At 72.6% G+C, this 54,494-nt stretch carries 28 protein-coding genes and 3 pseudogenes; 11 read left to right on the forward strand and 20 right to left on the reverse strand.

The genetic code is table 11. From position 1 onward, the window contains the following. The 4 genes and pseudogenes from ADK67_RS54235 to ADK67_RS55520 form a co-directional block, all read right to left on the reverse strand. A partial coding sequence (locus tag ADK67_RS54235; RefSeq protein WP_442974235.1) for an SDR family NAD(P)-dependent oxidoreductase occupies positions 1 to 11,661 on the reverse strand: 11,661 nt, incomplete at its 3' end. Positions 11,662 to 11,781: 120 nt separating this feature from the next. Next, positions 11,782 to 12,789: pseudogene (locus ADK67_RS55510) on the reverse strand (beta-ketoacyl reductase); the annotation flags it as partial. A gap of 3 nt (positions 12,790 to 12,792) precedes the next feature. After that, positions 12,793 to 16,613, reverse strand: a pseudogene (locus ADK67_RS55515) (acyltransferase domain-containing protein); the annotation flags it as partial. Positions 16,614 to 16,775: 162 nt separating this feature from the next. Continuing rightward, positions 16,776 to 18,206, reverse strand: a pseudogene (locus tag ADK67_RS55520) (beta-ketoacyl synthase N-terminal-like domain-containing protein); the annotation flags it as partial. A 482-nt stretch (positions 18,207 to 18,688) separates the two neighbouring features. Between ADK67_RS55520 and ADK67_RS39830 the strand changes: the two are divergent. The 3 genes from ADK67_RS39830 (at position 18,689) to ADK67_RS39840 (ending at position 20,752) form a co-directional block, all read left to right on the forward strand. Next, positions 18,689 to 19,600 (forward strand): hypothetical protein, encoded by a 912-nt coding sequence (locus ADK67_RS39830; RefSeq protein WP_053721774.1) that lies wholly within the window; start codon positions 18,689 to 18,691, stop codon positions 19,598 to 19,600. Between the two features lie 15 nt (positions 19,601 to 19,615). Next, positions 19,616 to 20,080: a hypothetical protein gene (locus ADK67_RS39835; protein ID WP_063797887.1), complete on the forward strand. Its 465-nt coding sequence runs from the start codon at positions 19,616 to 19,618 to the stop codon at positions 20,078 to 20,080. Positions 20,081 to 20,203: 123 nt separating this feature from the next. Continuing rightward, the gene (locus tag ADK67_RS39840; protein WP_053721775.1) at positions 20,204 to 20,752 is read left to right on the forward strand and encodes a carboxymuconolactone decarboxylase family protein; all 549 of its coding nucleotides are present in this window, start codon (positions 20,204 to 20,206) and stop codon (positions 20,750 to 20,752) included. Here the strand turns inward: ADK67_RS39840 and ADK67_RS39845 are convergent. The 4 genes from ADK67_RS39845 to ADK67_RS39860 form a co-directional block, all read right to left on the reverse strand. Beyond that, positions 20,734 to 22,125, reverse strand: a complete 1,392-nt coding sequence (locus tag ADK67_RS39845; RefSeq protein ID WP_053721776.1) for an amino acid permease — start codon at positions 22,123 to 22,125, stop codon at positions 20,734 to 20,736. The genes ADK67_RS39840 and ADK67_RS39845 overlap by 19 nt on opposite strands. 161 nt (positions 22,126 to 22,286) lie before the next feature. Then, the gene (locus ADK67_RS39850; protein WP_231648584.1) at positions 22,287 to 23,396 is read right to left on the reverse strand and encodes an NAD(P)/FAD-dependent oxidoreductase; all 1,110 of its coding nucleotides are present in this window, start codon (positions 23,394 to 23,396) and stop codon (positions 22,287 to 22,289) included. A 99-nt stretch (positions 23,397 to 23,495) separates the two neighbouring features. After that, a complete protein-coding gene (locus tag ADK67_RS39855) occupies positions 23,496 to 23,939 on the reverse strand; it encodes an LIC_13387 family protein (protein ID WP_053721778.1) in 444 nt (147 codons plus the stop codon). An 83-nt stretch (positions 23,940 to 24,022) separates the two neighbouring features. Then, positions 24,023 to 24,598 carry a TetR/AcrR family transcriptional regulator gene (locus ADK67_RS39860; protein ID WP_053721779.1) on the reverse strand — a complete coding sequence of 192 codons (576 nt, stop codon included), beginning with the start codon at positions 24,596 to 24,598 and terminating at the stop codon, positions 24,023 to 24,025. Positions 24,599 to 24,736: 138 nt separating this feature from the next. Between ADK67_RS39860 and ADK67_RS39865 the strand changes: the two genes are divergently transcribed. The 4 genes from ADK67_RS39865 (at position 24,737) to ADK67_RS39880 (ending at position 29,534) form a co-directional block, all read left to right on the forward strand. Continuing rightward, entirely contained in the window at positions 24,737 to 25,990 is a 1,254-nt protein-coding gene (locus tag ADK67_RS39865; protein ID WP_053721780.1) for a tetratricopeptide repeat protein, read from the forward strand. Between the two features lie 310 nt (positions 25,991 to 26,300). Further along, on the forward strand, positions 26,301 to 27,464 hold the full coding sequence (locus ADK67_RS39870) for a glycoside hydrolase family 3 N-terminal domain-containing protein (protein WP_082404520.1): 1,164 nt from the start codon (positions 26,301 to 26,303) through the stop codon (positions 27,462 to 27,464). Between the two features lie 70 nt (positions 27,465 to 27,534). Continuing rightward, complete coding sequence (locus ADK67_RS39875; RefSeq protein ID WP_053721782.1) at positions 27,535 to 28,296, forward strand: SGNH/GDSL hydrolase family protein; 762 nt, start codon at positions 27,535 to 27,537, stop codon at positions 28,294 to 28,296. A gap of 77 nt (positions 28,297 to 28,373) precedes the next feature. Further along, positions 28,374 to 29,534 carry a hypothetical protein gene (locus tag ADK67_RS39880; protein ID WP_231648586.1) on the forward strand — a complete coding sequence of 387 codons (1,161 nt, stop codon included), beginning with the start codon at positions 28,374 to 28,376 and terminating at the stop codon, positions 29,532 to 29,534. 34 nt (positions 29,535 to 29,568) lie between these two features. On the opposite strand, the gene ADK67_RS39885 is transcribed toward ADK67_RS39880, so the two are convergent. Next, a complete protein-coding gene (locus ADK67_RS39885; protein WP_053721783.1) occupies positions 29,569 to 29,970 on the reverse strand; it encodes a nuclear transport factor 2 family protein in 402 nt (133 codons plus the stop codon). Positions 29,971 to 30,029: 59 nt separating this feature from the next. Beyond that, positions 30,030 to 31,004 (reverse strand): hypothetical protein, encoded by a 975-nt coding sequence (locus ADK67_RS39890; RefSeq protein WP_053721784.1) that lies wholly within the window; start codon positions 31,002 to 31,004, stop codon positions 30,030 to 30,032. Positions 31,005 to 31,116: 112 nt separating this feature from the next. Here ADK67_RS39890 and ADK67_RS39895 point away from each other — a divergent pair, with 112 nt between their 5' ends. Together ADK67_RS39895 and ADK67_RS39900 are read left to right on the forward strand one after the other, a co-directional pair. Next, positions 31,117 to 31,539 (forward strand): helix-turn-helix domain-containing protein, encoded by a 423-nt coding sequence (locus ADK67_RS39895; RefSeq protein WP_053721795.1) that lies wholly within the window; start codon positions 31,117 to 31,119, stop codon positions 31,537 to 31,539. After that, entirely contained in the window at positions 31,536 to 32,027 is a 492-nt protein-coding gene (locus tag ADK67_RS39900; protein ID WP_053721785.1) for a protein-tyrosine phosphatase family protein, read from the forward strand. Before ADK67_RS39895 ends, ADK67_RS39900 begins: the two co-directional genes overlap by 4 nt. 16 nt (positions 32,028 to 32,043) lie before the next feature. Here ADK67_RS39900 and ADK67_RS39905 read toward each other — a convergent pair whose 3' ends face one another. Genes ADK67_RS39905 through ADK67_RS39920 form a run of 4 tightly spaced genes read right to left on the reverse strand, consistent with a single transcriptional unit; the run spans position 32,044 to position 41,447 of the window. After that, a complete protein-coding gene (locus tag ADK67_RS39905) occupies positions 32,044 to 33,015 on the reverse strand; it encodes a S1 family peptidase (protein WP_082404522.1) in 972 nt (323 codons plus the stop codon). Further along, a complete protein-coding gene (locus ADK67_RS39910; RefSeq protein ID WP_053721787.1) occupies positions 32,999 to 34,324 on the reverse strand; it encodes a hypothetical protein in 1,326 nt (441 codons plus the stop codon). The genes ADK67_RS39905 and ADK67_RS39910 overlap by 17 nt, the downstream gene beginning before the upstream one ends. Continuing rightward, positions 34,321 to 39,477: an AAA family ATPase gene (locus ADK67_RS39915; RefSeq protein ID WP_053721788.1), complete on the reverse strand. Its 5,157-nt coding sequence runs from the start codon at positions 39,475 to 39,477 to the stop codon at positions 34,321 to 34,323. Before ADK67_RS39915 ends, ADK67_RS39910 begins: the two co-directional genes overlap by 4 nt. Then, positions 39,474 to 41,447, reverse strand: coding sequence for a CHAT domain-containing protein (locus ADK67_RS39920; RefSeq protein WP_053721789.1), 1,974 nt, complete (start codon positions 41,445 to 41,447; stop codon positions 39,474 to 39,476). Before ADK67_RS39920 ends, ADK67_RS39915 begins: the two co-directional genes overlap by 4 nt. Positions 41,448 to 41,711: 264 nt before the next feature. On the opposite strand from ADK67_RS39920, the gene ADK67_RS39925 reads away from it, so the two are divergent. Then, positions 41,712 to 42,704, forward strand: a complete 993-nt coding sequence (locus ADK67_RS39925) for an NAD-dependent epimerase/dehydratase family protein (protein WP_082404527.1) — start codon at positions 41,712 to 41,714, stop codon at positions 42,702 to 42,704. Here ADK67_RS39925 and ADK67_RS39930 read toward each other — a convergent pair. Continuing rightward, the gene (locus ADK67_RS39930; protein WP_053721790.1) at positions 42,658 to 43,017 is read right to left on the reverse strand and encodes a hypothetical protein; all 360 of its coding nucleotides are present in this window, start codon (positions 43,015 to 43,017) and stop codon (positions 42,658 to 42,660) included. The two genes, ADK67_RS39925 and ADK67_RS39930, sit on opposite strands and share 47 nt — an antisense overlap. A gap of 155 nt (positions 43,018 to 43,172) precedes the next feature. Here ADK67_RS39930 and ADK67_RS39935 point away from each other — a divergent pair, with 155 nt between their 5' ends. Beyond that, entirely contained in the window at positions 43,173 to 48,401 is a 5,229-nt protein-coding gene (locus tag ADK67_RS39935) for an NACHT domain-containing protein (protein ID WP_053721791.1), read from the forward strand. On the opposite strand, the gene ADK67_RS39940 is transcribed toward ADK67_RS39935, so the two are convergent. The 5 genes from ADK67_RS39940 to ADK67_RS51695 form a co-directional block, all read right to left on the reverse strand. Then, positions 48,392 to 49,624 (reverse strand): cupin domain-containing protein, encoded by a 1,233-nt coding sequence (locus ADK67_RS39940; RefSeq protein WP_197289836.1) that lies wholly within the window; start codon positions 49,622 to 49,624, stop codon positions 48,392 to 48,394. The genes ADK67_RS39935 and ADK67_RS39940 overlap by 10 nt on opposite strands. A 14-nt stretch (positions 49,625 to 49,638) precedes the next feature. Then, positions 49,639 to 50,775 (reverse strand): cupin domain-containing protein, encoded by a 1,137-nt coding sequence (locus ADK67_RS39945; RefSeq protein WP_053721797.1) that lies wholly within the window; start codon positions 50,773 to 50,775, stop codon positions 49,639 to 49,641. A gap of 5 nt (positions 50,776 to 50,780) precedes the next feature. Beyond that, a complete protein-coding gene (locus tag ADK67_RS39950; protein WP_053721792.1) occupies positions 50,781 to 52,574 on the reverse strand; it encodes a GMC oxidoreductase in 1,794 nt (597 codons plus the stop codon). Positions 52,575 to 52,578: 4 nt separating this feature from the next. Beyond that, a complete protein-coding gene (locus ADK67_RS39955) occupies positions 52,579 to 53,574 on the reverse strand; it encodes a gluconate 2-dehydrogenase subunit 3 family protein (protein WP_053721798.1) in 996 nt (331 codons plus the stop codon). 429 nt (positions 53,575 to 54,003) lie between these two features. Continuing rightward, positions 54,004 to 54,150, reverse strand: a complete 147-nt coding sequence (locus ADK67_RS51695) for a hypothetical protein (protein WP_157621406.1) — start codon at positions 54,148 to 54,150, stop codon at positions 54,004 to 54,006. Positions 54,151 to 54,494 lie beyond the last annotated feature (344 nt).

The following is a 54,494-nucleotide window of genomic DNA, read 5'->3' on the forward strand; positions in this document are numbered from 1 at the left end:
AGGCGCAGTCAACCCATTCGACGCACCATCCTGATTCACCGCGCTGCCGCGCACCACCGCCAACACCCGATGACCCAACCGACGCGCATCCGACAACCGTTCGAGCAGCACCAACCCAGCGCCTTCCGACCAGCTCGTGCCGTCGGCGGCGTCCGCGAACGACTTGATCCGCCCGTCCGCCGCCAACCCCTGCTGCCGCGAGAACTCCACGAACCCGGACGGCGTCGCCATCACCGTCACCCCGCCGGCCAACGCCAGCGTGCACTCCCCCGACCGCAACGCCTGCGCCGCCAAGTGGATCGCCACCAACGACGACGAGCACGCCGTGTCCACCGACAACGCCGGACCTTCCAGCCCCAGCAGGTACGACACCCGACCCGACGTCACGCTCGTGGCCGTGCCGGTTGACAGGTAGCCCTCCAGGTCGGGCGCCGACGTGCCGACCCCGTACCCAGACGACCAGATGCCGGTGAACACGCCCGTCCGACTGCCCTGCAACGAGGTCGGGTCGATGCCCGCGTGCTCGATGGTCGCCCAGGCGGTCTCCAGCAGCACGCGTTGCTGCGGGTCCATCGCCAACGCCTCACGCGGCGAGATCCCGAAGAACGCCGCGTCGAACTCGGCCGCCTCACGGAGGAAACCACCCGAACGCGTGTAGCTGGTGCCGGGCCCACCCGCCGGGTCGTAGAGCTTGTCCAGGTCCCACCCGCGGTCGGCCGGGAAGTCGCCGATCGCGTCGACACCGTCGGTGACCAGCCGCCACAGGTCCGCCGCCGAACCGACACCACCGGGGTACCGGCACGCCATGCCGACCACCACGACGGGGTCGTCGGTGGCGGCCACGGCGACCGGCGCGACGACCGGGCGTTCCCGCCCGAGCAGGAGGCCGCGCAGGTGGGCCGCGAGCGCGGTCGGTGTCGGGTGGTCGAACGTCAGCGTGGCGGGCAGCTTCACGCCCAGCGCCGCGGCCAGCCGGTTGCGCAGCTCCACCGCCGTCAACGAGTCGAACCCCAGGTCCTTGAACGCCCGGTGCGCCGCCACCCCGTCGGTGCGACCCAGCACCACGGCGGTGTGCGTGCTGACCAGGTCGAGCACCACGGTCCGCTGCTCGGCCTCGGGCAGCGACGCGAGCCGTCGCGCCAGGTCGGTGTCGGCGATCCGGCGGGCCCGCCGCGTCAACCCGCGCAACGACGGCGCGGTGAGGTCGAGCCGGGCGGGCACCACCGTGGGAGCGCCGTCGGCCAGGGCCGCGTCGAACAACGCCAACGCGTGCGCGGTCGACATCGGCACGATCCCGGACCGCTCCAGGCGTCGCTGGTCGGCCTCGGTGAGGTGCCCGGTCAGGCCGCTGGCCTGCGCCCACTGCCCCCACGCCAGCGACACGGCGGGCAGGCCCAGCGCGTGCCGGTGGGTCGCGAGCGCGTCCAGGAACGCGTTGGCGGCGGCGTAGTTGCCCTGGCCCGCGCCGCCGAGCACCCCGGCCGCCGACGAGAACAGCACGAACGCCTTCAGGTCACGGGTCAGCTCGTGCAGGTGCCACGCGGCGTCCACCTTGGGCCGCAGCACGTCGTGCAGGCGTTCGGGGGTCAGCGACGTCACCACGGCGTCGTCCAGCGCCCCGGCCGCGTGCACGACGGCGCACAGGTCGGGAATCGTCGCGAGCACGTCGGCGAGCGCGGCCCGGTCGGTCACGTCGCACGCGACCACCGACACGTCCGCGCCCTCGATCTCCACGTCGCCGCCGCGACGGCTGAGCAGCACAAGTCGCCGCACGCCGTGCCGTGCCACCAGGTGCTCCGCCACCAACAACCCGAGCGTGCCGGTGCCGCCGGTGATCAGCACGGTGCCGTCGAGGTCGAGCGCGCCGGTCGAGCCCGACGCCCGGTTCAGCCGGGGCGCGAGCACCGCGTCACCGCGGACCGCCACCTGGAACTCGTCGGCAGGCACCCGGACCTCGCCGTCGTCGTCCACGTCGACCAGGGCGAACCGGCCGGGGTGCTCGGCCTCGGCCGCCCGCACCAACCCCCAGACCGCGGCGGCGGCGAGGTCGGTCACCTCACCCGGGCCCGCCGCACCGCGCGTGACGATCGCGAGCTTCCCGTCGTCCGACGTGCGCAGGAAGTCCTGGAGAACGGCCAACGTCTCGGCGGTCAGGGTGTGCGCGGCCACCACCGGGTCGGCTCCCGGTGCACTGACCACGTGGTGCACGGCGGTCTCTTCGGATGCACCCGTCACCGGAACCCAGTCGAGGCGGAACACCCGGTTGTCGCGGGTCTCGAAGTCCGCCGTCATCGGCCGCACGGTCAGCGCGTCGACCACGGCCACGGGCTCACCCGCAGCGGTGGTGAGCAGGACCCGGTAGGTCTCGGGCCCGGTCGGCGTCAGGCGGACGCGCGCCGCCGTCACGCCCGTCTTCAGCACGGCGACGCCGGCGAACGAGAACGGCAGCCGACCCGCCGCGACCAGCGTGAGCGGCTGCAACGCGGCGTCGAGCAACGCGGGGTGCAGGTCGAACCCGTCACGGGTGTCCAAGGCGACCTCGGCGTACAGCTCGTCGCCGTGCCGCCACACCGCCCGCACGCCCTCGAACGCCGGGCCGTACTCGTAGCCGCGGGCCGCGAGGTCGTCGTAGAAGCCGGTCAGGTCGACCGGTTCGGCGTCCGTCGGCCACTCCAGCTCACGCGCCGCGGGCGTGTCGACGCCGAGCGTGCCGGTGGCGTGCCGGATCCAGTCGCCGTCGACCCGGGAGTGGATGGCGACCGCCGTGCCGTCGACCACGACCTGGACCAGCACGGGGTCCTGCGCGGGCAGCACCATCGGGGCTTCCAGCAGCAGCTCGTCCAGCACGTGCCGACCGACCTGGGCGCCCGCCCGCAGGGCGAGTTCCACGAAACCGGTGCCCGGCAGCAGCACCGTGCCGTGGATGGCGTGATCGGCCAGCCACGGCTGGGTGGCCGTCGACAGCCGCCCGGTGAGCACGACACCGTGCCCGGACGCGAGCTCCACGGCCGCGCCGAGCAGCGGGTGGTCGGTCGAGTCGAGACCGGCCGCGGTCACGTCGCCCGAGCCCGGCACGGGAGCCAGCCAGTAGCGGTCGTGCTGGAACGGGTACGTGGGCAAGTCGACGTGACCGGTCGCGGGCACCGGCCAGTCGACGTCCACACCGGCGACGAACAGGCGTGCGGCAGCGGTGGTGAAGTCGCCCTGGTCCCGGCGCAGGGTGCCACCGGCGACCGTGACGTCCAGCGTCGGCACCAACACCGGATGCGGGCTGACCTCGATGAACACGTCGTGGCCAGCAGCCGTCAACGCCTCGACAGCCCGATCGAACCGCACCGGCTCACGCAAGTTCCGATACCAGTAAGCGGCATCGACCGTCTCCACCAACCCGTCCGACACGGTGGAGTAGAACGGAATCCGCGCCGGCAACGGGCTGATGTCCGCCAGATCCGCCAGCAGCCGCTCCCGAACCGCTTCCACCTGCGCCGAGTGCGCCGCGTAATCCACCGGCAGGACGCGGGCCCGAATGCCGTCGACCTCGCACGCCGCCACGAGTTCGGCGAGCGCCGCCGGTTCGCCGGACACGACCACCGAGTCCGCCGCGTTGACGACCGCGATCGACAGCCGATCACCCCAGCGAGACAGCAGTTCGGCGTCCGGCGGCAACGACACCGACACCATGCCGCCCAAACCGGAAATCGCCACCAACGCCTTGCTGCGCAACGCAACCACCCGCGCGGCGTCCTCCAGCGACAGCGCCCCAGCCACATACGCCGCCGCGATCTCACCCTGCGAATGACCCACCACGGCATCCGGCTCAACACCGAACGAACGCCACAACGCGGCCAACGACACCATCATCGCGAACAACGCCGGCTGCACCACATCAACCCGATCCAGCTCACCGCCGTTCAACACTTCGACCAACGACCAGTCCACATGCGGAGCCAACGCACGCTCACACGCATCCACCGCGTCGCGGAACACCAGCTCCGACACGTACAACTCCCGGCCCATCCCGACCCACTGCGCACCCTGACCCGGAAAGACGAACACCGACTTCCCGAGCGGAGACGCCGTGCCCGTCACCAGACCCGGATGCTCACGACCCTCCGCCAACGCATCCAAAGCCGCCGGCTCCAACACCACCGCACGGTGATCGAAACGCGTCCGACCAGCCAGAACGCGGGCCACGGCGGACGCGTCGGCGTCAGCGACGGCCCGGACGAGCCTGCGTGCCTGGTCGCGCAACGCCCGCTCGGACTTGCCCGTGACCACCCACGGCACCTGACCGACGTCCCCGCTCGGCTCGACGGCGGTCTCGGGCGCCTGTTCGATGATGACGTGGGCGTTCGTGCCGCTGACCCCGAACGACGACACACCCGCCCGACGTGGGCGATCAACCTCCGGCCACGGCACGCTGTCCGTCAGCAGCCGGATGTCGCCGGCCGTCCAGTCCACGTGCGGTGTCGGCTCGTCCACGTGCAGCGTTCGCGGCAACCGCCCGTGCTGGAGCGCCAACACCATCTTGATCACACCGGCGACACCCGCCGCCGCCTGCGTGTGACCGATGTTCGACTTCACCGACCCCAACCACAACGGCTCCGCACGCTCCGCGCCATACGTCGCCAACAACGCCTGCGCCTCGATCGGGTCACCCAACGTGGTGCCCGTGCCGTGCGCCTCTACAGCGTCCACTTCGGACGGTGCCAGACCGGCACTCGCCAACGCCTGCCGGATCACCCGCTCCTGCGACGGCCCGTTCGGCGCGGTCAACCCGTTCGACGCGCCGTCCTGGTTCACCGCCGAACCAGCCAGCACAGCCAACACGCGGTGGCCGTTGCGACGAGCGTCCGACAGCCGCTCCAGCAGCACCAACCCCGCGCCCTCACCCCAGCTCGTGCCGTCGGCGGCAGCCGAGAACGGCTTGCACCGACCGTCCGCCGCCAGCCCGCGCTGACGCGAGAACTCGGTGAACCCCAACGGGTTCACGATCACCGTGACGCCACCGGCCAACGCCAGGTCGCACTCCCCCGACCGCAACGCCTGCGCGGCCAAGTGCATCGCCACCAGCGACGACGAACACGCGGAGTCCACCGACACCGCCTGGCCGCGTAATCCCAGCAGGTAGGCGACGCGGCCGGACGTGACGCTCGGTGAGATGCCGGTCGCCAGGTAGCCCTCGGCGTCACGCGGAGCCTGGTCGACCACGCCCCCGTACCCCGAGGACCACAGGCCGGTGAACACGCCCGTCTGGCTCCCCCGCAACGAGGTCGGGTCGATGCCCGCGTGCTCGATGGTCGCCCAGGCGGTCTCCAGGAGCACGCGTTGCTGCGGGTCCATCGCCAACGCCTCACGCGGCGAGATCCCGAAGAAGTCCGCGTCGAACCCCGCCACATCAGCCAGAAACCCACCGGAACGGGTGTAACTCGTCCCCGCGTGATCAGGATCCGGGTGGTAAAGCCGGTCCAAATCCCAACCCCGGTCGGTCGGGAAGTCCGTGATCGCGTCGACCCCATCCATCACCAGCCGCCACAAGTCGTCCGGCGACTCCACACCACCCGGCAACCGACACCCCATGCCCACGATCACGATCGGGTCGCCGTCCACCGCCCGCACGACCGGCGCCTCGATCTCCGGACGCGTGCCCGTCAGCTCCAGCCGCAGGTGCTCGACCAGTTCCTCAGGCGTCGGGTGGTCGAAGACGAGCGTCGCGGGCAGGCGCAGGCCGGTCGCCGTGGCGAGCCGGTTGCGCAGCTCCACGGCGGTCAGCGAGTCGAACCCGAGGTCGCGGAACGCCAGCCGTGGGTTGATCGCCGAGGCGTCGGTGTGCCCGAGCACGGCCGTGGTGTGCGTGGTGACGAGGGAGAGCAGGTCGGTTGCGGGTGCGGCGGGCGGCGGGAGCGCGCGAGGTGCCCGGGTGGTCAGGTGCGCGGTCGTCAACGCGGGTTGTCCACTGGCCAGCGCGGCGTCGAACAGCGCCAGCGCCTGCTCCGTCGTCATCGGCGTGATGCCGGCACGGGCGAAGCGCTCCCGGTCGGTCGCGGTGAGGTGCGCGGTCATGCCGGACGCCTCGGCCCAGTAACCCCACGCCATCGAGACGGCGGGCAGGCCGAGGTCGTGCCGGTGCCGGGCCAGGGCGTCCAGGTAGGAGCTGGCGGCGGCGTAGTTGGCTTGCCCGGCGTTGCCCAGGACGCCCGCGGCGGCGGAGAACAGCACGAACGCGTCCAGGTCACCGGTCAGCTCGTGCAGGTGCCAGGCGCCGTCCACCTTGGGCCGCAGCACGCGGTCCAGCTGTTCGGGGGTGAGGCCCTGCACCACGGCGTCGTCCAGCACACCGGCCGCGTGCACCACGGCGGTCAGATCCGGGATCGACGCCACCAACTCCGCGACCTGCCCACGATCCGACACGTCACACGCAACCACCCGCACGTCCGCGTCCAACTCCGGAACCTCACCACCACTCCGGCTGACCAGCACCAGCCGCCGCACACCGTGCCGCACGACCAAGTGCTCGGCCACCGCACGGCCCAGCGTCCCCGTGCCACCGGTGATCAACACGGTGCCGTCGGCGAGGTGGGGCACGGTGAGCACCAGCTTGCCGACGTGCCCGGCCTGGCTCATCAGCCGGAACGCGTCCACCGCGCGCCGCACGTCGTGCGTGGCGATCGGCGGCAGCCGCAGCACGCCGGCGCCGAACAGCCGCAGCACCTCGCCCAGCGCGTCACCCAGGTGAGCGGGGTCGGCGTCGTTGAGGTCGAACGCCCGGTAGTCGACGCCTTCGAGGACCCGGACGTCCGTCTTGCCCATCTCCACGAACCGGCCGCCGGGCGCGAGCAGCCGCAGGGACGCGTCGGTGAACTCGCCGGCCAACGAGTTCAGCACCACGTCCACGCGCGGGAACCGCTGCTCGAACTCCAACGTCCGCGACGACGCGATGTGGTCGTCCGCCAAACCCAACGCCCGCAACGCGTCCCACTTGCCGGGGCTCGCCGTGGCGAACACCTCCGCACCCAGGTGCCGCGCCAGTTGGATCGCCGCCGTGCCGACCCCACCCGCGCCGGAGTGGATCAACACCCTGTCACCCGGCCCGACACGTCCGAGGTCCACCAGCCCGTGCCACGCGGTCAGGAACGCCACCGGCACCGCCGCGGCCTGCGCGAACGACCAGCCGTCCGGGACCGGCGCGAGCACCCGCTGGTCGGCGACGGCACGTGGCCCGAACGTGCCGGACCCAAGGCCCAGCACCCGGTCCCCCACCTGCCACCTCGTGACGCCGGGCCCGACTTCGAGGACCGTCCCGGCCGCCTCGCCACCCAACAAGGCCGCGTCCGGGTACATCCCCAGCGCGATGAGCACGTCCCGGAAGTTCACCCCGGCCGCACGCACCCCGAGCCGCACCTGGCCCGGCTCCAACGGCGACTCGGCCACCTCCGCGAACGCCAGGTCGGCCAAGCTGCCGGTGCCCGACTCGACCAGCCGCCACGGCCCGTCGACCGACGTCGGCCGCGACCTGAACGGCACCTGCCGCGGCACCAGGACCGCGCCGCCGCGGATCGCCAGCTCCACCTCGTCGTCCGCCACGGCCGCCGCATCCGCCGCCTGCGTAACGGTCGCGTCGCGGTCCAGCTCCACCGCCACGACCCGGCCCGGGTGCTCGGCCGCCGCACTGCGGACCAACCCCCGAACCGCCGCACCCGCCGGATCGTCCGCGCGAGTAGGCACGACCAAGCGCGCCTGCTCGTCCGATGCCAGGAACTCCTGCACCAGGCCGAGCGCCCGTTGGGTGAGCGCGTGCACGGACTCGGCGTCCGCCGAACCGGCCAGCAGGGGCGCGAGGCGGACGGGCACCGGGGTGGACTCCACCGCAGGCACCCATTCGGCGCGCAGCAGCGTCGTCGTGGGCTCGGCGGCCGGCCGCACGGTCAGCGTGTCGATCGTCGCCACCGGCGCGCCCGCCAGGTCGGTCAACGTGACCGTGTACGCGTCCGGGCCGGTGCGGGACAGGTGAACGCGGGCCGCCGAGACGCCCGTCGTGTGCACGGCGATGCCGGTGAAGGAGAAGGGCAGGCGCACACGGGTGTCCGGGTGCAGCAGGATCACGGGTTGCAGCGCGGCGTCGAGCAGGGCCGGGTGCAGGCCGAACTTGACCCCGTCCGGCACCTGGACCTCGGCGAACACCTCGTTCTCGCCGCGCCACAGCGCCCGCACGCCCCGGAACGCCGGACCGTACTCGTAACCCAGGTCGGCGAGGTAGTCGTAGAAGCCGTCCGGGTCGACCTGCTCGCCCTCGGGCTGCCACGCCGAGGTGGTCGGGGCCTGAGCGCGGTCGAGCGTGCCGGAGGCGTGGCGGACCCACTCGCCGTCGACCCGCGAGTGCACGGTGACCGGTCGGCGGTCCGCGTCGTCCGGCGCGCCCACGGACACCTGGACGTGCGCCGGGCGTTCGGTCACGGTCAGCGGCACGTGCAGCACCAGGTCCGCGACGACCGGGCAGCCCAGCGTGCGTCCGGCTTCGGCGGCCAGTTCCACGAACGCCGTGCCGGGCAGCAGCACCGTGCCGTTGACGGCGTGGTCGGCCAGCCACGGGTGCGTGCGGGTCGAGAGGCGTCCGGTCAGCACGGCACCTTGGTCGTCCGGCAGTTCCACGGACGCGTCCAGCAGCGGGTGCCCCAGCGCGGAGTCCGCCGTGCTCGGCAGGAGCCAGTAGCGCGTCCGCTGGAACGGGTAGGTCGGCAGGGCGATCCGGCCCGACGCTGGCCTCGGTAGCGGGAAGCCGCTCACGACCAGGGTCGCCAGCGCGGTGCGGAAGTCGCTCCGATCCCGGCGGAGAGTGCCGGTGGCGACCGTGACGTCCAGCGCGGGCACCAGCACCGGGTGCGGGCTGACCTCGATGAACACGTCGTGCCCGGCGTCCAGCAGCGCCGCCGTCGCCCAGTCGAACCGGACGGGCTCACGCAGGTTCCGGTACCAGTAGGCCGCATCGACGGTCTCGACCGGCTCGCCGGTCACCGTCGAGTAGAACGGCACCCGGCCACGCCTCGGCGTGATGTCGGCCAGATCGGCGAGTAATCGCTCCCGAATCGCCTCGACCTGGGCCGAGTGAGCCGCGTAGTCCACCGGGATCCGCCGTGCGTGCACGCCCTCGCGCTCACACCGCTCCAGCAGCTCGTCCAACGCCGTCGGCTCACCCGACACCACCACCGTGGACGCCGAGTTCACCACCGCGACCGTCAGCCGATCACCCCAGCGCGACAACAACTCGGCGTCCGGCGGCAACGACACCGACACCATGCCGCCCAAGCCAGAGATCGCCACCAAAGCCTTGCTGCGCAACGCAGTTACGCGCGCCGCATCCTCCAACGACAGCGCCCCGGCCACATACGCCGCCGCGATCTCACCCTGCGAATGACCCACCACAGCATCCGGCTCGACACCGTGTGACCGCCACAACGCCGCCAACGACACCATCATCGCGAACAACGCCGGCTGCACCACGTCGACCCGGCCCAGATCACCGCCGTTCAGAACCTCCACCAACGACCAGTCCACATGCGGAGCCAACGCACGCTCACACGCGTCCACCGCGTCACGGAACACCGGCTCCGACGCGTACAGGTCACGACCCATGCCGACCCACTGCGCACCTTGGCCAGGGAAGACGAACACCGACTTCCCGAGCGGAGACGCCGTGCCCGTCACCAGACCCGGATGCTCACGACCCTCCGCCAACGCACCCAAAGCCGCCGGCTCCAACACCACCGCACGGTGATCAAAACGAGCCCGACCAGCCAGAACACGACCGACCTCAGCACGCTCGCCCGGACGTTCGGCAACGAAGTCACGCAGCCGCCGCGCCTGGTCACGCAGCGCCTCCGGTGTCTTGGCCGACAACAACCAGAGCGGCTCCGCCTCCTCCGCCCGAGGTGCCTCGGGTGCCTGCTCGATGATCGTGTGCGCGTTCGTGCCGCTGATCCCGAACGCGGACACCGCCGCCCGCCGGGGACGTTCGGTCTCGGGCCAGGCAACGGAGTCGGTCAGCAGCCGGACATTCCCGGCCTCCCAGTCCACGTGTGGTGTGGGCTCGTCCACGTGCAGCGTCTTCGGCAGCACACCGTGCCGCAACGCCATCACCATCTTGATCACACCGGCGACACCCGCCGCAGCCTGGGTATGACCGATGTTCGATTTCACCGAACCCAACCACAACGGCTCCGAACGCTCCTGACCATAAGTCGCCAACACAGCCTGCGCCTCGATCGGGTCACCCAACGTGGTGCCGGTCCCGTGCGCCTCCACCGCGTCCACATCGGACGGTTTCAGGCCGGCGTTCGCCAGGGCCTGCCGGATCACCCGCTCCTGCGACGGCCCGTTCGGCGCGGTCAACCCGTTCGACGCGCCGTCCTGGTTGACGGCGGTCCCCCGCACGACCGCCAGCACGTGATGGCCGTTGCGGCGGGCGTCGGACAGCCGTTCCAGCAGCAGCAGACCCGAGCCCTCGGACCAGCCCGCGCCGTCGGCGGCGGCGGCGAACGACTTGCTGCGTCCGTCCGGCGCGCTCGCGCCCTGCCGGGACATCTCGGTGAACAACGACGGCGAGGCGTTGACCGTGACCCCTCCGGCCAGCGCGAGATCGCACTCGCCGGACCGCAGCGCCTGCGCGGCCAGGTGCAGCGCGACCAGCGACGACGAGCACCCGGTGTCCAGCGACAACGCCGGTCCGACCAGGCCGAGGAGGTAGGAGAGGCGACCGGAGCCGATGCTGGTCGCCGTCCCGGTGACCTGGTAGCCCTCCAGGTCGTCCGGAATCGGTCCGGCGGCGTACCCGGTGGACCAGATGCCGGTGAACACCCCCGTCTGACTGCCCTGCAACGACGTCGGGTCGATCCCCGCGTGCTCGAACGCCTCCCAGGCCGTCTCCAACAACACCCGCTGCTGAGGATCCATCGCCAACGCCTCACGCGGCGAAATCCCGAAGAACGCCGCGTCGAACCCGCTCGCGTCAGCCAAGAACCCGCCGTGCCGGGTGGACGACGTGCGCGGCCGGGCCGACGTGGGGTCGAACAGCCGGTCCAGGTCCCAGCCGCGGTCGTCGGGGAACCCGCCGATGGCGTCGACGCCCTCGGACACCAGCCGCCACAGGTCGTCCGGCGACTCGACGCCACCGGGGAACCGGCAGCCCATGCCGACGATCGCGATCGGCTCGTCGGTCGCCACCGCGGACGTGACAGCCGGCGTCGCGCTCTTCCCGCGCAGGTGTGCGGCGAGCCGTTCGGGCGTGGGGTGGTCGAAGACCAGCGTGGACGGCAGCCGCCGACCCAACGCGGTGGTGAGCCGGTTGCGCAGTTCGACGGCGGTCAGCGAGTCGAAGCCGAGGTCCTTGAACGCCTGGCGCGTGTCGATCGCCTCCGGCGAGGCGTGCCCCAGCACGGCCGCCGTGTGGGTGGTGACCACGTCGAGCACGTCCACACCGGACGTCACGCCCGGCTCGGCCGGCTCCTCCCGGACCTGGGCCTCGGGCAGGTCGGCGAGCAGCCTGCTCGGCCGCACGCGGGTGTAGGCGGGCGCGAACTCCGCCCAGTCGACCGGGGTGACCACGGCGTGGGGCACGTCCTGGTCGAGCACGTCCCGCAACGCGGCCAGCGCACGCCCGGACGGCATCTCGCCCAGGCCGAGCAGCCGTCGTTGCCGCTGCACGGACTCCAACGCCGCCATGCCGCCTTCGGCCCAGATGCCCCAAGCCACCGACGTGGTCGGCCTGCCCAGGGCGCGGTGCCGTGCGGCGAGGGCGTCGAGGAACGTGTTGCCCGCCGCGTAGGCCGCGCCGTGCCCGTCGCCCCACACCCCGGCCGTCGACGAGAACAGCACGAACGCGTCGAGGTCGGGCAGCAGGTCGGCGAGGTGCGTCGCGCCGGCGACCTTGGCGGCGATCACGTCGGCGAACCCGGCCACGTCGTCGTCGGCCAGCCGACCGGACCTGATCACGCCCGCCGTGTGGAACACCGACCTGACGTCGCCGACCTCGGCCACCAACGCCGCCAGCGCGGCCCGGTCCGCCACGTCGCACGCGGCCACCGTGACGCGTGTGCCGGTGGCGGTGAGTTCTGCCCGGAGTTCGGCCGCGCCGGGAGCGTCCGGCCCACCCCGGCTGACCAGCACCAGGTGCTCGGCACCCTGCCCGGCGAGCCACCGGGCCACCTGAGCGCCCAGCGCACCCGTGCCGCCCGTGATCAGGGTGGTGCCTTCGGGCCGCCACGTCCGGACCGGCGGGGTCGGCTTGGCGCGGCGCAGCCTGCGGGCGAAGACGCCCTCGGTGCGGATCGACACCTGGTCTTCCCGGCCGCCGATCGCCGCGAGCAGGCGTCGGACGCTCAGCGCGTCCGGCACGGCCGGGACGTCGACGAGCCCGCCCCACCGGTCGGGGAACTCCAGTGCGGCCGACGTGCCCAGTCCCCACACCAGCGCCTGCTGCGGACGATCGCCGAACGCGCCACTGGTCACGCACCACAGCGGGGCGTCGAGGTCCCGGACGGCGGCCAACGTCCGCGCCAAGCCGACGGGCACGGCCGGGTGGTCCGGGTGCGGCGACTCGTCCAACGCCAGGAACGACAGCACACCGTCCACCCGGTCCGCCGTGTCGACCACTTCGACACCGCTGTCCCGCAACGCCTCGACCGCCGCGTCGACCCACGGGTGCTCGCCGTCGGGCCGCAGCACCTGCCACCGTCCGGCCGGGGCCGAAGTGGGCGTCACGGGTGCCCACGCGACCTCGTACCGCCACGGGTCCACGACCGGTGCGGCGGACGTGAGCCAGTACTGCTCGTGCTGGAAGGCGTAGGTCGGGAGGTCCGCGCCACCGGCAGTCGGCAGCGCGGGCGTCCAGTCGACGTCCACACCGGCGACGAACAGCCGTCCGGCCGCCGTGAGGAACTCCGCGACCCCGCCTTGGTCCCGGCGCAGGGTGCCGGTGGCGACCGTGACGTCCAGCGTCGGCACCAACACCGGGTGCGGGCTGACCTCGACGAACACGTCGTGACCGGCAGCCGTCAACGCCTCGACAGCGCGATCGAACCGCACCGGCTCACGTAAGTTCCGATACCAATAAGCGGCGTCAACCGTCTCCACCAACCCGTCCGACACGGTGGAGTAGAACGGAATCCGCGCCGGTAGCGGGCTGATGTCCGCCAGATCGGCCAACAACCGCTCCCGGACCGCTTCCACCTGTGCCGAGTGCGCCGCGTAGTCGACCGGAATCCGCCGTGCGTGCACGCCCTCGCGCTCACACAACTCCAGCAGCTCGTCCAAGGCGGTCGGCTCACCCGACACCACTACCGTGGACGCCGAGTTGACCACCGCGACCGTCAGCCGATCACCCCAGCGAGACAGCAGTTCGGCGTCCGGCGGCAACGACACCGACACCATGCCGCCCAAGCCAGAGATCGCCACCAAAGCCTTGCTGCGCAACGCAGTTACACGCGCAGCGTCGTCTAAGGAGAGCGCCCCGGCCACGTACGCCGCCGCGATCTCACCCTGGGAGTGGCCCACCACAGCATCCGGCTCGACGCCGAACGAACGCCACAGCGCTGCGAGCGACACCATCATCGCGAACAACGCAGGCTGCACCACGTCGACCCGATCCAGAGTGCCGCCGTTCAACACCTCCACCAACGACCAGTCCACGTGCGGAGCCAACGCACGCTCACACGCGTCCACTGCATCGCGGAACACCGGCTCGGACGCGTACAACTCGCGGCCCATGCCGACCCACTGCGCACCCTGACCCGGGAAGACGAACACCAGCTTGTCGGTGGTCGTCGGCGGGGCGGCCGGTGGCGGGGTGGCGAGCAGTTCGGCCCGGTCGGCGCCGACCAGCACCGCGCGGTGCCGGAAGCGGGCACGGGTGGCCAGGTCACCGGCGATCGCGGCGACCGGCACGTCCGGGTGCGTGAGCGCGTACGCGCGCAGCCGCTCGACCTGGGCGTGCAGCGCCGCGTCGGTCTTCGCGCTCACCAGCCACGGCACCGTCCGGTCGTCGCCCACCTGCGCGGCGGTGCCGTCCGGGGCCTGCTGGAGCACGAGGTGGGCGTTCGTGCCGCTGATCCCGAACGCGGACACGGCCGCGCGCCGGGGACGTCCCGTGTCGGGCCAGGTCGCGGGCTCGGTGAGCAGCCGGATATCCCCCGCCGTCCAGTCCACGTGCGGTGTGGGCTCGTCCACGTGCAGCGTCTTCGGCAGCACGCCGTGCCGCAACGCCATCACCATCTTGATCACGCCGGCGACACCGGCCGCAGCCTGGGTATGACCGATGTTCGACTTCACCGATCCCAACCACAGCGGGTCCGCGCGATCCTGACCGTAAGTGGCCAGCAACGCCTGCGCCTCGATCGGGTCACCCAACGTGGTGCCCGTGCCGTGCGCTTCGACGGCGTCCACGTCGGACGGTGACAGACCGGCACTCGCCAACGCCTGGCGGATCACCCGTTCCTGTGACGGCCCGTTCGGCGCGGTCAGGCCGTTCGACGCGCCGTCCTGGTTGACGGCCGAGCCCGCCACCACGGCCAGCACCCGGTGTCCGCGCCGCCGTGCGTCGGACAACCGCTCCAGCAACACCAACCCCGCGCCCTCGCCCCAGCTCGTACCGTCGGCGGAAGCGGAGAACGGCTTGCTGCGGCCGTCCGGTGCGAGCCCGCGTTGCCGCGAGAACTCGGTGAAGATGACCGGCGTCGCCATCACCGTGACACCGCCGGCCAACGCCAGGTCGCACTCACCCGACCGCAGCGCTTGCGCCGCCAGGTGGATCGCCACCAACGACGACGAGCACGCCGTGTCGACCGACAGGGCCGGTCCGCGCAACCCCAGGTGGTAGGCGACCCGGCCGGACGTCACGCTCGTCGCCGTGCCGGTGACCAGGTAGCCCTCGACGTCCTCGGGCACCGGCGTGCCGACCCCGTACCCGGAGGACCAGATGCCGGTGAACACCCCGGTCCGGCTTCCGTGCAACGAGGTCGGGTCGATCCCCGCGTGCTCGAACGTCTCCCACGCCGTCTCCAGCACCAGGCGTTGCTGCGGGTCCATCGCCACCGCCTCACGCGGCGAGATCCCGGGAACCCGCCCTTGGCCACGGCGCTCGTGCCGCCGCTGCGCAGCTCCGGGTCGTACAGCCGGCCGAGGTCCCAGCCGCGGTCGGCCGGGAAGTCGCCGATCGCGTCGACCTCGGCGGTGACCAGGCGCCACAGGTCGTCCGGCGACGCCACGCCGCCGGGGAACCGGCAACCCATCCCCACGATCACGATCGGGTCGTCGTCCACCACCGCCACGACGTCCGGCACGTCCACCACGCCGTCACGCAGGTGCGCCACCAGCTGCGCGGGCGTCGGGTGGTCGTAGATCAGCCCGGACGGCAGCCGCAGGCCGAGCGCGCTGTTGATGCGGTCGCGCAGCGCGACACCCATCACGGAGTCGAAACCCAGGTCCTTGAACGTCAACGTGGGGTCGATGTCGGCGGCGTCGGCGTGCCCGAGGACGGCTGCGATGGCGGCGGTCACGTGCTCGGCGGGATCGGCCGTGACCTGGTCAGCAGGATCGGCGGCGGGTTGGTCGGCGCGATCGGCGGCGGGCTCGGCCGGCGCCGCGGGCGTGACGTCGCCCAGCCAGTGCCGCCGGCGTTGGAACGCATAGGTGGGCAGGTCGACCGGCTCGACGCCCGCCGGGAACGCGGGCGCGAAGTCGACGTGCCCGCCCGCCACGAACACCCGGCCCAACGCGGCCAGGAACTCGTTCCGGCCGCCCTGGTCGCGGCGCAGGGTGCCGGTGGCCACCGCGACGTCCAGCGTCGGCGTCAACACCGGGTGCGGGCTCACCTCGACCAGCACGTCGTGGCCGTCGGCGGCCAGCGCGGCGGTGGCCAGGTCGAACCGGACCGGCTCGCGCAGGTTGCGGTACCAGTAGTCGGCGTCCAGCCCGGCGGTGTCGAGCAGGCCGCCGGTGACCGCCGAGTAGAACGGCACGTCGCCCGGCCGCGGCCGCACGTCGGCGAGGTCGTCCAGCAGCCGTCGCCGAATGGCGGACACCTGCGCCGAATGGGCGGCGTAATCCACCGGAATGGCGCGCGCCCGAATGCCGTCCGCCGCGCACACCGCCGACAACTCGGCCAGCGCGTCCGGAGAACCCGACACCACGACCGCGCCGGGCGCATTTACCACCGCGACCGTCAACCGGCCATTCCAGCGCGCCACGAGTTGTTCGGCCTCGTCGACCGGAAGTGTGACGGAAATCATTCCGCCTTGGCCGGCCAATGAGATAAGGGCGCGGCTGCGCAATGCCACCACGCGGGCCGCGTCGGCCAACGACAATGCGCCCGCCACGTGTGCGGCGGCGATTTCGCCCTGGGAATGGCCGACCACCGCGGCCGGCTCGACGCCGTGCGACCGCCACAGCGCGGCCAGCGACACCATCACCGCGAACAACGCCGGCTGCACCACGTCGACCCGGTCCAGCGCGTCGCCGTGCAGGACGTCGACCAGCGACCAGTCGGTGTGGGGCGCGAGCGCGGCGGCGCAGGCGTCGATGCTGTCCCGGAACACCGGCTCGCTCGCGTAGAGCTCGCGGCCCATGCCGACCCACTGCGCGCCCTGACCTGGGAAGACGAACGCGGTCCGGCCCAGGTCAGCGGCCCGGCCGGTGATCAGGTCCGGTGCCGGGCGGCCCTCGGCGAGCGCCGTGAGCGCCGACCGTCCGAGCAGCACGGCGCGGTGGGTGAAGTGCGTGCGCGTGGTCGCCAACGCGTGGCCGACCTCGGCGGACGTCAGGTGGGGGTGTGCGGCGAGGTGGTCGTGCAGCCGCTCGGCCTGCGCCCGCAGCGCCTGCCCGGTCTTGCCCGACAGCACCCAGGGCACCGATCCCAGACCTGGCCCTGGCCCTCCGTCGGACTGCTCCCCGGGCTCGGGCTCGTTCGGCTCCCGGTGCGGGGCTTGGGCGACCACGACGTGCGCGTTCGTGCCGCCCATGCCGAACGCCGACACGCCCGCGATCAGCGGCAGGTCGGCACGCGGCCACGGGGTCAGCTCCGTCTGGACGCGCAGCTTCAACGCGTCGAACGGGATGTCGGGGTTGGGCGTGACGTGGTGGAGGCTGGCGGGCAGGGCCCGGTGGCGGATGCTCAGCACGGTCTTGAGCAGGCCGACGATGCCCGCCGCGCCCTCCAGGTGGCCCACGTTGGTCTTCGCCGAGCCGACCAGCAGCTCGGTGGCGCGGCCCGCGTGCGCGGCGCCGAGGCCGGCGGCTTCGACCGGGTCGCCGACAGGGGTGCCGGTGCCGTGCAGCTCGACGTACTGCACGTCGTCCGGGCGGACGTCGGCGCTGGTCAACGCGTCGCGGACGACCTGGGCCTGCGCGTCGGGGCTCGGCACGGTGAGGCTGCGGGTCGGGCCGTCGTTGTTGACCGCGCTGCCGAGGATCACCGCGTGCACCGGGTCGCCGTCCGCGAGAGCCTGCGCCAGCGGTTTGAGCACGACCACGCCGCCGCCCTCGCCGCGGGCGAACCCGTTGGCGCGGGCGTCGAAGGTGTGGCTGCGGCCGTCCGGTGACAGCCCGCCGAACTCGATCCCGCTGGTCTCGCGGCCCGCGGCCAGGTTGAGGTTCACCCCGCCCGCCAGCGCGACCGTCGTCTCGCCCCGCCGCAGGCTCTCGACCGCCAGGTGCACCGCGACCAGCGCGGACGACTGGGCCGCGTCCACCGTCAGGCTGGGTCCGCGCACGCCGAGGAAGTGCGATACGCGGTTGGCGATGACGCCCCGGTTCGTGCCGGTCATCGTGTGCTGGGTGACGTGCGCCGGGTAGCTCAGCGTGGCGTAGTCGTCCCAGGTCGCGCCGATGAACACGCCCGTGCGGCCACCGGCGAGCGTGCCGGGGACGATCCGCGCGTCCTCCAGCGCCTCCCACGCCAGCTCCAGCGCCAGCCGCTGCTGCGGGTCCATCGCGGCGGCCTCGCGGGGCGAGACGCCGAAGAACGCCGCGTCGAAGGCGTCGACCTGGTCGAGGAAGCCCGCGGGCAGGTCGCCCGCACGGCCGGGCGGCGGCGCGGTGATCGCGTCCACGCCGTCGCGCAGCAACCGCCAGAACGCGGCCGGGTCCGGCGCGCCGGGCAACCGGCAGGACATTCCGACGATCGCGATCCGGTCGTCCCCACGAGACATTTCCCCACCCATCGGGTCACCCTGTTCCGCTCGCGATAATTCGAGGCGGTTCCCGGACGAGAGCAATGCGGCCCGCGACCACCGCAACGTCGAGCAGTTGTTCCCCGGCGGCGGAGAAAGGACCACCCGAACGTACCCCGGTGCCGCACGGCAGGGCTACCGGCGAATCACGTTCCCGCTGACCGCGCATCGGGTTTCCGATCGTGCCACTGGCACCGGCGACGTGATTCGGCTTCAATGCCGCCGCACTCGCCGACAACGCGCGCGGCACCGCTGGTGCTGGTATCCGCGGTACTGGCATTCACGATGACCCGATAGTTCCGCCGGGTGTTTCCCGCGCGCCGAACGGCCCTGTCGCGCTGCGGGGAGTGGCGGCGGTCGCGTGACGCGGGACGGCGGCGCAGGACAGCAGCATGGAAGTTGTGGGACGGGGGCGCGGCCCAGGACATTGAGTCGACCGAAGTGCGCACCGACCCGCAGCGAGGTGAACGCCCATGGCCCACGCCCGGCCCGTCATCGGGACCGACCGACCCACCAGACCAGGACGGCTGATCGTCGGCAGCGTCATCGCCGGCGTGGTGCTGTCCGTGCTGTGGTCCTACGAGTTCGTCGATCACGTGATCGGCGCGAACGTGGCCAACGCCCTGCTCGGCGAGGACGCCGCGACCGCCTCGATCGCGGGCACCGCCGCCGGCTTGGTGTTCGCGTTCGTCTCGGGGCTCGCGGGCACGTTCACCGCGTGCAACATCGCCATGGCGGCGTCGATCGGTCCGATGAGCGAAGCCGGTGGGTCGACGCAGGGCACGGTGCGACCGCTGTTGCGCCCGCTGGGCTTCTTCACCGCGGGCATGGTCGGTGTGTCGGCGGTCTACGGCGCGGTCGGCGTGCTGATCGGGCCGAGCCTGCCGCAGCTGTCGAGCGCGATGGTCGGCACAATGCCGGTGCGGCTGGTGCAGTCGGCCGTCGTGTTCGGCGTCGTCGGGCTGGTGATGGCCTACCTGGGGCTCGCCGCCCTCGGCGTGCTGCCCGACGTGTTCCGCGGTCGGCCGGTGGCCCGCGTGGTGGTGCTCGGCGCGCTGGTCGGCGCGTTCCTCATCGGCCGGCCCTACCCGATGTTCATCAAGCTGTTCCGCTCCGCCGTCGACTCCGGCAACCCGCTCTTCGGCGCGGGCACGTTCGTGCTCCAGTCCGTCGGCAACGTCCTGCTCGTCACGGTCGTGTTCGCCGCGCTGGCGCTCGGCACCAAGGGCCGGTTCCTCCGGTGGTTCGCCTCCAACAGCCGTCGTTCGACGGTGGTCAGCGCGGCGCTGCTCATCGCCCTCGGCGTGTTCCTGCTCGTGTACTGGGACGTCCGCGTCCCGTCGATCTTCGGGATCGGCTGGTTCCCGACCATGCCCTACAACTGACAAGAGGAGCTGATCGTGTCCGCGACAATCGCTGTCCCGACGACCACGAGGTCGGTGTCCCCCATCCGGAGCGGGGCGTTGGCCGGACTCGCCGGCGGCCTCGTGTTCGGCCTGTTCATGGCCAGCGTGGGCGCCCTGCCCATGGTCGGCATGCTGATCGGCATCGAGAACGCCGTCGTCGGCTTCATCGTCCACATGGTGATCTCCGCGATCGCCGGCGCCGGCTTCGGCGTCCTGACCCGCAACATGGGCATGGTGCCGCCCGTCTACGCGCTGAGCATGATCTACGGCGCCGTCTGGTGGGTCCTCGGCGCCCTGATCGTCATGCCGCTGTGGTTGAGCGTGACCGCCGACCCGATGATGAGCGACATGGTGTTCGTGGTCGGCGGCGCCCAGTGGGTCAGCCTGTTCGGCCACGTGGTCGGCTTCGGCATGACGACGGGCGCCGTGCTGCTCGCGCTGCGCGGCCACGCCAAGTAAGGCCACCGCGTCCGGACCCGTCGCACCCACGGCGGCGGGCCGGACCGTCCTACTGCGGGATCACGCAGTGCGGCCGTTCACCGATCACCCCCCGAGTGGTCGGTGAACGGCTAGCGTGACCGCATGGCGCACATCGACCTCGGCGTGGACGAGGCTCTGAACCCCGGCATCAGGGGTCTCATGCGGTTCCGGCCCGAGACCGCCAAGCCCCTCAACGCGTTGGCCGAAGCCCTGCTGCGCGCGCCGAACTCGCTGCCCGCCGGCGAGCGCGAGCTGATCGCGGCCTACGTGTCGGCGCTGAACGAGTGCCAGTTCTGCCGTGACTCCCACTCGGCGTTCGCCGCCGCCCAGCTCGACGAGGGCATGACCCTGGTGCGGCAGGTCCGGGCCGACCTGGACACCGCGCCGGTGTCGGAGAAGCTGCGGGCGCTGCTGCGGATCGCGGCCGCGACCCGGGAGTCCGGCCTCAAGGTCACCATCGACCTGGTCGACCGGGCCCGCGCGCACGGCGCCACCGACGTCGAGATCCACGACACCGTGCTGATCGCGGCGGCGTTCAGCATGTTCAACCGGTACGTCGACGGCCTCGGCACGCTCGCGCTGGACGACCCGGACGGGTACGACGAGTCCGCCAGGCGGATCGTCGAGCACGGCTACACCGACTCGGTGTAGTCCGCGGCCCGTCGGCGGCGCAGCCGCACCAGCGGGTAGGACAGCAGCACCAGCGCCACGAACGGCACGCCGACCTGCCACGCCGGGCCGAACGCCTCGGTGAACGCCGTCGCCACCACCACGAGCACCACGTACAGCAGGCTCAGCACCGACGTCACCGGCGCGCCCGGCAGCCGGACCGGCGCCGGTGGCAGGCCGCGGCGGGCGCGCCGGAACGCCAGGTGGCTCACGAAGATCAGCATCCACGCCACCATGCCGCTGAACAGCGCGATGCCGAGCAGCACCGGGAACGCCGCGTCCGGCGACAGCGCGGCCGCCACCGCCGCGGCGGCCAGGCCGGCGGTCGACGCCAGCACCGCGTTCACCGGGCTGCCCCGGTCGGTCACCGCGGCGAGGGCCTTCGGCGCGTACCGGTCGAGGGCCAGCGAGTGCATCGTCCTGGACGCCAGGTACAGCGTGGTGTTCGCGGCGGACAGCGCGGCCGTGAGGATGACCAGGTTCATCAGGCCCGCGGCGGCCGGGACGCCGATCGACGCGAACAGCGCCACGAACGGGCTCTCCGCCACCCCGTCGACCGCCGCCGCTTCGGTCCACGGCACGATCGCCACGATGATCCCGGTGGCCAGCACGTAGAACAACCCCAGCCGCAGCGCCACCCGGCGGGCCGCGCGCGGGATGTCGCGGGCCGGGCTGCGCGACTCGGCGGCCGTCATCGCGACCGACTCCACACCGCCGTAGCTGAACGTCGCCACGCTGACCGCCAGCAGCACGCCCACCAGGCCGTTGGGCATGAACCCGCCGTGCCCGGTCCACGCCGACAACCCGGCCGCGTCCTGCCCCGGCAGCCCGAACACCACGTACAGCACGCCCAGCACGAGGAACACGACCAGCGCCGTCACCTTGATCATCGCGAACCAGTACTCGACCTCGCCGAACAGCCGCACGGCCGCGAAGTTGACGCCCAGGATCGCCACCGAGAACAGGCACACCGACGCCCACAACGGCACCTGCGGCCACCAGTACCGGACGTAGAGCCCGGCCGCGACCACCTCGCCGCCGACCGTGATCACCTGCGTCGCCCAGTAGCACCACCGCTGCACGTACCCGACGAGCGGCCCGGCGTACCGCGCACCGACCGCGCCGAACCCGCCCGCCTCCGGGTGCACGACCACCATCTCGGCGACCGCGTAGGCCACCGCGACCGCCGCCAGCGCGCCGACCAGGTAGACGAGCACGACCGCCGGCCCGGCCATGGAGATGGCGAGGCTGGAGCCGAGGAACAGCCCGGTGCCGATGGTGCCGCCGAGCGAGATCATGCCGATCTGGCGGCTCGTCAACTGCCGGAGCAGCCCGCCGTTCGCGTGGTCCGCCAAGGAGTCCTCCGGGGTCGCACGGTCCGCGGGCAGCGCGACAGTGCCGGCACCCCGGTGCTCACGCCATCACCCGGCGGGTCGCCGCTACGGCTGGCCGAAGCTCGGCGGCCCTCACCGACTGCGGACCGGGCGGTCCTCACCGTGGCAGACCCGAGCGGTCCTCAGTGGACGGCGGCGTGCCGTTCGAACCGGAACGGGGCCAGGGCGTCGCTCCGGTCCTCGCCCACCACCTCCGCCGCGACCAGGTCACCGGCGTGCAGGCTCAACGTCGCGCCGCTGTGCGACACGGCGAAGTGGAAGTTCGGCAGCTCGACCACCCGGCCGAGCACCGGCAGGCCGTCGGCCGGGATGGGCCGCTCACCCACCCGGACGCTCTCCACCGACGCCGCACGGATGCCCGGGTAGAGCGCACGGCCCGCCTCGACCACCTCCGCCACCGCCGACGGGTCCACGCTGATCTCACCGCGGTCGGACACGCGGGCCGCGTCGTCGACCTCCGGGCTGTGCAGCAGCAACCGCCCACCTCCGTCCGGCCGCAGGTGGACGTGCGGCGCGTGGACGACCCGCGCCACCGCCACCGCGACCGGCGAGGTGTAGACGAGCACGCCGCGGGTGTTGCGCATCGGCAACGCCAACCCGGCCAGTGCGGCGATCCGCGCGGCTTGCGGCCCCGCGCAGTCGACCACCGCGTCGACGGCCAGCCGCCGCCCGGAGGCGAGCCGGACCGCGCGCACCGCGCCGGCCGTCACCTCAAGGTCCGTCACCGCGTCGTCGCGCACGACCTCCGCGCCGGCGGAGACCGCCGTCGACAGCAGGTGGCCGATCAGGCGGGTCGGCTCGACCCAGCCCTCGCGCGGGAAGTACGCAATCCCGTCGGCGGGCAGCGCGGCGGGGTTCACCTCGGATTCCAGGGCCAACGCCTCGGACCGGGTGAGCCACCGGGCCTCGTAGCCGTAGTCGAGGACGTCGGCGACCTTCCGGCCCAGCTCCGCCCGGTCCGCGTCGGTGTCGGCCCACTCCAGGTTGCCGGTCTCGTGGTACCAGTCGCTGTGCGGCACGTCGGCCGCCAGCCGCCGGTGGGCGGCCATGCCCATGACGCTGAAGTCGTGGTACGAGCGCGGCTGCTTGCCGCAGGAGTTCGTCCACGAGAACGTCGCGCCGGACGTGCCGCCGCCGGGCGCGCCCGCGTCGACCACGGTGACCCGGGCGCCTCTCCGCGTCAGCGCAGCGGCCACCGCCGCGCCGTACACACCCGCACCGATGACGACCACGCGCGCAACCATGTCGACGACCTGCCTCCCGTGATCAACCGGAGCTGTTCCCCTTGTGGCACTTCAGGTATAGCACGCGGTCGCGACGCGATCGGGTGGTCACGCGGGCTGCGCGGAAACTTCCGGCCGGGCCGCGCCGAGAGCTTGACCGAACGCCACGCACGCCACCGCGAACAGGACGATGGGCGGCAGGGGCAGCAGCCACAGCGACAGGCCGAGCACCACCAGCGACCCGGCCAGGCACAGGCCGCTCAACGTGCGCGACCGCGTCACCAGGTCGGGCGCCGACCGCGCGACGAGCAGGCACACGACACCGCCGAAGACCAGCGCGGCGGCCATCACGAGCGACATGCCCTGGTCGAGGTCGCGCAGGCTGCGCCGGACACCGGCGATCTCGATGCCGTGCTCCCGCATCGCCGCGAGCGCACGTGCCGCCGCCGGGTCCTCGGGGCGCAGACCGATCGCCACCGCGGTGGCCAGGTGTCCCAAGCCGGTCGCGACCCACGCCCACGCGCCGATCCGGAACACCCTCAACCCGCGCATCGCTCCACCCTCCGTTGACCATGCACAGCTGTATGTTTGATCCGTACAGTCCTGTATGTCAACGGAGGTGACCGGTGACACGCCTACCGAACGGCGGTCAACTGGTCGATCAGGTGCTTCAACCCCGCCCGTCCGCGCGGACCGTCCACCGCGACCTCCGGGACCACCGCGGTGGCGACGCGCCGCAGTTCCGCCCAGCCGAGGTAGGCGGCATACGCGACGACCGCCTGCCGACGCGCGACCGCGGGCGTCAGGCCGAGTTCGGCGTACAACTCGGCGAGGTATGCGATGCGCCGCTCGATCACCCTGGTCAGGACGGGCGCGATGACGGGGTGGTCGGCGTGCGCCACCAGCGCGGGCTCCAGGCCCGCGACGACCTCCGCGCCGAGCGCCGCCCGGAACCCCTCGCGGAGCTTCTCCTCCGGGTCGTCGAGGGACGCGAGCCGGGTGATGAGGTCGGCGGTGGTCCGCTGCTCCCACAGCTCCACGGCCGCCACGAGCAACGCCTCGCGGTCCTTGAAGTGCCAGTAGAAGCTGCCGCGCGTGATGCCGAGCTCACCGGCGAGCGTGTCGACGGCCACCGCCGCCACCCCGCCGCGGGCCAGGGCGCGCAGCGCCGCCATCGTCCAGTCCTCGCGGGTGACGCGTCCTCTCGTCATGGGACCGAACAGTAGTGTCCGGACTCGGCGGACGGTTCGAGGCGCGAAACAGTTTCACTACAGCGCGGCGAAATATCCCCGACCACCATTTCCACGCGCGCACGCCGTGGCTCGAATCACACCCGCTAGCATGCGCTGATGAGCGATTCCGGTTTCGTCCTGCGTCGACGGGGCCTGGTGTTGCCCGAGAGCACGGTCTCGCTCACCGAGATAACCGCGCGCCCCGGCCTGACGCAGCCGTTCGAGTTGTTCCGGTTGGTGGTGGAACTGCTGGTCGGCCGGGACGGGATGGTCCTGTTATCCGGTCCGGCCGACTGGCGTGAACTGCGCGGGCGACACCCGGACGCGGCGCCGTGGCGCGAAGCGTCGAAGCCCGCGAACCTGGCCCACTCGCTGGGACCGCGGTTCTCCTGCGTCCGCCTGGACGACCTGTTCCGCGACGAGCACGAGGATTTCGTCACCGTGGACGAGCACGGCGTGGTGGTACCCCGCGCCCAACGCGGTCGCCGATTACCGCACGGCCGCCCGCTGTTCATCCGATTCCCGGGTAACTTCCCGCTGGTCATCGGCTCGGACGACGCCATTCGCCGCCTGTTGCCCGACCAGCGGTCACCGAACGTCCACCGCGCACGGGACACCCGCGTCGACTACTCCGCATTCCACCACCTGTGGCACGGCCCGCCGCCGGAGGAGTACTTCAGCGTCGACAACCTCGTCCAAGCGCGCGACGAGTGGCACACCCTCTTCCTGGCCTGCGGAATCGGGAAAACGCTCGGCCGCTCGCACGCGAAAGCCCTCCTCAACGGTGACGCGCGGCACTTCGTCGGCACCCTGCTCGACGACGCCACCCCCGCCGACGGCGAGCACCCGATCGTCCTCGTCCCGGAACCGACGGACGCGCAGTGCGCCGCCGACATCTCGCCGCTGCTGCCGACCATGGACCGCGCCCGGTGGCTGGCCTTCCGCGCCGGCTACCTCTACCGCAGGCCCGCCGGCCAGGGCGTCCTCGACCTCGTGGAACACGGCGACGCCACCGGCTGGGCGCAGGCGGCCAGGGACGAGGACTGGACGCTGGCGAGGACCCTCGCCGACGCCCAACTCGCGGAGACCCAGCTCACCGACGCCCGGCTCACCGACGCCCGGCTCACCGAGGCGTGCGACCGGATCGACCGCAAGGCCCTGGTCGACCCGCCGACCATCCGCGAGGACGAACTGGCGCTGAACGTGGCCCGAGCCCTGGCCGGCACCGGGCAGGAAGCCGAGGCAGCCGCCCTGTGCCGCCGCGTGGTGGCCGAACGCGCCGCGCGCCTCGGCGCCGACCACCCGGACACCAGGGACGCGGCGGCGGCCGGTGACGCACCACATCCGAAACGGCGTTGGTGGCACCTCTGACCGGCGAAAAGCCCGATGACCACAATCATCACCCACGCCCGACCCTCCCCGGACGAAGATTCATATTTCACCCTCACCACGAAAAACGATCGATCGCCCGCGCCCGGGCGAAACGCGGCCGTTCGGGCACGATCCCGGCAACGGATATCATGGTGGTGATGCCTCGTGACGCGGAATGTGAATGCGGCCTCGGTTGCGCTGGGGTTGCGGGCCCGGATGGCCGCCCGCACGATGGGCAACCGACCGCCGACCGGGCGGGGATGTGGGAGTGAGCACTGTGCGAGGTGGCCGCAGGGTCGGCACGTCGGCGATGCTGCTGTTCGTGGCGCTCGGCGCCCTGGTCGCCGGGTCGCTCGCCGTGGTGACCACCGCGCGCGACGACCGGCCGACGCAAGCCGCCGCCCTGTCGACGTCGTCAGCCATGCCGTCACCCTCGTCGCCCACCTCGTCGTCCACCACGGTGGAGCCGCCCCCTCCGGTGGTGGACCCGTGCGCGGAGAAGATCGCCACGCTGCCGATGCGGGCACGGCTGGCGCAGCTGCTCGTGGTCGGGGTCGACCCGCGCGGGCCCGCCGACGCCCTCACCGTGGTGCGGAACGAGCAGGTGGGCGGGATCTTCATCGGCGGTGACGACGTCGGCCTGCTCAGCGCCGGCGCGCTCGCGCCCGTGCACGCCGCGGCCTCCCTCCCGCTGACCGTCGCCGTGGACGACGAGGGCGGACGGGTGCAGCGGATCGAAGCGCTCGACGGCTCGCTGCCCAGCGCCCGGCGGATGGCCGCCGACCTGTCACCCGACGAGGTCCGCGCGGTCGCCAACGACCGCGGGCTCGCCCTGCGCGAACGCGGCGTGACCACCGACCTGGCGCCGGTGCTGGACACCAGCGGCCAACCCGACCGCACGGTCATCGGCGACCGCTCGTTCAGCCCCGACCCGAACACCGCGCTCGGCTACGCGCTGGCGTTCGCCGAAGGGCTGCACAACGCGGGCGTCACGCCGGTCGTCAAGCACTTCCCCGGGCACGGCAACACGACCGGCGACTCGCACCTCGGCGCGGTCACCTCTCCCCCGCTGGACGCGCTGCGCGACACCGATCTCGTCCCGTACCGGCACCTGCCGCGGTTCGGCGACGTCGTGGTGATGCTGGGGCACATCGACGTGCCCGGCCTGACCGGCGGCATGCCCGCCACCCTCAGCCCGGAGGCGTACGCGCTGCTGCGCGGCGAGTTCGGCTTCACCGGTCCCGCGATGACCGACGACCTGGGCGCGATGCGCGCGGTGACGGACCGGCTCGCGCTGCCCGACGCGGTCACGCAGGCGCTCGTGGCCGGCGCGGACATCGCGCTGTGGTCGTCGGGTGGTCGCGTGGGCGAAGTGCTCGACCACCTGGAAGGCGCGGTGGCGTCGGGCGCCCTGCCGGCGCCACGCGTGGACGAGGCGGTCCGCCGGGTGCTGGCCGCGAAGCAGGTGTGCTGAGTCACGTCAAGGGCCCGGTGAACGCCTCATATGCTGGCCGTCGACGTTCCGGCAGGGGGAGGCACCAGCAGTGCGATACGTGGCCATCGGCGACAGCTTCACCGAAGGGGTCGGCGACGAGCGCCCCGACGGCACGCCACGGGGTTGGGCCGACCTGGTGGCGGAGGGGCTGGCCGTCGCGCTCGGCGAGACCGTCCACTACGCCAACCTCGCCGTCCGGGGCCGCCTGCTGGAGCCGATCGCCACCGAGCAGCTCGACGCGGCGCTGGCCCTGTCGCCCGCGCCCACGCTGGTCACCCTCAACGGCGGCGGCAACGACATGATGCGGCCCGGGGTCGACCTGGTGCGGCTGGTCCGGCTGACCGAGCAGGCGGTGCGGCGGTGCGCGTCGGCCGGGGTGCGGTTGGTGCTGCTCAGCGGGGCCGACCCGTCGCGGCGGCTGCCGTTCGGCCGCACCGTCCACCGCCGCGGCGAGCTGCTGACCGCCGCGATCGCCAAGCTGGCCGCGCGGCACGACGTCCTGCTGGTCGACGCGTTCAACGACGTCGAGGTCCGCCGGGCCGAGTACTGGTCACCGGACCGGCTGCACCTCAACGCCGCCGGCCACCGCCGGGTCGCGTCCCTCGTGCTCATGGCGCTCGGGCACGTCACGGAGGCGCACGCGGTCGACCCGGGCCCCGCCGCCCGCCGCAGCCTGCGCGCCGAGACCCGCTACTACCGCGAACACGTCCTGCCCTGGGTGAACCGCCGGCTCCGGGGCATCTCGTCCGGTGACGACGTGACCGGCAAGCACCCCGACTGGGTGCCCGTCGAAGCCAGGCCGCGCGTCTGAGCCACCGTTGCGCCGGGGTGCCGACTGCCGCCATGATGGCGTTTCGTCAGTACTCGACCAACAATGGTGGTGGTCTGGTGAACAAGTACCGGATGGTGATCGCCGGACTGGCGGCGGCGCTCGTCGCGAGCATCGCTCCCGCGGCGCCCGCGCAGGCGGCGACGACGTTGCCCGCGGCGAACTTCCGCCTGAAGGCCACCGCCTACTCGGGGCTGATCGACGACCTGGACGCCGCGCTGCCCAACGTCAGCGTGCCGACCGTCGTCGGCGACGGCAACCGCGCCGCCACCTCCTGCTCCCCCGCGGCGGCCAACCGCGTCGCCGCGTTCTGCTGGAACAACGGTGACGACGACGTCGCGTATTGGATGCCCCAGGGCATCACGACGACCGCCGACGCGTACGGCGAGGCGACCTACGAGGGTTCTACCGCGGTCCTGGTCAGCTGGTACGACAACGGCACGGACGGGATCGACCGGGGCATCCGGGTCTCGTTCGTCGACTACGCCCCGCCGTCCGCGCCGACCTACCGCCACGTGCTGCTCGTCGAGCCGTACACCAACAGCGCCGGGCAGGCCTCGTTCCGGCCGATCAACCTGCACGCCGGCGGCATGTTCTGGTACGGCCACTACCTCTACGTCGCCTCCACCAGCAGCGGGTTCCGCGTGTTCGACATGCGGCACCTCTGGCAGACCAGCACCACGAACGGCTCGGCGATCGGCCGCCAGGCCGACGGCAGCTACCAGGCCTACGGCTACAAGTACGTGCTGCCGCAGGCGTTCGCCTACAACCAGTCGACCACCAACGGGCACGCGGCCATCCGGTTCTCGTTCGCCTCGCTGGACCGCACCAGCACCCCGGACAGCGTGATCGTCGGCGAGTACGCCAACCCCGGCGCGGGCAGCAGGCTCTTCCGCTTCCCCATCGACTACACCACCCGCATGCTCACCACCTCCTCCGACGGCTACGCCCGCGCGAGCGAGGCCTACGAGGTGTCGGTGCAGAGCATGCAGGGCGCGACCGCGATCAACGGCAAGTTCTACCTCTCCACCAGCGACGGCAGCGGCAACGCGGGCGACCTGGCCACGTTCACGCCGGGAGGCTCCGTCGTCATGCACTACGACGTGCTGCCGATCGGGCCGGAGGACTTCTCGTACTGGCCAGCCAAGGGCCAGCTCTGGTCGCTGACCGAGTACGCCGGCAACCGTTCGGTGTTCGCGGTCCGCGCCTCCGCGTACTAGGCCGTACCTCATCGCGACTGCACGGTGTGCCGGGTCAGGGTGCGGCCGACGGAAGGTCCATGATGCCGGTGGCTTGCGACCAGGCACAACGCCACGTGCCGCTCGCATTGGTGTAGACGTCGGTGTGCCAGGCATCGTGCCGCGGGATGTCCGCGCCGTCGACGGTGAGTTCGATGACGCACCGGTAGCGGAGGACGACGACGTCGGTGCCGACGATGGCGTCCACGTCGCCGATCAGCTCCAGTTCGCGGTAGGCGACCCGCCCGGTGGTGAGGAGATCCAGGTATTCAGCCTTCGTCCACACGGTGCCGGTCGGGTTGCACAACCGGTACTCCGCGGCGTGCAAGCGGTCGAAGGCGCCGCGATCCACGTCGAGGAGACATCGGATCCGATCCTGCTCAGCCTTGATCACCTGGCCGGCCACGTCGTCGGTCATACCCGCTCCTATTCACTCGTTCGGCGCTGGTCGGCGACACGTGCGCCGGGCGAACGTCGTCACAGGGTCAGCAGCGCCCGGTCCTCCAGCGTGCCCAGCAGCAGGTAGGACGGCGTGAAGCCCGGCGGGACCGCGAAGCAGAGCAGCGCGGTGCGGGTTGCCGGACCGGACGTCTCGGTGAGCGCACCGGGGGCGCCCGCGCAGTCATCCACGCGGGTCGGTGCGCCGTGCTCGTCGGCCACCAACCGCACCGCGACCGGCTCGCCCGCGGCCGACCTGGTCTCCTCGACCACCACGGTCAGCACCTCGAACTCGCTCAACCACTGCGCCGCGCCCTCCGGTGCGCCGCGCCGGACTTCGAGCACGCGGACCGCGGCGTCCCCGGACCGCGCGACCCCGCCCCGCTCGGCCACCGGAGGCGGAGCACCCGTCCGCAGTTCCACCTGCGACAGGTCGGTCACCGGCACGGTCGTCGCGCTGTCGAACGCCCCACGGCCCAAACCGCTCGGCGCGAGCACGATTGCCGCGGCGAACGCCGCACCCGCCAAGGGGTACAACGCCGTCTTGAACCCCCACGCGTTCCGCCGCCCGGCCTGGACCAGCACCCAGCCCGCGACCAGCACCGCTGCCGCGCCCGCCGGCATCAGCACGGCCTTCGCCGCCCGGTCGTGGAACTTCACCAGGCCGCCATCGGCCACGCGCACCGCCAGCACCCGGTCGGTCAGCGACGACAGCCGCACCACCACCGGATCGGCGAGACCGAACTCCTCCTCGCCGGGCAACCGCATCGCCCGCCCGCCCTCGGCCACCGCCTCGGAGGTCCAGGTCGTCGAAGGCCCGTTCTGGCCCTCCGACGTCTCGGAGTCGTGCACGGTGACCACGGCCCGCACCTCGTAGGACCCGGCGACGGCCTCCGCGAACCAGCGTCCGCTGAATGCGGCGACCACACCCAGCGCGGCCCCGACCACCAGCAGCACCGCTGCCGCCACGACCTTGCGCCTGTCGACCTCCGACGGTTCCCGCAGCAGGACCACCGCAACCCCTCCCCCAAAGCGATCAAGCCCAGCGTAGTGACGTTGAGGAGCGGCGTACGGGACTTACGCAACCTTCGCTATAGTTGGCCTTCATGCGGAGCGATACGTAATGATGACTCAGGATTGGTACTCGATCGAGCAGGTCGCCGAGCGCCTCGGCCTGCACGTGGCCACGGTCCGGGGCTACGTGCGGGACGGCCGGCTGAACGCGGTGCGCATCGGGAAGCAGTACCGCGTCGCCCGAGCCGACTTCGAGGCCCTGACCGGTCGGCCCGCCGACCCCGGCGAGCGCGAACGGCGGCTCGACGTCTCCGCGGTCTTGGACGTCGACGGCATCGACGCCGAGACCGCGGACCGGATCACCACCCTGCTCAACGGCCTGCCGACGGGTCCGCGGGGCAAGCCGGTGCTGCACCTGCACGCGGTGCACGACGCGGAGCGAGCCCGGCTGAAGGTGCTCACCACGGGCGAGGCGCGGGCCACCGCGGAAGTCCTGCGGCTGGTCGCCGCGCTGGTGGAGGAGGAGACGGCATGAGCGAGCCGTTCATGGGAGCCATCGCACTGCCGGACGGCACGGTCGTCCGCGGGCGTGGCCGGCGCGAACCCCTCCCGGCGGGCCCGCCGCCGGACTTCGGCCTCTACCTGGGCCACCCGCCCGACGCCCGGCACGGCGGCCTCGGCCGGCTGCTCCGCCGGCGTGCCCCGTGGCAGCCCGACTGGCCCGCGGACTGGATCGCCTGGCCGGACTTCCGCACGCCGCGCGACCACCGGCACGCGGCCGCGAAGATCACCGCCGCGTACCGCCTCGCCCGCTCCGGGCGGCGCGTCGAGGTCGCGTGCACGGGCGGCACCGGCCGGACGGGCACCGTGATCGCCTGCATGGCGGTCCTGGCCGGCCACCCCGCCGACGACGCGGTCGCCTGGACCCGCCGCCACTACCGCCCACGCGCGGTCGAGACGCCGGGTCAGCGGCGGTGGATCGCCTGGTTCGCCCACCACCACGACAGCTCCGAGGCGACGTGAGCCCGGAGACCAGCCCTCAGGGCCGGACGGCGCCCGGCACTGTCCACAGCCACTGCTCGTACGACGCCACGCGGGTGTAGACGCCGCCGTCGCCGCACGGGCGCAGCGACGACGCCGTGGCCCGGGACGTCGCGCCGGCGAGGAACCACCGGCCGCCCGACTGGACGTAGGCGGGGCCGCCGCTGTCGCCGTTGCAGCTGTCCCGGTCCAGGAACGGCGCGCCGGCCACGAACTCCGTGGCCGCGTCCGCACCGTAGCGCGGGTGGTCGCTCGCGATCGGCACGTCCACCATCCGCCTACGTCCGTAGCCGCCGCTGCTGTGCACGTCGGTGTTCCCATAGCCCGCGAGCCGCACGAACGCGGCGGCGGCGACCTGGTCGGGCGTCGCGATCGGGCGCGGCGTGACCGAGGCGGGGCGCGCGAGCACCAGCACCGCGATGTCGCCGGTCGGCCTCGGCGGGCGGTAGTCGGGGTGCGCGAGCGCGGTCTCGACGCGGATCACCTCGCCGTCCTCGGGGAACTCCACGTCCTTGCCGATGAACACGCGGGCCGCGCACCCGCCGTCCACGCAGTGCCCGGCGGTGACGACGACGTTCGGCGAGACGAGCGTGCCCGAGCAGCACCACGCGTCGGCGTTGCCGATGGCCACGCACTCCGGGAAGTCGGCCGTCGGCACGCCGCCGATGATGCGGGCGTGGTCGCCGACCACGGCACGCATGTTGGCCAGGTACACCGGGTCGGTGAAGATGCTGTCGGTCGGCGGCTCCGTGGCGACGGCCGACCTGGTCAGGGGCGACACGCCGCGGCGGAGCAGCGAGCGGGCCAGGCGGTAGCCGTCGGCACCGCCGGCGGTGAGGAAGCCGTCGACCTGGTTCGCGAACGCGTGGTACACCAGCACGAACCGCTGCTCGTCGTCCCCCGCGATCATCCGCGCGAGCTGCGCCACGGCGTCCATGGGGTCCTGCGGTCGTTCAGTCGTGGTGGTCATCGTGGGCCTTTCGGATCATCGTGTCGATCAGGTCGTAGAGCTCCGCGCCGGCGGCCCGGTCGTCCACCACCGGTGCGGCCACGCCGTCGTCGGCGCGCGAGCTGTCCCCGACGGCCTTCGCGACCTTGTCGAGGATCAGGTCCTGGGCGTTGAGCCGGTCGGGCGGCGGCGGTGCGAACAGGGCCGGTTCGCGGTCGAACGCCAGCCGTGCGGCGGCGATCAGGCACCGGACGTCGCTGGTCTCCGGCCGCTGGTGGTCCAGCAGGCCGTCGGCGGCGGTGACGGCGTTCTGCTGCTGCGCCGCGGTGAACGTGATCACCTCGCGCAGCGGGCGGTCGCCGAGTCCCGGGTACGGGCCGGCCAGCAGCGCCGTCGTCATCGGGGCGATGTCGTCCTCGAACGGCCCGCACGCCGGCCGCGCCGCCGGGAAACCCGTCTCCGCCAACGCCTGCGCGGTCACCGCGAGCCGCACGGCCGCGGGCGGGTGGACCTGCACCGGCCCGCCGATCTCCGCGGCCGTCCGGGCGTCGTCCACGACGAGCAGGTCGGCCAGCGCGGACACGAACGCCGGTCCGGCGGCGAGCACCCCGTACAGGTCGGCGAAGACTTCCGGCAGCCACGTGTCCCAGGCGTCGCGCCGGGCCTCGGGCATGGTCCGGAACACCGGCCGGGTCAGCGCGCGGACCGTGCCGAGCAGCCCGAAGTCTCGTTCCACGGCGTGCCCGACCTCGTGCCCGATCACCGCCGCGTCCGGCAGGTGCACGAGCTGGTACCACGGCAGGCCGATGACCGGGATCGGCAGCCGCGTGACGACGCCGAGGAAGTCCGCGGTGTCCAAGGCGTCCGGCACGTCCTCGACCACGAACGGCGTCTCCCGCAGGTGCGTGAACGGGCTGAACTCGCCGCTGAGGTGCACCAGCGGCGCCTCGCGGTCGCGGCCGGCCGCGGCGGGCTCGTAGCACCGCCAGGCGAACTCGTCGACGGCGGTCAGGAACGGCCGGTACCACTCGACGTACCGCAGGTTCAGCTTCGAGCGGTAGAAGTCCCACAGCCGGTGCACTTCGAGCATCCGCAGCTGGAGCCGGCGGCACTCCCGCAGCACGTCGTCACCGCCGGCCGCGACGGCGTCCAGCTCCGCGCCGATCCGCTCGACGACCCCGCCCAGCCGGTCGGTGAGCCGCACGACCTGCGTGTGGTGCTTGCGCAGCACCCGGCCCTGGCCGGTCTCGGCGCGCCACCGGGCGAAGTCCGCGTCGATGCCCGCGAGCTTGTGCCTGAGCTCGGCGACCTTGCGGTCCACGGTGGTCATGGCCGTCCTCCCGGTCCGGGCACGAGCCGCAGCCACGGCAGGTGCGTGTGCAGGGCGACACCGGCCGACGGCAGCACCCGGTCCAGCCCGGTGGCGTGGCGTGCGGGCGAACGCAGCCCGCCGGCCACGTCCGCCAGCGACCGGCCGGCCGCGATCGAGGAGATCATCGCGTCGCACAGCTCGTACTCGCCGTCACCGGCCAGACCGGTGCCCAGCACGCCCGCGCACCGGCCGAGGGCGAACAGGTCGCCCGCGAACGCGTTGCGCAGCATCAGGTAGGAGATCGCGTCCTCCGAGCCCCACGGCCGGTTCACGTCCAGCACCACGAGAGGCCGGAACCCGTCACGCGGCACGGCGGCGAGCACCCGGTTGAGCGCCGTCACCGGGATCTCCTCGGCGGTGGGCGTGGCGCTGAACGCCTCCGTCGCCCAACCGCCGGCGAGGAACGTGAACGCGGCGCCGCCGCCGGACTCGCGCAGCCCGCCCGCCAGGTGCACCACCGCCGGCATCCGTCCACTGTGGACCGCACGGGTCACGGCGGCGGCGAGCCGGTCGAGCGTGGGGTTCTCGACCGACTCCACGTCGAACCCGTGCCCGCCGTACATGCGTGCCAGGTCGACGCCCGAGTTCAGGTGCCCGCGGGCGGAGTTGATCTGCAGCGACCCGCTGGGCTGGGCCAGCACCGCCAGCGGCCTGACCGGCTCGGCCAGGTCGCGCTGCAACCGGTCCAGCAGGTCCGCGCCGAGGTCGGCGTCGGGGGTGAGCCCGCGCGCCTCCTGGTACCGCAGCAACGCCTTCCCGGTGTTCGGCCCGAGGTCTCCGTCGGCCGCCAAGCCGGCGTCGACCGTGCGGTTGAGGCCGACCTGGACGAACCTGATCTCGTCGCGGTGCGCCGCCTCCCGCGACACCGCCCGGTAGAACGTGGCGACCGCGCGGTCGAGCACGACCAGCCGCCGCACGTCCGGCCGCAGCGCCAGTTCCCACGGCACCGGGCTGAGCCGCCGGTCCTCCACGTCGCACCGGAAGTCGAACGGGCCGTCCAGCGCCCGCAGCGCCGGATCGGGCAGCAGCAGCGACCCCAGCCCGGCGCACGTCGCCTGCCAGTCCTCCCGCAACCGTTCGGCGAGCGGCCCGGAGCCCGCCCTCCCGCCGAGGATCGCGTCCACCAGGGCGTTGTCGTGGCGGGCGGTCGCCTCCACGTCAGGCGGGACGAACGTGCCCACGACCAAGGCCCCGTCCTCGACGGCCAGCCGCACGCGTCCGCGCGCGCCCGTCAACGCGCCGGTCCGCCCTCGGGTGAAGCGGGAGGCGACGGCCGCCCGGCGCGCGTCACCGAGCGCGGCGAAGGCCGCACCGGCGCGGACCAGCTCCGGTTGCGGGTCACCGCCGGACTTCTCCGCGACCACGCTGTCGGCGTGGTGCAGTCGCGCGTGCCACTGGGTCTCCCGCTCTTCGGCGGCGGCGAGCAGCGGTGCCGCCCGGCGCAACGACGCGTCCGCGTCGGCCACCTCGTCCTGCGCGATGAGGGCTTCCGCGCGTTCCACCAGGAAGGCCGCGCACAGCATCGGGTGGCCGCCGAACTCGTGGAGGAACGCGTCGACGTCGCCTCGCGCCGGGAGTCCCAGCCGGTCCGCGGCACGCGACCACTCCCGGAGCGCGAACCACGAGCCGCCGCTCGGGCGCGCCTCGGCCAGCTTCCGCTCCGCCGCCGCCCGATCACCGGTCAACCGGTCCAGCTCCGCCGCCGTCAGGTTCAGCAGGGCGCGGTCCGCGGCGTGGATCCGGTCCGTCTCCAACCGCACCAACGGGTCGACCTCACGCCACGCGTCACGTGCGGAGTCGTCGTGCGGATCGGGCACGCGGCGCAGGTCGTCGAGCACGACCAGCCGGGCGGACGCGGGCGTGATCTCGCCCAGCCGCGCCACCAGTTCGTCCAGCAGCCACCGGAACCCCTCGGGCAGGCCGATCGCCAACCCTTCCACCGCGGCACGGGCCCGCAGGCACGGTGGGCGCGCCCGGCGGTGGAGTTCTTCGATCACGGCGGTGACCGCGTCCAGCGCCTCGTGGGGCCGTGCGGCGAGACCCAGCAGCTCCACCCGAGCCAGCTCGGCGCCGCACCACGCGTCGCTGCCCCGCGTGGTCAGCTCGGCGGCCTCGGCCAGGTGGTGCCCGGCCAGGGTGAGGTTCCCGATCTCCCGCATGAGCAGCACCGCGGAGTGCGTGTGGCAGCGGGCGACGGCCGCGCGGTCACCCTCTCGACGCCACCGCGACCGCGCGGTCTCCAACGCGTGCAAGGCTTTCCCGTAGTGCGCCACCGCGCCTTCGGCGAGCCCGGTCAGCTCACGTCCGAGCGCGGACCCGGCGGTGCCGCGGGCGGCGCGTTCGGCCCGGTGCGCGAGGTCGAGCGCGAGCAGCGGCCTGCGTGCGGCCAACGCCACCCTCGCCCCGGCGGCGTGCCCCTCCCAGTCGCCGTCGTGCGCGGCGACCCGTCGCGCGTGGTAGGCCGCCCACTCCAGCCGGTGCGCGCCGAGGCCGAGCTCGACCGCGAGCAGGCCGGACCGGCGTTGCTGCTCGGCGTTCAACGGCTCGCCGCGCCGGGCGGCGGTCAACTCGCGGATCGCTTCGTCCAGCCGCCCGAAGTGCCGGTACGCCTTGACGATCCGCAGCCGGATCGGCGGTTCCCACCGGTGGGCGCCGACGCGGACCGCCGCCTCCGCCGCACGGCGGTACTCGTCGGGCGCGTGCCGGTCGCCGAGGATCATCAACACGTCGCCGAGCAGGATGCGCAGCCGCACGTCGTCCTTGGTGCCGTGGGCTCGCGGCAACGCCCGCGTCAGCTCGGCCCGCGCGGTCGCGGTGTCGCCGGACTTCAACGCGAGGGCGGCGCGCACGTACGCGAGCCGCCACTCGGGCACGACGTTCGCACCGGGGCCTTCCGCGTCGCGCACGACGGCGGCGAAGTTCTCCTCCGCCCGGCTCCACAGCTGGTCCGCCGCTTCGACACCGCCCACCCTGGCCTGCTGGGTGAGCGCGGCGGCCAGCTCGTAGCGGGCCTCCACCACGGTTTCCCGGGTGACGATCGGCGTGTGCCCGTCCCACGGGCGCGGGTCGCCGTCGGCGTCGACGTAGTCCGGCCCCAGCACCTCCTCGGCCAGCGCCGCCCGCCGGTGCGCCTCACCCAGTTCGACCTTGTCCAGGGCGTCGCGCCAGTAGTCCGCGGCGGCCGGGCCCGCCAGCCGGAACCGGTGGTAGACCGCCTCCCGCGTCCACCGGTCCCACCGCTCGGGGTCGGCCTCGGCCTTGCGCTCGTAGAACGCCACCGCGTCCGCGTGCAGCCGGTCGTGCACGGCGTGCTGCCGGACCAGGCGACGCATCGGCTCGGCCACGGCGTCGGCGAACCGCAGCGAGTCCGGTTCGCCGGGCACCGGCACGACCCACGACGTGGTGCCCGCGAACCTGGTCAGCCGCGCCCACAGCGCGCCGACGTCCAGGTCCGCGATGGCGGGGAACAGCGACGCCGACGCGCCGCCGGGCAGCACGTCCTCGCCCGGGTCGTCCAGTTCCAGCCCGCCGGACGTGTTCGCCCGCAGCAGCGGTTCCACCACCTCGCGCACGAAGTCGAGGCTCACCGTCCGCGGCACCATCCCGTACCGCAGCAGCCACCGCAGCCCCGGGTCGGTGATCGGCCGCAGCACCTGGAGCACGAGGGCGGTCAGGTCCGCGCGGTACTGCCGGATCTCCGCCGGGGTGATGTCCGGCCGCTGCTGCACGAGGTCGGCCAGGCGCGCCAGCACCACCGGCTCGCCGCCCGCCTTCGCCACGATCGCGTGCCGCAGGTCGGCGCGTTCGACGTGGCGCAGGTGGGCCAGGTACCGCTGGGCGTCGTCGGGCGTGAACGGGACGAGGTGCCGGGTCACCCCCGCCGGCAGCACCGGTCCCGCCCGGCCCGCGATCGGGTGGCGACCGGCCAGCACGAACCGCACCGCCGGGCAGTCGTGGTGCAGCCGGAACAGCTGCCGGAGCAGGCCGTCGAGCTCCTCGCGCGGCCGGTGCGCGTGTACCTTGTCCAGCGCGTCGAGCACCATCACGGCGGGACGGCCCGCCGTCGCCTCGTTGAGGGTCCGGACGAAGTCCCTGGTCACGCTCGCGCCGAGCCGGTCGCGCTCGTCGCACAGCCGCCTGCTCGCCGCGGCCGCCCGGCCCGGGTCCGCCACCGCGCGGCGGGAGAGCAGCCCGGTCCACGCGTACCGCTCCAGGAACTCGGTGAACGGCGCCGCCGCCAGCTGCTGGTCGAGCTGCGCCGCGGCCTCCACCAGCAGCAGCCACGGGTACCGCGCGACGTTCACCGGGTCGAGCACGTCGAAGTCGCCCAGCGCGCACGGCACGCGCCCCGGCACCAGCACCCGGGACACCAGCCAGCGCAGCTCCATCGTCTTGCCGCGCCCCGACGGCCCGTGCAGCACCACCAGCCGCGGCCCGTCGCCCCGGATGAGCCGCTGGTAGGTCGCCTTCGTCCCGGCCGTCTCCAGGAACGTGGCCGACTGCAGGTACTCGGTCGACCACAGCCCGCGGGTGCGCAGGTACGCGGCCCGGTCGTTGCGCAGCGCGATCAGCTCGGGGCCGATCAGGCGCGCCCGGTCCTCCGCGCTGAGCACGTCGATCAGCTCCTGGCACAACGCCAGGTCGTGCCGGTGGTCGGCCTTGGCGTACAGCCGGACGAACAGCTCGGCGGCGGCGCGGTGGTCCACCAGCACGAGCTGTTCGAGCAGGTCGACGGACCGGTGCGCGGCCCGGTAGTACCGCGCCAGCCGGTCGACCAGCGACCGCAGCTCGTCGGGCACGGCCCGCGGGTCGGCCCCGTCGGGCCACCAGCCGTTCCAGTAGCGGGACTTCGCGCCCGGCCGCAGCCGGTGCGCCTCCCGCGTGCCCTGGATCGGCTCGACCTCCGGCGCGGTGACGACCACGTCGAACGGCGGCGCACCCTCGACGTCGGCGACGAGCACCTTGTCGTACAGCTCCCGGTCGAACGACCGCACCGCCGCGCACCGCCGCAACACGTCCCACTGGTCCGCGGGTCGCAGCGACGCCAGGACGTCCTCCCACGAGTCACCCCGGGCCAGGCGGCGCAGCAGCTCGGCGTCGATCGCCTTCATCGCATCCGCCTCACGATGTTCTCCAGGTCGCCGAGCACGGCCGGGCTCCACTTGCCGGTGGCGACGCCCTTGCCGATCGCCTCGATCAGCTGCACGTGCGAGTCGCCGATCGCACGACCGACCGCCAGCACCACGTCCTCGGCCAGCGCGGGGAACTCCTCGGCCTCGATGCAGTCCAGGTCGACGCGCGTGCCGCCGCCCAGCTCCGGCCAGTGCGAGGCGAACTGCTCGTTCGTCATCACGACCACGAGGCTCAGGTTGGGCAGCTCGCCGTCGGCGATGTGCCGGATCAGGTGGTCGTACAGCTGCTGCCGGAACGCCGAGTCCAGCACGTTCCCGACGTGGTCGAAGACCAGCAACAACGGCTCGGGCTGCGCCGCGCGGCCCAGGCACGCCCGGAACGACTCGAACGTGGCCGCGATGTGGTGCGAGGTGCCGCCGGTCAGCCGCGGCCACCGCGCCGGCTCCGGCGTCGGCACGGGCGGGTCCGGTGGCAGCCTGCCCTCGGCGAGGTGCAGGACGTCGTGGTTGAACCGGTCGAACGCCGACGCCACCCCCTCCGGCAGGTTCGGCAGGTCCTCCGCCACGTCCCGGATGGCGTACAGCACCTCCAGGAAGTCGAACCTGGCCGGCCGGTCGCCCAGCACCTCCACCGGGTTCGGCCGGTCGAAGCTGACGTACTTCACCCGCCGCCCGCGCACCGCGCACCGCCGCCGCAGCCAGTTCAGCAGCCGCGTCTTGCCCACCTGCGACTCGCCGACCACGAGCAGCAGCGGTTCGATCGGCTCGCCGACACCGGGGTCGACGCCCTTGAGCAGCTTGTGCCGCTCGTGGACGCGGTTGACGAACGCGCCGACCTCCTTCTCGAACTGCTGCTCGATGCGCACCGCGCGGGCGCCGGTAGCCGACAGGTCCGGCAGCACGTCGTCGGGACGCACCCGCGACGTGAGGCTCGGCAGGATCCAGTCCCGGGCGCCGTCGGACACGCCGGTGTCGGCGTACACGGCCTCGCGCGCCGTCGTCACGGCCCGGTCGACCGGCTCGTTGTCCAGCAGGCTGCGGTACAACGAGCCGCCGAACAGCGCCGCCGCCGTGCCGCGGATGTCGCCCTGCATCCCGACGACCGCGGCGGCGCCGCTGTCGAGGAACACGTCGGTCAACGCGACCGCGTCCGCCGTCTCGCCGGAACGGCAGGCGTTCAGGATCGCCAGGCGCGGCGCGGGACGGCTCAGCAGGTCGGCGATGTAGGTCGGGGTGAGCAACCACGCCTCACGGCCGGGCGGGACGATCCGCAACGCCGGCTGCCCGGTGCTCGCCTTGCGCGTGCCGTGCCCGATGAAGTGCAGCACGTGCGGCCGGACGCGCTGGTAGGCCGACTTGAGGTCCGACTCGGTCGGCCGGGACAGGAACTCCGCCTCGATCCGACCGGGCGCGCCGCCGACGACCCTCTTGATCTCGCGGACCTCGTCGCGCGCCCCGATGTCGTCATCGTCGTCGCCGCGCACCACCAGCACCCGGATCGGCAACGAGTCGGCGATCGGGTCGTCACCCGGCACGCGCCGGTGAACCCGGACGAACGGGTGGTCGGGCTGCACGAACAGCGCGTGCGGCGCCCTGGTCGACTCCCACGGCAGGCGGCGCAGCGCCGGCGCCAGGCACAGGAACGTGCGCTTCACCGCGGTCCGCGACCAGTGCTCGCGCACGTTCGGCGGCAGCAGCAGCCGGCCGAGGTGCAGGCCGACGTCGGCGAACGCCTGCGACTCCGGGCTCGCGTGCAGGAACCCGACGACTGCCTCCGGCACCGTCGCGGCCCCGGCCACCGCCGCGGGCAGCGCACCCACGTCCAGGTCCGCCGCGACGGTGTCCGACGCCGTCGGCTCCGCCGGCCACACGCCGTCGTCACCGAGGTAGAGGTCCACCCGGTACTCGGCGCCCTCGCCGGCCTGCGTGATCTCGATCAACGCGTCCACAGGGGTCCCACCCACTCGTTCCGGACACGGCGTCCTCCCCGCCGGCCGCCTACTCCTGAGGTCGGCCGTGGGCCAACCGGGGTTACGAGCTGTCACCCGATAGCGCTAATCCGTACCGCCGTCGAGCGCATCCTGTAGTCGACCGTGCACAGACCGCTCGAACCGGCTGATCGGCGACACCCCCGACCGTCCCCGCCACGTTTCGCCGAGCCGTGATCCGGTCAGCCTGGCGGTCAGGTGCCGATCATTCGGTTGGAGGGTTCGATGCGGGTTCTCGTCGCCGGCGCGAGCGGTGCGATCGGGCGTGCGGTGGTCGCCGAACTGGTCCGCGGCGGGCACGACGTCGTGGGACTGGCACGCGGCCAGGCCGGTGCGGACGTCGTGACGAGCCTCGGCGCGCAGCCGGTCGTGGCCGACGTGCTGGACCGCGACGGGCTGCTGCGCGCACTCGACGGCACGACCGCCGACGCGGTGGTCCACGAGGCGACCGCGTTGAAGAAGGCGCCGACCCACTACCGGGGCAGCGGGATCACCGCGACCAACCGGCTGCGCACCACCGGGACCGCGCACCTGCTCGAAGCCGCCCGGCTGGTGGGCGCGACCCGGTTCGTCGTGCAGTCGATGGTGTTCGGGTACGGGTTCGTCGACCACGGGCCGGACCTCGTCACGGAGGACCGGCCGTTCGGACGTGCACGGGGCGCGAAGTCCGATGCCGCCACGGCCGCGTTCGCCTCCGCCGAGGCGCAGGCGCTCGCCGCCGGTGGCATCGCCTTGCGCTACGGGTTCGTCTACGGGCAGGGTCCGGCGTCCGACCGGATCGTGTCGTTGCTGCGGCGGCGGGCGTTCCCGGTGCCGCGCGGTGGCGGCGGCAGCCTGGGCTGGCTCTTCGTCGACGACGCGGCGACGGCGACCAGGGCGGCGGTGGAACGCGGCCGTGCCGGTCAGGCGTACAACGTCGTGGACGACGAGCCCGCGCGGTGGGGCGAGGTGTTCGACGCGATGGCCGACGCCGCCGGCGCCCACCGACCGCCCCGCGTCCCCGGCGGCCTCATGCGGCTGATCGCGCCGTTCCTGGCCGACCAGATGATCGGCACGAGCATGCGCGTGTCCAACGCCAAGGCGGGCGACGAGTTGGGCTGGCGGCCCTCCGTGCCGACCTTCCGGCACGGCATGGAAGCCGGCCGCCGAGCGTGGCGGACCCCCGGCTCGCTCAGCTCTCCCGGGCCAGCAGGATCGCGCCGTACACCACGAAGCTGACGAAGAACGTCGGCAGCGAGGCCAGCACCAACCACCCGAACGCCCACCGCTTGTGCCCGAAGAACCGCCGGATCAACCAGGCCGAGACCAGGCAGGGCAGGATCAACCGGCCGATCACCATCCCGACCCCGTACCCGGACGCGGGCGGTCCCTCGACCGCGACCGCCGCGATCAACACCGCGCCCACCCAGACCAGCGACGCCAGCAGGCAGCGGCCGAACGACGTGCCGACCGGCGCCGGAGTGGCCGGGGGCGGCTCCGGTGTGGGCTCCTGCGGCGTGGTCGGAAAGGCGGCGTTGCGGTCGAACTCCATGGTTCACCCCGAGATGCGGTCCGGCTGGGTCGTGCCGTGCGGCGAACAGGTGCGACCAGCGCGGACGGCGGCGGTGAGGCTACCTCGCCGCGGCGGGTCCGCGGACGTCGGAACCCGTGGGACCATGCGTTCACCGCGGGGAAAAGGGGTCGGGGTTGGAGAAGCGCGCTCGGTCGGCCGCCAACCACATCGGCGGCGACGTGCAGGGAGCCGCCGTGCTGGCCGGCACGATCCACGGTGACGTGCACATCACCGTGACCGGTGCGGAGGTCGGGCCGGACTCCCCCGACCAGGGGGAGCCGGAGTTACCCGCGCCGGTCCGGTTCCTGCTGCGGGCGCAGGTCGACACCGCCCAAGAGATGCCCTACCGGCTGCCCGGACCGCGCCGGTCGTCGCTGGTGACGGTGCACGTGCGCCAAGACCTCGGCAGCGGCACGGACGAACTCGCCTCCGAGCCACCGCGTCCGGTCCCGATCGTGGACGGCCGCGGGCAGGTCGTGGAGCCGCCGAGCGCGCCGATCACCCGGCTGGCCGTCCGCGCGCCGACCCGGACGGTCTGGGAGGCGTTGGACCGCGACGATCACGTCGTGATCACCGGTGGCCCCGGGCAGGGCAAGTCCACGCTGTCGCTGCGGCTGGCCGCCGACGTCGCCGAGCAGTGGCTCTCCCCCGACCGCGACCCCGCGCCCATGGTCGAACGGGTGATGCCCCTGCGTTTGACGGCCCGTGAACTGGCCGGACGGCTCAGCCAACCGTTCCCGGAGGCCGTCGCGGAGAGCGCCGGCGTCGAGTACGGCGCCCTGCTCGCCTCTCCCCTGGACCCGCGCACCCTCGAAGGGCGGATCGCGGGCTGCCGCTGGCTGCTGCTGGTAGACGGCCTGGACGAAGTCGCCGACACGGTGGAACGAGACCGCCTGGTCACCGTGCTGGCCGCGTGGACCGCCGAACCCTCGTCGCCCTACCGGGTCGTCGTCACCACCAGGCCGATCGAAGGCGCGGCCCTGGCGCCACTGCAACGCATCGGCGCCGCCCGCTACGAGCTGCAGCCGTTCGACGAACGCGCGCTGCGCCAATTCGCCCGCAACTGGTTCGGCGACCGCGACCGCGCCTACCGGTTCGTCCGCCAGATCCGCGCCGCCCACCTGGACGAGCTGGCGCGCGTCCCGCTGCTGGCGACGATCGCCGCCATCATCTTCGAACAACCCGGCAACCGCCCGTTGCCGGACAACCAGTACGAGCTGTACGAGGCGTACCTGAAGTTCCTGCGCACCGCCCACACGGCCGAGACCGGCCCGTTCGAGCCCGTGCGCGAGGCGTTGCTGGAACACTTAGGCCGCGTGCGACTGGAGGCCGACACCTCCCTCGTCGTCGCCGCCCACGACTGGGCCACCCGCCACCTGCCCGACCTCACGGGCACGTGGCAGGACGACCTGATCACCTACCTCGCCGCCGTGGGCCCACTCAGCCGTCGCGGCGAAGACCTGCGGTTCCTCCACCACAGCTTCGCCGAGCACCTCGCCGCCACCGCCAAGGCCCGCCTCCTGCCCGAGCGCTTCGACCCCGCGCACGCCGACTTCGCCGGCCTCCTGCACGCCGCCCGCGCCGAGGACCGCGGCCGCCACGCCAGGGCCGTGCTGCTGCACCACACCCGCCTGCACCCGCGTGAGGCCGAACGCCTGCTGGAGCACCTGCACTCGGGCGGCTCGGACCAGCACCTGCTGGCCGCCCGCCTGCTCGCCCGCCACCTACCTGCCGGTCCCGCCGCGGTCGACGACTTCCTGGGCACCGTGCGGGCGTGGGCGATGACCACCCAGCACCCCGCGCTGAAGATCCTGTCCCAGACCAGCCGCTCCGCCCACCACCCCGGCACCGCCTCCTGGCTGGTCAATCTGATGGGCTCCGACGACGCACCCTGGCCGTCCCGCGTCGAGGCCGCAGCCGCGCTCGCGACCAGGCTCCGCGGCCCCGAGGCAGCCGACGCCGCCCGCCTGCTCCGGCGGGTCGTGGACGACTCCGCCATCCCGGTTGAACACCGGCTCGCCGCCGCCGAGGCGCTGACCGAGTGCGGCCCGGACGGCCACCGCGCCTCCGACCAAGGCCTCCGGGCCATCCTCGCCTCCCCTTCGGCCACGGCCGAGCAAATGCGCAACGCCGCCGTCGTCCTGGCCGGTTTCGACGGCGAGTCACGCGACCACGCGGTCGCAGCCCTGAAGGGCGTGCTGGACGACCCGGACGCCGCTGACCACGCCCGCGTCCACGCCGCGACCGGGTTGGTCGAGATCGACGTCGAGCACCACGAGCGCGCCGCCGACGTCTTTCGCGAAGTCCTGCGCACCCGCACCGACTTCAGCGCCGGGTTGCGCGACGCGGCGGTCGGCCTCGCGTCCCTGGGCCCGCAGCGCTCCGACGAAGCCGTCGCCGCCCTGACCCGGCTGATCGCCGACCGACGCCTGCCGCTCGGGGACCGCGTCTCCGCCGCCGAAGCGCTCGCCGAACTGGGTCCCCAGCACCGCATGACCGCCATCGACCGCCTGCTGACGTTGTCCGCGACGTTCGGTATCAACGCCAACATCCAATCGCGCATCGCCCGGTCACTCGCCGACATCGGGGCACAGGAGCAGGCACTGGGTCTCCTGCGAACGGTTCTCGGCGACTGGACCACCGACGCGAACGGCCGACTGCGGGCCGCACAGGCGCTCGCCGACCTGGGGCCGGAGCACCGGGCCGAGGCCGCGACCAACCTGCAAGGGGTGACCACTCACCCGACGGCCACGACCTCCGACACGTTGACAGCGCTCGCCACCCTCGCGACATTGGGCAAGCCCTACCGGGAACCGGCGGTGACATCCTTGCGCACGATGCTCAAGGACCGCTCGGTCGAGCCCACCTTCCGCGTCGCCGTCGGCACCCACCTGATCGGATTGGGCCCGGAGTTCCACGACGAGGTGACCCGCCACCTGTCGGAAATCGCCACCCGACACGCAGATCCGGACGCGCAGTTGGCGGCGTGGCGTGCCCTGAGGCGTCTGGGCCCCGGTCTTCGCGAGCGAATGTCGACGGCGGTGCTGTCGTTGGTCGCACCGGAGAGAGCGGGGCTCTGGGCGTCTTACCGCGATTATCCGACATTCACCCAGTTCGACGCCACCGACACCGACGCGCTCGCCGAGACGTTGACCGCCGTGCTGCGCGACCCCGCCTGGGATGGCAGGGCGAGGGTCGACGCGGCCGGCACCCTGATCGCACTGGGCCGCCGCTACCACCGCCTCGTCGCCGACGAGATCATTCGGCTGATCGAGGGCTCGATCGTGCCCGAGGACGCGTTGCCGACGCTGACCCGGCAACTCGGCAAGCTGGGCGTCGGCCTGCGTGCGGAGATCGCAGCCGCCATACGCGCCCTGGCGGGCAACGCTCATGCGACCGCCGGCACGGTGCGCCACGTGGCCAAGGCCATGGAGAAGTTGGACCACTGGTCGGACCCGGTGGTAGTGGCCGGGTTGTGGAACATCGTTGCCGACGACCTGCTGCCCTCGGTGGAGCGCGGCGAGGCCGCGGTGGCATTGGCCCGCGCGACACCTGACGCGATCCAGTCGGCAGTCGCCATCGCGATGCGCCACAGCGTGGCCGAGGACCTGTCCCGGTGGGAGTCTCAGGCGCGGGCACTCGCCGTGCTCGGCGCCGACCTGGTGCCAGCCCTCCACGCTCGCATGACGGACACGGACTCCGATCACCGCATCCGTTTGACCGCGGCTTCGATCCTCATCGAGCTACGGCCCGACCTGCGGGACGAAGCGCTCGCAGTGATCCGGGAACACGCCGTCGACAGCAGCCTGGAGCACTGGTCGCGAATGGAGGCGATGGCCTCGCTCGCCCGGCACGACCCTACCGCTCACGGCGCTGCGATCGCGTTCCTCGAGCAAGTGCTCGATGACGAATCCTTCCCGGTGCGCCTCCGCGCTCCGGCCGCGTCCCAGCTCATGCTGCTCGATCCGACATCGACCGGGGCAGCGCTCACCGCACTGCGGCGGTTCGCGACCAGCTTCGAGTTCACCTTGGAGGAGCACCTCTTTGCCGTCCTGTGGCTCGATTTCCGGACGCCCGCGCGCAGTCGGGAGGTCGCCCAGACAGTGCTCGTCCTGATCAACGATCCCGCCACCGACCCGGTCAGTCGTCGCTGGTCGATCCCATGGCTGTGGGGCAAGGAGCGCATCGAAGCCGAACGCTCTCTCCTTCTCGACCCCACCGCGTCACCAGAGCAGCGGGCCGGTGAGATCAACGAGTGGCAGCACCCCGCGCTGGCGGCCGAGGTGCTGGAGGTTCTCCGGGACGTCATCACCGCGGTGGAGACCACGCCTGCCGATCGGGTCAGCGCGGCCGAGTCGCTCGTCGGTCTGTCATCGCGCTTGCGACCTGAAGCGGTCCATGCCCTCGAACAGCCGGCCTTGGACCACGACCTGACCCACAACGTCCGCAAGGCGGTGGTGCGCCTGAATCCGCATGCGCTGGCCGAGGACTGCGCGGTGGCGTGTGACGACACCCGGTCGTACCGCGATCGCAGCTCCGCCGTCCGTCGGATCCTGGGCTACACCGGTGCCGCGCCCGAACGGCTGGTCCCGGTGCTGCACAACCTGGTGGAGGACCACAGGCTGGCCGATGAGTCCCGTATCGACCTGTTCTGCGCACTGCGGCAATCGGATGGCCTTCGGCGATTGCGTGGTATGCGGGACGACGAGCGGACGACAACACCTGCGATCAGATGGCGGATCACGACACAGCTCAACCACTACAGCGTGGACGACCGTGCCGCCGGACTTCAGGCCCTGCACCGCATCGCGGGCGACCCCGCCTGCCGACCGGCCCTGCGGTGGCGGGCGGCACGGGACCTCCTCGAGCTCGGCGAACGGGGCCGTGAAGCCGGAACCGCGCACCTGCGGGCGATCGTCACCGACGAGGCGCTGCCGACCATCCCTCGCGTCGACGCCGCCCGCGCACTTGCCCGAGCACGGCCGGACCTCCGCACCCGGGTCATGGCGGTGTTGAGGCAGCTCCGCTCCGCCGAGAACCCGTTGGTCCGCATCCAGGTGTTCGACGCCATCGGTCTCTTCGACAGCACCGAGGGTGCGATCGCGTTGCGGGACATGGCACGGGACCGCACGCTCCGACCCGGCGCCCGGCTGCGAGCCGCCGCTGCCGCCGCCGACCTGCGCCGCGACCACCGGGAAGCTGCCGCCATCGTCGCCCGAGAAGTCGCGCACGACCCGGCCGTCCCGCGTCACGTCCGCGTCAAAGCGGCGCGGGCGCTGGCGAAGTGGAGTGAGCTGTGCCGTCCCGAGGCACGGGCGCTGCTGGTCGAACTCGGGGTCGCGCGACCGGGCGGTCAGTCGTAGCCGCCGAACATGAACAGCGAGATCTGGTGGTCCGTCGGATTCGCCAGGCCGTGCAGGTTGCCGCCCTTCAGGAACGCCAGGTGGCCCGCCCGCAGCAGGCGCACCTCGAAGCACCGGTCGCGGACGTCGGGTTCGGCCCAGTCGCCGATCACCATCCAGCCCTCGCCCTCCAGCATCAGGAACACCTCGGAGTTGTCCCGGTGCCGGTGAAGGCCGATGCCGCACCCCGCGTCCAGCACGTGCAGGTCCATGTACTCGACCGCCAGGAACGGCTCCTCCCCGCCCACCCCCTTGCGGCCGAACGCGTCCAGGTTGTACGGCTCCAGCTTCCGCCCCAGCTCGCCCGAGCCGGTGAACCGGAAGTAGTTCGACAGCAGGTTGCGGTACTCCAGGAAACCGATGCCGCCGTGCGGGTTCGCGCTGCGGCCCACCTCCAGGAACGCGTCCCACCCGCGCACCACCATCTGGAACGCCAGCGTCACCGGCCCGACCTCCGCAGAACGGTCCGCGCTGCGCCACCGCAGCACGACCCGCAGCGGGCGGACCGGGTGCAGCAGGTGGTCGGGCGCGACCTCGCGGACGTCCCGGCCGTCCAACCCGGCGCGGCCGAACGCATCCGGCGCGCCGCGCGCGATGTCCGGCCGGGTCTGCAGGATCCCGAGCTTGAGCGACTGCCTGCCGCGCGTGCCGACCCGCGACTCCAGGTCGTCGCCGCCGTAACCCCACAGCTCCGCGACGTAACGCCCGCTGTCCGGGTCGTAGGGCGCCTCCACCTCGGCCCGTCCACCGCCCTCGACCGCCACGTCCACCAGCAGCCGGTCGCCGAGCGAACCGCCGTGCGCCCGCGCCAACGCGCTGTCCGGCCCGGCCCGGTACGACAGGTGCAGGAACGGCCCGGTCCAGTCGCCGGCCAACGCCCACCCGCGCACCGCCCTGGTGTCGCCCAACCTGAAGTCGGCGACGTTCTGCTTCTGGAAGTCGGTCTTGAAGTCCTGCGCCGCCGGGTCGAGGACGTCGGTGTTCGGGCTGCTCGGCCCGTACAGCTCCAGCCACTCGTGCGGCAGCAGGTACTGCAACGACGGCGTGGCGTAGCACTCCAGCTCGGCGGCGAGCCGGGTCTCCTGCACCACCGCGAGCAGTCGTTCCAGCGGGTTGTCGGACGAGTAGTCCGGCACCGCACCGGGCTCGACGCGGCGCGCGGCGTCGCCTTGGGGAATCCGCACGGGTCACCTCCCATTCAGGGTTGGTACAGGAACGCCACGAACTTCAACGGCTCGTCGCCGTCGGCGCGGATGCCGTGGATGCCACCGCTCTTGGTGAACAACGTGCTGCCCGGCCCCACGGCCACCTCGCGGCACTGCTTGGGACCGATGCCGTACACGTGCCGTTCGACGATCGGCTGCTGCGCCGCGGCCGGGTCGTCGTCCACCCCCAGGTAGGCCCGGCCGCGGCCGGACACCACGTAGTACAGCTCCTCGGAACCGATGTGGCGGTGCGTGCCCTCCACGACTCCGGGCGGGATCGTCACCTCGTGGAAGAACACCAGGTCGCCGCCCAGCTCGCGTTGCACGAGCCAGCGCATGTCCAGCACGTTGCCGTCGCCTGCGTCCGGGTTGCCCGGGTCCATCATGGCGTTGCGGTAGCGCACGGGCGGCACCTGCGCCGAGTCGGGAATGAACCACGCGCGCTGGTAGTCCAGCAGGTAGTTCAGGTCGCGCACGGTGTTCTGGTCCGACGACGGCGACGGGTCGCGCGGCTCCTGGTGCGAGCGCAGGAAGTTGTTGTCCCACTGGACGTCCGGCACCGGGTGGCCGGTGGGCGTGGTCATCGCCACCTCGCTGAACGCCACCTCCAGCCGCCGCAGCGCCTTGATGTCGACCAACGCGGGCGACAGCGACGGCGGCCGGGTGATCGGGGCGTTCGCGCCCATCAGCGGCAACACCCGGTAGTCGTGGTGGGTGTGCTCGGGCGGCTCCAACGTGTCCCACAGCTCCACCGCGTAGGCGTCCACCGCCTTGTCGTAGCGCAACGTCACCGTCGCGTCGGCCGTGAGCGCGCCTTCGTCCGGCAGCAGGCGGACCCACGCGTTGACCGAGGGACCGAGGCGGCGTCCGCGTTCCCGCACCAGCTCGGTGAGCCGTCCGGCGCGGTACTCCAGGCGCAGCACGGAGCACAGCCGCGTGCCGTCGAGGTAGACGCTGCCCTTCATCGCGGTGATGTCCGGACCGTTGCGCACCTCGTCCACGTCGTAGCGGTACCGGGGGCTGCGCGAGGCGTGCAGGTAGCGGGAGTGGTAGATCCGGTCGGGGAAGAACACGACCCGGAAGATCTCGTTCTCCGGCTGGGTGAAGATGTCGTCGAACGCGGGATCCATGGCCGTCACACCCTCGTGGTGAGCAGGTCGCCGACGCGGAAGGCGTTGGCCTGGATGGTCAAGGTGGGGTTCGCGCCGCCGGAGGTCGGCATGAACGCGCCGTCGGTGACGTAGAGGTTGTCGAACCGCCACGCGCGGCAGTCCGGGTCGAGCACCGAGTCGGCCGGGTCCGCGCCGAACCGCGCGCCGCCCAGCACGTGGTTGGCGATGCGCCGCACGTCGTTGCCGACGTGGCCGTACCCGATCACCTGCACGCCGTCGCCTCCGGCGGCGAGGATCCGGCGGCACTGCTCGGCGAGCACGTCCATCACCGCCCGGTCGTGGCTGTGCCAGCCCTTGTCGATGTGGGCGACCGGCCGGTTCCACTTGTCGCGCACGGACGGGTGCAGCGTGATCCGGTTGGTGGGCAGCGGCAGCTGGTTGGCCATGAACGCCACCGACAGCTGGCGGCCGAAGTTCTCGGTCAGGTAGCCGTCGAACCCGTCGCCGCGCATGTCCAGGTCGTACAGGTAGCCCTTCCAGATCGTGTCCATGTCGTTGGCGGCCCACGTGCGCGCCATGCTGATCGGCAGCGCCGAGTCGGACGTGTTGTTGTAGATCGCGCCGCCCGCCCACAGGTTGTTGGCGCGCACGAAGTCCGGCGCGGCGCACGCGTCGGTGGCCCAGTCCGAGTCGAGCGTGCGCGACTTGTCGTGCCGGCCGGGCACGCGCGCCGACGCGCCGCCGAAGCAGTGCGTGAGGAAGTAGCGGCCGAGCAGGTCGTTGCCGTTGATCCGCTGCGCGAAACCGGGGTCCAGCGCGGCGGACAGCTGCAGCAGCCGCACCGACTCGATCGCGCTGCACGCCACCACGACCACCGTGCCGCTCACCGTCCGCTCACGGCCCAGCGGATCCCGGTAGTGCACGGCCGTCACCCGCGAGTCCGTCGCGGACAGGTGCGTCACGGCGCAGTTGGCGCGCAACGAGAACCCCGGCTCGGTCGAGACCGGGTACAGCAGCGAGACCCACGTGTTCGACTTCAGGCCCAACGGGTCGCCGTAGCGGTTCACGAACGCCGTCTTGATCGACTCGCGGTCGAGCGGCACCGTGCGCCCGCTCGGCACGTGGTCCTCGGTGATGACCGCCAACGGCGTGCGGTAGCGGCGGAAGCCCAGCGCGTCCATCCCGGTGGCGACGTGCGTGCTGATGCCGTTGGGCTCCAGCGGTTTCTGGTAGTTGTCCACGCTCGCGGGCTTGAGCTGGCCGTCCCGGGTGCCGTTGATGCCGACCAGCTCCTCGGCCACGCAGTACCACGGCTCCAGCTCGTCGTAGCCGAACGGCCAGTCACGCGCCTCCTGGGCCACGTCGCCGTTCACGTCGTCGCGCAGGTCCGCACGGCCTTGGTTGACCGTGCGCAGCCGGAAGTCGTCGGGCGCGAAGCGCAGCGACACCCCGCCGTACAGCTGCGTGCCGCCGCCCACGACCTGCGCCGTGTACCCCTCGATGGTGACCTTGTCCCGGCCGTCGCTGTCGCGGTAGACGTGCGGCTCGTCGTTCAGGTCCGGCTCGACGTGGCTGGAGTAGAACGACACGCCGGTGTTCGCCACGCCTTCGACGCGCAGCACCTTCTCCGCGCCGGTGGCGAACTCCTCGTCGCGCTTGAAGTCGGACAGGCCGTCGGCGCTGGTGTGCTGGGCGTGGAACAGCGGCCCCTTCTCCAGCACCAGCACGCGTTTCCCGGCCCGCACCAGCGTGTGGGCGATGGGCGCGCCGCCCGCGCCGCTGCCGATGATCACCGCGTCGAACGTCTCGTCGGCCATGGTCTCATCCCCGGTAGTCGGTGTTGCGGCCCAGCGGCGCTTCGAGCGCCGAGCGCCAGTCGAACTCGAATCGCTCGGCGAGGTAGGCCCAGGCCGCCGCGCCGTTGTTGCCGCCGTGCTTGGGGTGCGCGAAGGCGCCGGTCATGGCGTGGCGGCGGAGCAGGATCAGGAAGTGGCGCGGCTCGCCGTACCGCCCGGTGTCCCAGCCGGGGACGCTGTTCGCGGCGAGCTCGTCGTACAGGTCCATGAACGCCTGCCTGCCCAGCTCGGCGGGCTCGCGGCCGGGGAAGCGGGCGCGCAGCACGCCGTCGATCAGCCGCAAGCACGTCTTGTAGTCGTCGAGGTTGTGCCGTTCCTCGCGGGCCAGCAGCTTGTCGATGAAGTTGACCACGCCCACCGACTCGTCCATGAGGAACGCCAGCGGGAACTGCCGGTCCCGTTCGGAGCGGCTGAGCTTGTGGTAGAAGTCGCTCAGGAAACGCCGGTTCTCGGCGAGCTGGAACGGCAGCACCTGCGTCACCAGCCGTTCCAGCAGGCGCAGTTCCCAGCGGTCGAAGCTGATCGGCACGGCGCAGCCGTGGGTGAAGAACCGCGACCACTCCTGGCCGTTGTCCGAACGCAGCCGCTGCGGGTTCACGGGGTCGAGCACGGACCGACCGTCCACGGTGAACCGGTAGCGGTGCACCTGCCCCTTGCCCACGCGCACGGTGACCGCCCACAGGCCCGTCGGCTCGTCCAGGAACCGCACCTGGCGCAGCGGGACGGGCGTGTGCAGGTCGCCGAACGTGCCCACCACGCCCACCTCGCGCGCCTGGTCGTCGCGGTGCGCGAACGTGACGTCGTTGAAGCGGTAGGACGTCTCCGCCGACGAACCGTCCCAGTGCGTGTCGACCACGGGCAGGTGGAACGGCTCGGCCACGTCCCCGGTGTCGCGGGCCAGGAAGCGCGTGGTGTGGTTGAGCACGTACTGGTCGTCTCGGGCAACCTGCACGACGGGCATGGCCTTCACCCACCTGATGAGCGCGGGCCGCAGAGCCGGCCCGGTCGCGAATGGACGCTGCGGGTCGACGTGCCCGCACACCCAGGACGTCGCATCCGGTCGGGGCCGGGTTAGCAGGCCGCCGCCGGATTCAGCGCTACGGGTGAATCCCGCGGCTGCGGCGTAACGAATTTCTTTCACGTCAATGGGAGGCCCGTTTGTCGGTGCCCTCCGCCATGATGTCCACCGCTACTGCGCGGTGGGGATGGACGATGCGCGTGACGAGGGCTCCCGGAGGCCCCCGCGCGATCGCTACGTGCTCCAGTTCTGGCCGGCACCGCCCGAGTCGGACCGGATCGTCCGCCAGACCAGCGAGGACGCCCCCTACTGGCACCGGTACGCCGCCAAGCAGCCACCAACGCCGACCGCCGAGGAGAGCAGACCGAGGCCTCACGTCGAGCGCGGGAGGAACAGGAACGCGCCCGCCGCGCGGGCACGCCTGGAGGCCGAGGAACGCCGGTGGGGCAGGCTGCTGCCCGTCGACGCGCTGCGGCAGTTGCGCGGGACCGCGATCTTCGCCGCGCATGAAGCCGACATAACGCCTCAACCAGCGGACCGCAATTACCGCAGGAAAATGCGGCCATTGGGAGCTGTTCGATGCGGTTCGACGCCGTTCAACGCGTCCGACGACCCCCATTTTGCTCCCATAGGCCGCTCCCATAACGCCAGGTCGTTCCGCGAGGTCGACGTGTCGTGTGGTCAGGGGCGTTGAGGCGTTGGTAGTTGTATGTCGTTACGACATTCCCGACGGGCACGCAGGTGGCCGATCTTGACGGCGGGGTGGGTTGGTCCGGCTGGCTGTCGCTTCGGTGTGGCGAACGGGGCAGGCTGTACCGATGGACGTGTCACCGGCGATACCCGGGATCGTGTCGGCGACGCCT

Source organism: Saccharothrix sp. NRRL B-16348, from assembly GCF_001280085.1.
Classification (GTDB): Bacteria; Actinomycetota; Actinomycetes; order Mycobacteriales; family Pseudonocardiaceae; genus Actinosynnema.

Bases quoted from the DNA above. Each gene is read 5' to 3' on its own strand.
- ADK67_RS39830 (WP_053721774.1), top strand. From the start codon at position 18,689: ATGGCCCACGCCCGGCCCGTCATCGGGACCGACCGACCCACCAGACCA.
- ADK67_RS39925 (WP_082404527.1), top strand. From the start codon at position 41,712: ATGCGGGTTCTCGTCGCCGGCGCGAGCGGTGCGATCGGGCGTGCGGTG.
- ADK67_RS39895 (WP_053721795.1), top strand. From the start codon at position 31,117: ATGACTCAGGATTGGTACTCGATCGAGCAGGTCGCCGAGCGCCTCGGC.
- ADK67_RS39865 (WP_053721780.1), top strand. From the start codon at position 24,737: ATGAGCGATTCCGGTTTCGTCCTGCGTCGACGGGGCCTGGTGTTGCCC.
- ADK67_RS51695 (WP_157621406.1), bottom strand. From the start codon at position 54,150: ATGTCGGCTTCATGCGCGGCGAAGATCGCGGTCCCGCGCAACTGCCGC.
- ADK67_RS39915 (WP_053721788.1), bottom strand. From the start codon at position 39,477: ATGAAGGCGATCGACGCCGAGCTGCTGCGCCGCCTGGCCCGGGGTGAC.
- ADK67_RS39860 (WP_053721779.1), bottom strand. From the start codon at position 24,598: ATGACGAGAGGACGCGTCACCCGCGAGGACTGGACGATGGCGGCGCTG.
- ADK67_RS39950 (WP_053721792.1), bottom strand. From the start codon at position 52,574: ATGGCCGACGAGACGTTCGACGCGGTGATCATCGGCAGCGGCGCGGGC.
- ADK67_RS39870 (WP_082404520.1), top strand. From the start codon at position 26,301: ATGCTGCTGTTCGTGGCGCTCGGCGCCCTGGTCGCCGGGTCGCTCGCC.
- ADK67_RS39905 (WP_082404522.1), bottom strand. From the start codon at position 33,015: ATGACCACCACGACTGAACGACCGCAGGACCCCATGGACGCCGTGGCG.
- ADK67_RS39910 (WP_053721787.1), bottom strand. From the start codon at position 34,324: ATGACCACCGTGGACCGCAAGGTCGCCGAGCTCAGGCACAAGCTCGCG.
- ADK67_RS39945 (WP_053721797.1), bottom strand. From the start codon at position 50,775: ATGGATCCCGCGTTCGACGACATCTTCACCCAGCCGGAGAACGAGATC.
- ADK67_RS39840 (WP_053721775.1), top strand. From the start codon at position 20,204: ATGGCGCACATCGACCTCGGCGTGGACGAGGCTCTGAACCCCGGCATC.
- ADK67_RS39855 (WP_053721778.1), bottom strand. From the start codon at position 23,939: ATGCGCGGGTTGAGGGTGTTCCGGATCGGCGCGTGGGCGTGGGTCGCG.
- ADK67_RS39900 (WP_053721785.1), top strand. From the start codon at position 31,536: ATGAGCGAGCCGTTCATGGGAGCCATCGCACTGCCGGACGGCACGGTC.
- ADK67_RS39955 (WP_053721798.1), bottom strand. From the start codon at position 53,574: ATGCCCGTCGTGCAGGTTGCCCGAGACGACCAGTACGTGCTCAACCAC.
- ADK67_RS39885 (WP_053721783.1), bottom strand. From the start codon at position 29,970: ATGACCGACGACGTGGCCGGCCAGGTGATCAAGGCTGAGCAGGATCGG.
- ADK67_RS39930 (WP_053721790.1), bottom strand. From the start codon at position 43,017: ATGGAGTTCGACCGCAACGCCGCCTTTCCGACCACGCCGCAGGAGCCC.